This window comes from Microcoleus sp. D2_18a_D3 (genome assembly GCF_036702455.1).
Classification (GTDB): Bacteria; Cyanobacteriota; Cyanobacteriia; order Cyanobacteriales; family Microcoleaceae; genus Microcoleus.
The window spans coordinates 1-52,415 of sequence record NZ_JAUBTK010000056.1; the positions used below are offsets into that span (position 1 = coordinate 1).

Below are 52,415 nucleotides of genomic sequence, written 5' to 3' on the forward strand. Positions count from 1 at the left end.
TTCACCATCGACGCTCTAACCCTTGCTGCTACACCCATCTGAGTTTTGTTAAGAAAGATGTGAGTAAGGCATAGCTTAAGAAGGGGGGGACAAGAGTTAAGTTAGAAGTCAACCCCTACTCCCCTTTTTAAGGGGGATTTAGGGGGATCGAGACTTAAAGCGATCGATAAACGCGATAGTTAATTTCAGGGAAAATATTATCAATCTCCTCAACCTTCTCCAACCAACCCGAATCAACTTTCCCTTCTTTCACTTCATCGTAAAGTTTGTGAAAGCGCATTAAGTGCGATCGAGTCCGGCGCACTGCATAGGGCACCATCGTCCCTGTACGCATGATAAATGCCCAGTCAGAAGATTGAGCTAGCAGCACTTCCCGCGCCGCCTGGTTCAAAGCCCGCCACTGCAATTCATCCGCAGGTTCCATGCTTCCCAACTCAATCATCCGTTCCGCAGCTTTGTGCAAGTGCGGGTAAATCCAAGCATTGGTATCGTTGAGCCAATACTCGTGGAAACCCCGGAAACCCCAGCTAGACTGAGACGGGCGGCACACTTGCTGAGTCGGATTTCCCCGCAAATAATCGGCTAAGTGCGTCATCTCGTAGGTATTTTGGTCGTACCAACTCTTGCGGAACAGGTAATCTAAGAACCAAGGCCCTTCGTACCACCAGTGACCGAAAAGTTCGGCGTCGTAAGGCGAAACAATAATCGGCGGACGCTGCATAATGCCGTTGAGGTGTTCGACTTGGCGTTCCCGGTTGAAAGCAAAGTTGCTGGCGTGTTCGGCTGCTTTTTCCCGTGCCCAGTACGGATCGTACAACTGTTTATCGCCTAAACCCAATCCGCGACCGGTGATTTTGTGATATTTAATCCCGGTATTTTTCCGCTGGCCGTTGGGCATGATGTAGGGCTTAATGTAATCGTAGTCAGCTTCCCAGCCCAAATCTTTGTAGAATTCGCGGTATTCGGCGGCGCCTGGATAGCCGACTTCGGAAGACCAAACCTGCTGCGAGGATTCGTGATCCCGGCCGAAGGCTGCGACTCCACATTCGGTGAAAATTGGGGCGTAGCTGCCGTAGCGGGGACGCGGGCGGGCGTAGAGGATGCCGTGACCGTCTGTGAGAAAGTAGCGCAGGCCTGCGTCGGCTAACATCCTCTCTAAGCCTTCATAGTAGGCGCATTCGGGCAGCCAAATGCCTTTTGGTCGGCGGCCGAAGTTTGCTTCGTAGTTGTCGCAAGCTACTTGAATTTGTGCCCAAACTGCTTCGGGGTACATTTTCATCAGCGGTAGGTAGCCGTGGGTGGCACCGCAGGTGATGATTTCGAGGTTGTTGGTATCTTGGTGTTCTTTGAAGGCTTTGACTAAATCTCGATCGTACTTTTCCCAAAAGTTGCGAACTTGAGAGAAGTGGGTGGCGTAATGTTCTGCTAAATAGCGGAGGTGGCCGTTTCCGCTGTTGTGTTCGATTTCGAGATCGGCTAATTCTTCGAGTTTAGCCAAGTGGTCGTCGAAACGGTCTTGCAGCAAGGGATCGCGCAGCATTGCCACCAAAGGCGGCGTCATGCTCATGGTAATTTTAAAGTCGATGCCGTCGCGCTTGAGCCCTTCAAAGACTTGCAGCAGGGGAATGTAGGTTTCCGCGATCGCCTCAAACAGCCATTCTTCTTCTAAAACGTAGTCGCTTTCGGGGTGGCGGACAAAAGGCAAGTGGGCGTGGAGAACGAGGGCGAGGTAGCCAATAGTCATAATGATTTGGATGCCGTAGTTATTAACTGACGCCAGTTAGGCACAGCTTTAAAATATTTTAAGATTTTATGCTGAAACGGGACTCAGAAAATGCCGTGTTTTTTTAATGGCCTTTCTCTAACAAACTAAATGTCAGCAAATTCTGATTTTCTGCTTGCTGTCGGATGAGGGCTGCTGCTGTTTGAGAGTCTACTGCCTTTGAGAAAAAGAATCCCTGGGCGTACTCACATTTTAACCCTTTTAGTATAGATAGTTGCGAGGCTTCTTCGACTCCTTCGGCTACTACATCCATGCCTAAATTGTGCGACAAAGTAACGATCGACCGCACAATTTCTGTCGGGTCAATGCCTCCTTTACTGAAATCGAACTCACCTCCCATCCTGCTAACAAAAGAGCGGTCTATTTTTAAGGTATTGGTGGGGAAGCGGTGCAGGTAGGAAAGCGATGAATAGCCGGTGCCGAAGTCGTCAATGCACAAGTGTATGTTTCGGGTTCTGAGCTGCACCAGCATTGCTGTTACTGATTCGGAATTTTCTATGAGTACGCTTTCGGTAATTTCTAGTTTTAAACTGCTGCCATCGAGTTTAGTTTCTGCGAGAACTTGGTCGATGTATTCGATTAAATCTGGCTGAGAAAACTGTTTGACAGAAATGTTGACGCTAACGCTCAAGGGGGGGTTGCTGGGAAATAGCTGCTGCCACTGGCCGATTTGGTGGCAAGCTGTGCGAAGTACCCAGCGGCCGAGGGGTACGATCAAGCCGGTTTCTTCGGCGATGGTGATGAATTCGCCGGGGGAAACTAAGCCGCGTTCTGGATGCTGCCAGCGCACTAGGGCCTCAAAACTGGTAATTGTGTTAGTGGCGATCGACACGATCGGCTGGTAGTGAATAATAAACTGGGGCGCTGCGGATAAGGGAGGTAAGGCTGATGCGGGGGATGGGGGAAAGTCTTCTTCTCTGGCCGGCTCTCTAATTGATTCGATCGCCCGCCGCAGGTCGTTTTCTAGCTGCAACAGCCGCAAAGCGTGGGCGTGCATGGAACTGTTGAAAACTTCGTGTCGGGCTCTGCCGAGTTCTTTGGCGCGGTACATTGCTGTGTCGGCGTCGCGCAGCAGGGTTGTCGGTTCCAGGTATTCCCCAGAACTCAAAGCTATCCCGATGCTGGCGGTGATAAATACTTCGTGTCCGTCTAGAAGGAGAGGGGAGGTGATTTTCTTTTGCAGGCGGTTGACAATGGTGGTAGCTTCATTGATGCCCTCGATGTCTTCTAGCAACAGCACGAACTCGTCTCCTCCGAGGCGGGCTACTGTATCTCCGACCTTCAGACAAGCTTCCAGACGCCGCGCGATCGATACTAGCAACTGATCGCCGATGGCGTGGCCGAGGGAATCGTTAACTACTTTAAATCTATCTAAATCGAGAAACAGCACGGCGAACAAGTAGTCTTTGCGCCGTTTTGCCATCCTCAGAGCGTGTTCCAGCCGATCGGTAAATAGCGATCGGTTAGGCAATCCGGTGAGGGCGTCGTGAAAAGCATCGTGCAGCAGTTGTTCTTCGGCGAGTTTGCGCTGAGTGATATCGTGACAGTTAATCACGATTCCCTCGACTGCGGGATCATACAGCAAGTTGGTGGCTACAGCTTCTACATAACACCAGGAACCGTTGCGGTGGCGGACTCGGTACTCAACTGGGCACTGGCTTCTTTTGGGGTTTTCAATGGCTTTGTGGAGGGTTTCGGCGATCGTGGCACAGTCGTCGGGGTGAACTATTTCTAAGGCACTGCGGCCGATCGCCTGGTGGGGCGCGTATCCTAAAATTCGCTTGACGGAAGGGCTGATGTAGCGGAAGATTCCTTCGGCGTCGAGAATGATCGTGATGTCTGTGGCGTTTTCAATCAGCGAGCGAAATCGCTGTTCGCTTTGGCGCAGGGCTGATTCTGCTTGTTTGCGATCGCTGATGTCCAGGGCTACTCCGTCTATAATTACGTCGCCGTTTTCATTTTTGGAAAATTTAGCGCTGTCTTGCACCCACTTGACCTCCCCTGATCTCAGAACGATCCGGTACTGGCGATCGCACGGCAAAAGAGTCGCTTTCGATGCTGCTACCCTGCTGTCACACGAGCTTTTGTCCTCTGGATGGATGATTTCGGTCAAGAGTTCCGGGTGCGAAATCACTTCTTCGGCCCCGAACCCAGTAACTTCGCGCACGCCCGGACTGATGTAGGGCAGGGACATTGTGCCATCTGGATGCAGCACGGTGCGGTAGACTGAGCCGGGAATGTTGGCTGCCATTGTGGCTAGCTGCTGCTGGATGCCGCAGACTGCTGCTTCGGCGCGCTTGCGTTCTGCAAGTTCGGTTTGGGCTTGTTGGTAGAGTTCGGCTTGGTGGATCGCGATCGCGCACTGATCGGCTATGGCTTTGAGTAGCGACAGTTCTTCTGCGCTCCAAGAGCGCGCCCGATCGCACTGATAGAGGGCAATTCCTCCCAAAAATGACTCCTGGTAGAGCAGTGGGGCGATCGCGACGGCGCGAAACCCTACCAACTCTGCTGATTCTTGCAGCGACGGGCACAGTGTCGATAACTCGTCGATGATCAGGGTTTCCCCGGCCGCGAGCCCGGATCGGTAGTGCTCGGCCACTTTGCAATTTAGCCCGACGAACCGTTCTCTGTCGGCTGATGAGCTGATGTAGCGAATTCTGATGCCGCCTTCAGTATCTGGCTGCAAGATGGCGCAGGCGCTGATTTCTAGAGCTTCGTGCAGTTGATCTGCGGTGGTTTGCAGCACTTCGTCGAGTACAAGGGTGAAGCGCATGGCTTGGAGGATGCGGTTGACGATCGCTTCTCGCTGAGCTTGCCGCTGAATTTGGGCGATCGCTTCTTGTTGCTGGCGCCGCATTTTGTATTCTTGGAGCGATCGTTCTAAGACTGTTGGCAACCTAAACAGTCGCCCTTTTAATACGTAATCGGTCATTCCGGCTTTGAGGCACTCAACAGCCGCTTCTTCTCCCAAACTTCCCGTTACTAAAATCAAGGGTATGTCTTGCCCTAATTCCTGCATTAATTTCAATACTTCTAAACCGTTGAAGCCGGGGAGGCGGTAATCTGAGAGTACAGCATCGTACTGGCAATTTTCGAGCAGTTTTCTGCACTCGGTTGCTGTTTCGGCAGTGTCGCACTTAAAATTTACCCCCCCCGCTTCTAAGGCGAGCACTATTAATTCCATATCTTCTGCCATGTCTTCGATAATCAACAATTTTAATGTTGATTCCGCTACCATTTTTAGTAGATAGTTTGTCTGATTTATATCTAACATAAGGTATAGGGGATGTTTTTAATTTGTTCTTCGTGTTTTTGCTAGTAAATTTTTAGACTGAGTGTGGTTGTTAATTTGATCTCAATATTTTTTTTGAGTTATTTTTAGCAAAATCAATTATATACTCTACTCGCAAGACCTTTATTTAGCACCGACAGTCGAGGGCTGACCGAACCGATTGGGGCTCATCCCAATTTTTAAAAGAGCGTTTTTTAGGAGTACGAGCATCTTTCACAGTCAAGCCTAGATATTTTGCTTCCATGCCTAACAGTGAATACTCCTGCCACACCAAAATTCTGATGCTCTCACCGATTGTGACTTATTTAAGTGTATAAGAGTTTTAAATTTTGAATTTCAAACTCTTATACACTTAACTTACTAATCTATACTACCGTTTGAGATTGTTTGCCCTAGTTTAAAGTAAAACGCGGCTCCTTGACTAGGTAGGCTTTCGGCCCAAACCGTGCCGCCGTGGCGGTGAATAATCCGCTGGACGATCGCCAAACCGATGCCCGTACCTTCAAATTCTCTCTGGGAGTGGAGCCTCTGAAAGGCTCCAAACAGGCGATCGGCATATTCCATCGGAAAACCCACCCCGTTATCCTTGACAAAAATCGTCCCATCCGGTAAACCCTCAATAACTATTGTAGCTGGAGTGCGTCCGCGGCTGAACTTGACGGCGTTGCTAATTAAGTTGCTGAACACCTGTTGCAGCAAGGTTGGATCTCCCATTACTGTCGGCAAATCTCCGACGACAAATTCAACGCTGTGGGGAGTTTGGGCCGGATCTGCGACGGTTGGGGGTTTAGTTAATTTAATCGCATTTTGTACCAAACGGCTCAGATCGATCGGAATTTGCCTCAACTCGGTGCGAGTCACCCGCGACAGGGCGAGCAAACCGTCAATCAACAGGCTCATTTTTTGGCTGCTGTCTTCAATTACTTCCATATAGTGAACTATTTTGCGATCGCTCAAAGCCTCAGTTAATTCTAGCCGCTGTTTCAACGCTTCTACAAAACCTGAAATGTGTCGCAAAGGTGCGCGCAAGTCGTGGGAAACTGAGTAAGAAAAAGATTCTAATTCTTGATTTGCAGCTTCTAATTGGTCTGTGCGTTCTGACAAAGCTTGTTTTGTCTCTACCAACTCAGTGATATCGCGAGAAGTGCCAATTAAAGCATAAACCTCGCCCTCGATATTTCTCAGGGGAATTTTAAAAGTATCGTAGTAAGTAGTGTCGCCAGATATCACAAATTTATCCTGCAAGTGCAGAGTTTCCCCTGTTTCAAATACCTGCGAATTTTCCCTAGAGAATTTTGCGGCTATTTCTGGGGCGAAACATTCAAAAATAGTTTTGCCCTGCATCTCTTTTCTGCTATTTAATCCAGCAGTTTTTGTAACAGATTGGTTGACAAAAGACAGGCACATATTGTCGCGACCTACCACAAAAATGTGATCGGGCAAAGCATCAAAAAAAGTTTCTAATTCTGCGGTACGGTGCGCGACTTGAGCTTCTAAAGTTTCGTTGAGTTCTTTGAGTTCAGCTTCTACTCGTTTGCGTTCGGTGATATCTTGACCAATGCTGATACACCTGCCGTCGGAAATACTAACATTTGCCCAAGAAGTGTCGATAATTCGCCCGTCTCTAACTTGTGTTTTGAAGTCCCTCCAGTTCTGAGTTGCTGCTTCAATTTCATCTCCAACATATTGACGGTATTCGGGCAGCGGATAAAATTCTGCCAAGATATCCCGGTTTTTTATTTCTGCCAAACTCCAGCCTAGCACTTCTTCCCAGTGACGGTTTACCCAGTTTATTTGACCGTTTTTATCTAAGAAAGCGAGCATGACCGGCACGTTGTCGAATATAGTTTGCAGCAGTTCTTTTTGCTGTTTTAATGATTCTTCGGCTTGTTTGCGATCGCTGATATCGAGTACGGAACCGATAAATTGTAAAATTTGTCCGTCTGGGGTTCTTTTGAAAATTTTAGAGCGATCGTGCACCCAGCGCCATTCCCCATTTTTGTGTTTGATTCTGTAGTCTCTGTCATCCGTTTCATAGGGATTGCTGCTGTGTTTTAGTCGCTCCATACCAGTAATTAGCTTTAACATATCATCGGGATGAACTAAGTTGGCTAAAGCGTCTTTACCCAAATCTTGCAATTCTTGGGGAGTGTATCCCAGCATGGCTGTGACCGATTCATTTGCATAAATATTTTTGTTTTCTACTGCATCGTAAATGTATAGAAAGTTAGGTATTGTTGTAACAATACTCTCTAAAAGTTGTTGATGTTTTTGCAGTTTCGATTCTGCCTGTTTGCGCTCGCTTAAGTCCAGCACAAAACTGACGCCTAACTGTTGCGTTCCTTCTAAAAAAGTGCTGCCCACCAGCACCGGAACGCGGCTACCATCGGAGCGTATAAATTCTTTTTCAAAGGGAACAACCGTATTTCTAGCCTTCAGTTCGGCAACTTTTTCTGTATCTAAACGCACGTATTGTGGCGGTGTCATTTCTTGCCAGTTAATTCTTCCTGAAAGCAGATCGTCCCGCGTATAGTTTACCGTGTTTAAAAAAGCGGCATTGGCATCTGTAATGCTGCCGTTAAGATCCCAAAAAATTAGGCCGATCATGTTAGAATCCACTATGGCTTTAAATTTGGATTCGCTTTGTCGCAACTGATCTTCGACTTGTTTTAGTTCTGTGATGTCGCGGGAGATGGATAAAACTGTTTCTACTGAATTGTCTTCAGCAAACTCGGGAATGACTCGACAGTGGTAATGTTTTATGCCATCGCGAGTGGGAAACTCAAATTCTATGGTTTCTTGTTGGCCGCTACCCAAAACTTTCATAAAAGCCTCATCCCACAGGTTGCACAAGTGTGGCGGCATTCCTGATTCTTGGTTGGTTTTGCCAATCAATTTTGCGGCGGGTTTTCCAGTTGTTGCTTCTACTGCTGGGTTGATGTAAAGGATGCGTAGTTTGCGATCGAACCGAGCGATAATATCGGTCGCATTTTCGGCGAGGGCGCTGAAAGCTTGTTCGCGCCGATGCAGTTCTTCTTGAGCGCGGTGAAAATCGGTTATGTCTCTGGCAAAAGAGAGAATTGAAACTACTCTTCCCGATTCATCGATGAGTGCAGAATTGTACCATTCGCAGTAAATTACCGAGCCATCTTTGGTATAGTTGCGGTTGCGGCAAACGTTGCGGGTTTCTCTGCTGTGTAACAGTTGATTTGTGACGGCGCACACTTGCTCGAAGTCTTCTTGATGAACTATTGACCATTCGTGCCAGTATTTGCCGATTACTTCGGCTGCACTCCAGCCAAATATTTGTTCGGCCATTGGCGACCACCGCACTACCCGAAATTCCCTGTCCCACTCTACAACTGCCATTGGTGAGTTTTCTAGGTGAAATTCCCGCCGCGAGTTGGCTTGTTTTCTTTGACTTTGAAGTTGCTGGCGGAGTTGCTTTGCCTCGGCCAAGCGATCGCTAATTTCCTGTGTGTTTGCTGAGCCGGCTTTGGCAATGTGAGCAATGGTTTCTGCTGTTTGTTTTTCGAGTTCGTTCCAAGCGAGTTCGAGGGCTGATTCCGCCTGCTCTACCTCAGTGATGCTGTTCTGAAACAGTGTGGCACTTTTAACTGGAATTTCACGCATAGTTTTGACACTTAGGCCAGTGTTACTTTGAGAATTCAAAATTAAAGCTTAAAAATTAAAAATATAGAATTTCCTGTTAAATTATACATTTTTAATTTTTAGTCTGTGCGTGGAGCCCGATCGTTGGATGCGGGCGGCGTTATTAAAGACTGCCAGTAAAAGGATCTGGGGTGCAGATCGATCGGCAATTGTGGTGGATCGATCTAAAATTCTCCTGGGTAAGGGAAGGGTGCGGGCAGGAGCTGACCCTAAGTATATTTTTGCACAGACTTGTTGTTTGGGGGCGATCGAAAGGAGATCGGCGTGGATCGGGGCGTCGATCGCATCGCAACTCTGTAGCAGGGCATTGTGTGTGCCGCACGCTGTCTCTACTAAACGAAAGGCGCTTTTCCCGATTCCGGCAGGGGTTTAAACCTGCCCGAATGCGGGTTTGAGGGGCTGGTTGACACCAATGAAACCGCCGCTACCTACAAATAATCTCCAATCACTTTGGTCAATAAAAAGCTAAAATAAAATCTAAAGTTATTCAGTCTTTTAAATCGCTTATGACTGCTGCTGCACCCTCTTCGATAAAAAATCAAACTCAGTACGAAGCCATTATCGGTCTCGAAACTCATTGTCAATTGAGTACGAATACTAAAATTTTCTCCAGTTCTTCTACAGAATTTGGCAATGCCCCAAATACTAACATTGACCCAATTTGTATGGGAATGCCGGGAGTGTTGCCAGTATTAAATCAAAAAGTGCTGGAGTATGCGGTGAAAGCAGGGCTGGCTCTCAACTGCTCCATCGCACCTTACAGTAAGTTTGACCGCAAGCAATATTTCTATCCCGATTTGCCGAAAAATTATCAAATTTCTCAGTTCGATTTGCCGATCGCTACTAACGGTTGGTTAGAAATTGAACTGGTGGACGAGAAGGGAAATTCTACTAGAAAAAAAATCGGGATCACTCGCTTGCACATGGAGGAAGATGCCGGAAAATTGGTTCACGGCGGCAGCGATCGGTTGAGCGGTTCTACTTATTCAATGGTAGATTACAACCGCGCCGGTGTGCCTCTAATCGAAATTGTTTCGGAACCGGATTTGCGATCGGGCGCGGAAGCTGCCGAATACGGTCAAGAATTGCGCCGGATCGTGCGCTACATCGGTGTTGGCGACGGGAATATGCAGGAAGGTTCGCTCCGGTGCGACGTGAATATTTCGGTGCGCCCGGTTGGCCAAAAAGAGTTCGGCACGAAGGTGGAAATTAAAAATATGAACTCTTTTAATGCGATCGAACGGGCGATCGATTATGAGATCGAGCGGCAAATTCAAGCTGTGGAAAATGGTGAAACCATCATCCAAGAAACCAGGCTTTGGGATGAAAACAAGCAGTGTACTTTCAGTATGCGGGTTAAGGAAGGTGCAAGCGATTACCGGTATTTCCCGGAACCGGATTTGCCTCCGATCAAAGTTTCAGCCGAGCAATTGCAGGATTGGCAAGCTCAACTGCCGGAATTGCCGGCAATGAAGCGCAATCGCTACGAAACTGAGCTCGGTCTTTCTCCCTACGACGCGCGGGTGCTGACTGACGACAAAGCGGTGGCGGAGTATTTTGAAAAATCGATCGCCGCCGGTGCTGTGGCTAAACAAGCTGCCAATTGGGTGATGGGCGATATTACTGCTTATCTGAAAAATGAAAAGCTGGCGATCGCAGAAATTCCTTTCCAACCGCAGGATTTAGCCGAACTGCTGGGGCTAATTGAGGCCGGCACGATCAGTGGCAAAATTGCTAAGGATATTTTGCCGGAGTTGCTGGCAAACGGTGGTTCGCCTCAGAAGTTCGTTGAGAGCAAGGGTTTGATTCAAATTTCGGATACTGGGGCGATCGATCAGGCGATCGATGCCGTGTTAGCCGCCAATCCCAAGGAACTCGAACAGTACCGAGCCGGTAAAACTAAGCTGCTGGGCTTTTTTGTCGGCAAGGTGATGAAGGAAACGGGCGGCCGGGCCGATCCCAAATTGACCAATGAGCTGCTGGTGGCGAAGCTTAACGGCCCAGGTTAAGCAGTCGTTAAGGGGATCGTGTAGCGGATACAGCGGCGGGCGATCGGTTTTCCCCGATCCCGCCGCCCTCTGGCCCTTCTCGCTGGCTCGTAACTTTATAATTAATATACATTTCTTTACAACATCTTCACCTTTGGGGGTAACACCCCTCATCCCGACCGTGTTATATTGTGTTATGTAGATGCACCCTGATGGCAGAGAGAGTTACTTAGGTAGCTCTCTCTTTTTTTTGTCTTTTTTTTTGCACGGACGTGAAAATACGGAGGGGGGAGAGGGCACGGCTGTTTCATTCTCAGATCAAAAGGAGGTTTTCTGTAGGGGCAGTGCTAAGAGTGCCTGCCCCAAACCCAAAAGGGGCAACCACGGGGGGTTTGCCCCTACAAGAAAATGAAACCGCCTTGGCGGAGAGGGGGAGTAGCCATACCGATTCCCGATTACCGATTACCGATTAGCAATTACCGCTTTGAGTCGATTAATATCAACTTTAGTTATTACCTAATTTTGACATTATGAGCGAACAAGCTAGCGAGCTAATCAAGCAGGGGATTTCGCAATATCAGGCGCGTCAATTTGAGGCGGCGCTGGGTTCTTGGCAGGAAGCGCTGGGGCTGTATCGCTCAATGGACGATAAGCGCCGATCGGGTGCGGCGCTGGGTAATATGGGCGTAGCTTACGAAGCGCTCTTGAATTATGCTCAGGCGATCGACTGCTACCAGCAACATTTGGTGTTAGCGCGGGAAATTGGCGATCGCCGGGGTGAGGCAAATGCTTTGGGAAATCTGGGCAATGCTTGTTGTGCTCTGGAGGATTTTTCTGGTGCTATTGATTACCAGCAACAGCGTTTGGCGATCGCGCGGGATACTGGCGACGCGCGCTCTGAGTTGGAAACTTTGGGCAATTTGGCGCTCGCTTACGATGCTAAGGGAGATTTGCCTGGTGCGATCGAATGTTATCACGAGCAGTTGTCGATCGCGCGCACCAGCAAGGACGATCGCATTGAGCGCAATGCTCTCAAGAATTTGAAGGTTGCTTACAAGTATTTAGCAGATTACGAGAAGGCCGACGAGTACCGACAGCAGCAATTGGCGATCGTCCGGGAACTGTTTTTAATTGATAAAAATAAGAGTTTTGTACAACTTGCAGAAACAGTTGGTTTGAATCCGATTGAGGATTTTGCTGGGGCTAATTTAAGCGGTTTTGACTTGCACTACGCTGATTTTAACGGTGCTGATTTGCGCGAAACCAACCTCCGAGGCGCAGATTTGACTTTAGCCGATCTCAGCGGTGCTTTGCTGAGCGCTGCTATTTTAATTGATGCTAATTTGTGCAATGCTAATTTGCGGGATGCTGAACTCAGCAGCGCCAATTTGAGCGGTGCTGATTTGCGGACAAAGCTGCCGCGGGCGAATTTGAGCGGTGCAAATTTAACCGGCGCCAATTTGAGCAGTGCTTATTTACCGAATGCGATTTTAGTAAATGCAAATTTGACAAATACTGATTTGAAGAATGCTGATTTAAGCGGTGTTAATTTGAGTGGCGCGAATTTAAACGGTGCTGATTTGAGCCGCGCTGATTTGAAAAATACGGTGGTTAAAAATGCGAATTTTTATGGTTGTGTGGGAATTTCGGAAGCCCTGAAGGTTGAATTGATGGCAAGGGGCGGGATTTTTGAGTAGAATGGGAAATGTTGGTAATTGTAGAGGGTAACAAAAGCTATGACTGCCGTAACTGCAAAACGATTCTCGATCGCCGAATATCACCGTTTGGAAGAACTGGGATTTTTTGATCCCGATGACCGAGTTGAATTGATTCGCGGAGAAATTATTATTATGGCTGCTAAAGGTAGGTTTCACTCGGATTGCAATACTCTTTTAGTTGAGGAGTTAATCATTTTACTGGCAAGACGCGCTCGCCTGCGTGTACAGGAACCGATTATTTTGTGTGATGAGAGCGAACCCGAACCCGATCTAGTTATTGCTCGCCGTTCTGACAATTATTTATCTCCTCACCCTCTAGCCGCTGATATTTTGTTGGTAATTGAGGTTTCTGATTCTACTTTGAAATACGACAGGAGAACCAAGTTATCTCTCTATGCTGAATCGGGAATTTCTGATTATTGGATATTTAATTTGGTAGATATTCAACTGGAAATGCACAGCGAACCTTATCAAAAACAAAGAGGTGGTTTCGATTATCGAGTCAAACGAGTGGTTTTGCCGAATGAGGTTGTGGTAATTCCAGGTTTCCCAGATTTGTCTCTCGATTTATCTGCGGTATTTCCGGCGCAGATGGGTGAGTGAAGGTGAGGAGTGCGTAAGCCGGGGCCGGGGCGTAGCCATCGCCCGGATTGATGATATAATGCAAAAGTGCGATTGAACTCTTCACCAAAGTAGCACTATGACCGCTAAAACTCTCGCCCCACCCGAACAAATTGTCCAGCTATCGGGTATCAGTTGGCAAACCTACGAAAATTTGCTTGCCGAAATCGGCGATCGGCAAATTCGACTGACATATAATCGCGGCAATCTGGAAATTAGAGTACCCTCCCCAGAACACGAACGCTTCAAACAAGTATTGGGTCGATTTGTTGAAACCTTAGCGGAAGAATTAGAGGTGAGAATTGAACCTCTTGGATCTACCACATTTAAACGTCCTGAACTTAGCGGTGTAGAACCTGATGAATGTTTTTACATCCAGAATATTAGTGCAGTTAAAGGCAAAAAAAGAATTGACCTGACTCAAGATCCGCCGCCGGATTTAGTGGTGGAAATTGATATTACCAGCCGTTCGGAAAATACCTTGCAGGTTTATACGGATCTGGGAGTGCCGGAAGTTTGGATTTATAATGGAGTGCGATTCAGAATCAACAGATTAGAAAATGGAAAATACGTTGAGGGCGAGATCAGTTTAGCATTTCCCAGCGTGGCTGTTTTAGAGATTGTCAGATTTTTGGAACAAGCAGAAACAATGGACTATTTGGAATTAGTGAAAGCATTTCGGAATTGGGTAAAAAGCCAAATTCAGCAAAACCCATGAGGGCGGATATAATTCAACAAAATTTACAATTTAAACCCGCGAAAAAAAGCTGTGTTGCGATCGATTAGAGATGATAAACTAATTTAAATATCAATTACAGGCTGGTAGTGCCAGCAATTCTACCCGATATGCGATCGCTAGAGTCTCACAACAAATACCCAGATTGCTTGTGGATGCAATTAGAAGCAATTCCAGTTCCATCGGTTGCACCCCAAACCCAGCAGCTCGACATTCACTTGAGCCTGAATTTTAACGAGCATTGGGAACCCCTGCTAGGTGGTCGCGTCAAGTTTGGTCTGCAAGGCGGGACGCTAAAACTCTATATAGAAAACTGCGAAATACCCGTAGCATCACGTCAGTTAGTCGGTTCTTTCAAGCTTTTGCCAATAGAAGAAACCCTGGCCATTCAAAGCAGTGCAGAAAATTTAGCAACCGAAAGCCAGCGGGGAGTTCCGGGGGGGGAGAAGGTGGAAAAAACTAAGGAGACAGAGAGCATATTTTGTCACGTTTCCACAATCAGCGATGATAGAACGCCAGCTTGGATTTTTGCAGTAGAACAGGGCAAATCAGTATTAAAAGGTTTGCTAAAAAGTGCTAAGCTGGGAGAATTAGCTGCCAAAGAATTTCGGATGGCAGCGGCTTTTGAAGTTGCTAAAGAAGATATTAATCTCACAGATGCGGAGGGTTTGTGGCCGCACGAAATCACGCCAAATCAACATTCGATTTTAGAAAGAATCCTGACTATATACCTGCAAGCAAATAAACTTCAACCTGCCCTCAGTTGGGCGCTATTGTCCTACAATTTGCCTCCGGTTGAACCGCGCGAAGTGGAAATTGTGCCGGAAGCTGAATCGGAATTGCAGGAAATGGTCGATCGCATTATCTCTGCTGAAACCGACAACTTTGTAGAGTTGGCCCAAATCGCCAATCTCAATCCAGCACTAGATTTCGCGGGTAGCAGCTTGCGCGGAACGACTTTAAGTGCAGTGGATTTTAGCAGCGCAAATCTCGATCGGACAAATTTCCGGGGTGCAACCTTAAACGATGCCGATTTCAGCGACGCCAACCTGCAAAATGCCAAATTCGGCGGTGCAGATTTGAGTGGCGCTTTCTTAGGAAATGCCGATCTAAGCGGTGCAGATTTGCACAAAGCAAGTCTAGCTTTAGCTAACCTCAGCGGTGCCAATTTGAGCGGCGCAAATCTGCTGGAAGTGAACTTAACAAATACTAATTTCAGCGGTGCGAATGTCGAGTCAGCCAGATTCGGGAATAATTCAGGAATCGATGAGGAGATGCAGGTGAATCTACAGCAGCGAGGCGCAATTTTTGAGGAGGTTTAGTCCGTAAGTGCAAGATCCCTTTTATTCGTCCGCCTCCATTGTGGCACGGGCGTCACGCCTGTGCGATGGAATTTCACCTTAAAACTATCGCCTCTCAAGAAAGTAGCTTCTTAATCCTTAAGTCTGTAACTAAATTTATAGAGGGCGATGAACCGTAGCTGTTAAGAGGGGAAACAGGCATTTCTTGCCAACACTGACGGCAAAACCAGTATACTTGACTGTGGCGAAGGTGACGCAGCATTTGATTCGTGCAGCAAGGACAGCTTGTCATCAAAACCTCTTTTTTATCGACGAAAGTGTATTTTTCTCTTGTTGCCAAGTGCTGTAAGCTGGGTTGAAGCAGCAACTCTATGAATTTAGAGATAAATTATTAAGAATCCTGCGTCTGCCCTACCGGGGAGTATCAATCGATTTTAGATTTTAGATTTTAGATTTTAGATTGAAGCATTGACCCCACGGATAAATTCGGGGGCTCCTTTATCGGATACAGGTTTTTTATTTCTCCGTCCTGAGTCTGCTTTCGGAATGAATCCGGGGGCTTGTATCCTGGATGCTTTCGGTCAATCATCCCATCCCAAAATCTCTGCCACTTTTCCCGGCAGGCTGGTGGCTTCAAATGGTTTGGGAATTACCCCAGCAACACCCATTTTGGCAAAGTTGGTCATATCACTTGACAAAACTCTTGCTGTCAGCAGAATCACTGGAATCGATCGAGTTATGGGATCGGATTGGAGACGATCGTACACAGCAAACCCATCCATTCCCGGCATTGATACATCCAGCAAAATAGCGTTAGGTCGTTCTGTTTGTAGGATTTGTAAACATTCTTGTCCTGATTCGGCCACCAGGGTATTCCATCCCGCGAGGTCTTCCAGGCACATCTGTATCAGTTCACGGAGGTGTTCTTGGTCATCAACGATGAGAATTTGTTTCCCTATCATCTTGCTTTCGGGCAGGAGACTGCCCTCATAATTAGCTAGTTGCAAAGTGTTCATTTTATTTGGGTTGATTAGGAATCAATTTTTTGGTTGCCAATCGGGTCTCAAATACACATCTTTAAGCAAGCGCTCAAAGATGTGTATTTGAGACTTGAATCCGAACTTTGGATGGCGGAATTCTCAACTCTTTAGCAAGCTGAATGGTTAAACCATCCGAGTGTATTTCAGTCCCATAGATTTCAGGATGTACGCGGTGGGGCAACGGGAGGAGACTTTGAAATCTACTAGGAAGGAAATAACCTTCTACTCCCACAGCTTCGGTATGTTGACCTTGGATTAAAACAGTTTCTGGAGTGATTTGGAGATTCAATTTGACAAGATGAATGTCAGGAATGTGAACTTTAAGGATCAGTGTCAGCTTCTTTTCTTGAATTTTAATACCTGCGATCGGTGTTTCCTCTGTATGAGCAATCCAAAGTGTGGATGGCTGACAACCAGTGGGCCAACCGGAAAATGAACCTGCGAGATCCTGATTTACATCATTCAAAGCCTGAAAAGCATTCATTGAGTCTCCTCCTAATGCCAAGAACTGTTAGCTGCATAGCAGGAGACTAAATAGCAACGGTAAGGAATTGGTAAAGATTCCGTTATTGTTACAAAAATTGACAAAAATGGTGAAAGTCAATCGATTTTCGATTTTCGATTTTCGATTTTCGATTGAAGCATTCACCCCACGGATAAATTCGGGGGGCAAGTTTCATCGGATACAGGTTTTTTATTTCTGGGTCCTGAGTCTGCTTTCGGGATGAATCCGGGGGCGTGTATCCTGGATGCTTTCGGTCAATCATCCCATCCCAAAATCTCTGCTACTTCTTCCGTCAAGGTGATGGGTTGGATCGGTTTGGCAATTACCCCAGCTACCGCCATTTCGGCAAATTTAGCCCGATCGCTGGGCAAAACTTTCGCTGTCAGCAGAATCACTGGAATCGATCGGGTAATCGGATCGGACTGGAGGGTCTCGTACACAGCAAACCCATCCATTCCCGGCATAGATACATCCAGCAAAATAGCGTTGGGTTGTTCTGTTTGCAGTATTTGTAAACATTCCTCTCCCGATCCTGCCGCCACTGTTTCCCATCCGCCTAAATCTTCTAAGCAGGCCTGCACAAGTTCCCGAAGGTGTTCTTCATCGTCAACAACTAGAATTTGTCTGTCAGTCATGGGATTTTGGATTGGAGATTTTGGATTTTGGATGGATGCTACAGATTAATCTCAGGGTTCTTCAATGGTGGCTAAGGGTAGGGTAAAGCAAAATGTGCTGCCTTCACCTAAGATACTTTCCGCCCAGATTTTGCCACCATGCTGCTCAACTATACTGCGACAGATGGGTAAACCTAAACCGGTGCCTCCTTTTTCACGGGAGTCGGAGGCATCGACTTGCTGAAATCGCCCAAAAATGAGTTCTAGTTTATCGGCTGGAATGCCTCGTCCGCGATCGCTAACTTGGAACAGCACAAAGTCTGTCTGGTTTTCGGCACTCAGATGAATTGTGGAATAGGCAGGTGAGAATTTAATCGCATTACTGAGCAAATTTGTTAAGGTTTGGACGATCGCATCTCCTGTTGCCCAGACTTCTGCATCCGTGGGGGTAACGATTAATGATATCTGCTGTTGAATAGCGATCGCCTGAGTGCTATCTACTGCTTGCTGCATCAAATCGGCAGCTTTGCAAACAGTTTTCTCCAGAATTGCCCGCCCGGAGTCTAGGCGCTCCAAATCTAAAATATCATTAACCAGGTTCACTAAACGATTGGTATCGAGGAGGGCAATTTCAATCATGCGTCTAGATTTTTCCGGCTTTTTATCATAAACCCCACTTTTTATTAGTCCCAATGACATTTGAATTCCTGTCAAAGGAGTGCGAAGTTCATGGCTGACAATGCCAATGAACTCATTTTTAATGTGTTCGAGCTTTTGTCGTTCGGTAATATCTTCCCCAATGCTGATAGTTCCAATGATGTTTCCCTCTGAATCTTGCAGAACGGTATTGTTCCAAGCAATGAACCGTTCTTCACCCGCTTTTGTCAAGATGGGATTTTGATAATAGACATGATATTTCTGGGCTAAAACTTCCGAGAAAACAACTTTAATCGATTGTTGAATAGAACAGGGTAATAATTCTTTAAACCAACTTTTTCCGATAACTTCGGGGTGAGTATATCCTGTGAGTTGTAAGAAGAAAGGATTAACGTAATTGACATTTCCCCTTATATCAAGTCCGACAACAATCAACTGCACGTTATCCAAAAGCGATCGCCAGCGTCGTTCGGCTTCTCGGAGCACGGCTTCGGCTTGCTTACGTTCTTGCAGTTCTAGGTGAAGTTGTTGGTAGAGTTTGGATTGCTGAATGGCGATCGACAATTGGCTGGCAATCTGTTCAAGTAATTCTATTTCCCACGATTGCCATTGACGAGGTGCCGTATTTTGGTATATAGCTAATAAACCCCAGAGATTTTCTCTCAAAAATATCGGGAAAACTGCATAACTTTTGGCTTGAAATTGTTCCACTAGCTCGATGTGACAGGGTTGAAGTTCAGCGCTGTAAATATTATTAACCACAAAATTTTCATGATTGCGGAATCGACCGCCGTGAGTTTCTTGCAGATAGGTATCTGCACAATTTTGTTGAATATCGCTTCCTATCAGTTTTCTCCAATCCTCACCCACTGACTCCACGACAAAATCACCACTCCAATCAGGATTAAAGCGGTAAATTGTAGTGCGATCAGTTTGTAATGTCTGCCTGATTTCAGTAACAGCAGTATTTAGAACGGCATTCAGATCCAAAGATTGGCGAATCCCTTGAGTAATCCTCCAGAGCAAATTTTCCTTTCTAGATTTCTGTAGTAAGGCTGCTTCCGCCTCTTGTCGAACTTCTTCCAGGTGCTTCGCTACTGTGATATCTTGATGAACGGCCACCAGAACATCGCCATACTCGGAATGATTGAATACAGAGCAAGTTGCACTACACCAAAATGGAGTCCCATCTTTCTTGACATTATGAACTTCATAGCTGAATTCACTGTTTTGTAAAACGGCAGACCGAATAGCTTGATTTACATCTTCAGGACTGACCGATGCGCTGCCATAGTTGAGAATCGAAACGTGTTGACCGTTAAGTTCGCCAGAGTCATAGCCAAACATCCGCTCAAATTTAGGATTGGCATAGACAATGGCTGCATTATCTGCTCTTACTAAACAAATGCCTTCCGCCATGTTGCGGGTAATGACAGCCTGAAGCTCAAGCATTTGTTCGGCTTGTTTAAGTTTAGTCAGATCGCGCAGACTGACGATTACCCCTACAATATTTTCGCCTGCATCACGTAAAGGGATATAAGTAACGCTCAAAAACTGCCTGACGAAATTTGGAGAATCAAACCAGTTTTCATACTGAATTTTTTCGCCAGCCAAACATCTGTCTAATCGAGGTTTTATCATGTTATCAAACACGTCGGCATCCAGGATATTTCTAACAGAATTTCCGATAACTTCGCTTTCAGATTTGTTGCACCAATTCAAATAAGCTTGATTGACTATTTGATAAATATAGTTGCGATCCATCAACACAATCCCATCTGTTGTATTGAAGACGATGCGTTCATATTGGCGGAATGCTTCTTCAGCACGTTTGTGATGGGTGATATCAAATATGCTAGAACGACTCATCATGAAGTTACCGGCTTCATCATAAATTGCTGTAGCATTTAAGTTTACCCAAATGGGTTTTCCGTTTTTATTCAACATCTGAAACTCTAAATCATGGATGTATCCTTGTTTTTTAAATAAAGGAAAGTTCTGCTCAAAAATATCTTTACTTTCAACGGTAATTAAATCAACAAATTTCTTCTGGTGGACAATTTCATCGCGGGTATAGCCTAACCACTTCAGTTCCGTATCATTAATCATAATTATTGTTCCTGCTGCATCTAGGGAATGATAGCCACAGGGAGCATTATTATATAGGTCTTCAACTTGAGTGATATAGTGTTGCAAGCTCTCGTTGACTTCAGTGAGTTCTCGTGTCCGTTCTATGCCTGGTTGTTCGAGTTCAGTATGGAGTTGCTGTAGGGAAATTCCTGCTGGTTGGCGCTCCCTCTGTTCCGTTTGTACTTGAGGAAATAAATCAGCTTGCTGAATGGCAATTCCAGCTTGAGTTGCTACCTGTCGCATGAGTTCAATTTCTGAGGGTTGCCATTCGCGAGGGGCTGCACAGTGATGGGCAATCAATAATCCCCAAAGTTCTTCTCCCTTAAGGATAGGAATAACCAGGTTAGCTCTAACTTGAAAAGTGGTCAGGAATTCCCGGTGACAAGTATCAATTTGGGCAGTATAAATATCAGATTTAGAGGTAAATAAGCCTTGTTTGAAGGGTTCGATATAGTTTTCACCCACGCAAGGATCGTGTATCTGAGTGGATAAGATTGCTGTCCATTCTGAACCAACTGACTCTACCAACACCTTTCCGCTCCAGTCGGGAGCAAATTGGAAGATAATTACGCGATCGCATTGCAGAATGTTTCTGAGTTCCGTTACCGTAGTGTTGAGAATATCTTCTAGTTTGAGGAATTCGGAGAGAGAAAGTGCTATTTTAGCAAGAATTTCTTGTTGCTGTTGTTGCAATTTCCCATTATTCTCATCAGTATGTTCTATCATTAATCTACTTAATTAATTAATTAATTACATTTTTTAGATTGAGGCAGAAACCGGGTTTTTAGCCATCGTGCGTAATACCAATTTAATGTGAAGTTGCACATATCTCGATCCCCCTAAATCCCCCTTCTTAAGGGGGACGAAAGATCGGAATCTTGTCCCCCCCTTATTAAGGCAGGGCGGTTTCATTCTTGGTAGGGGCAATCCCCCTGTGGTTGCCCCCATGTCCCAAACGCCTGTGAAATCGTCTGTGGGTGGGGGCGGGCACGGGGGCACCGCCCCTACAACAGCCTGATTTTCGTGAGAATGAAACCGCCCTGCCCTTATTAAGGGGGGCGCCAGGGGGATCGGATTCTACCGGGCCTCATAAAAAATTGGTATAAGTTGTATTTAAGTATTCCCACCCTGAAGTAAAGGACGACTGCGCCTGATTCGGCTGAATACCCGCGTGACTAATTCAGGCCCTAGTACCGGCTTGGTAATAAAATCATCGGCTCCCGCTGCAAAGGCTTGTTGGAGAGATTCTGGATCGGTATGGGCTGTCACCACCAAAATCGGTAAATTTTCCCATTGGATATCTTGTCGCACCACCTGACACAATTCTAACCCGCTAACGATGGGCATTTCTAGATCCAGCACTACTAAATCGGGCTCAGTGCGAATTAACACCTCCCAAAATTGCTGTGGTTCTTTGAGAATTGTCACCTCAATTCCCCAAGGAGTCAGTAACGCTGATAATTTAACCAGCATCACAGGGTCATCATCTACGATTAAGACTTTCGCTTCTGAAGTTTTGGGAGTGGGTAAAACACGGGCGATGGCTCGAAAAATTTGCTCGGTGGTTGCAGGTTTGTGGAGAAATTGCTTAGCACCTAAGCGCGATACTGCCAAGCGATCGGCAAGGCTATCTCGTCCGGTAAAGACAATTATAGGCAGGTTAGGCGATCGCTCGGTCAGTTCTCGCAGTAGCGTCAATCCATCTTCCTCTGTCTCTGCAAAGCTTAAATCTAGTAACATCACATCGGGCATTGACAAAGCAAGACGCGATCGGGCAGCAGTAATATTCGGCGCAATTTTCATCCGCAATCCCCAAGCTTCGGATTCTACTTTCAATCGCTCCGTTAATGCAGCATCATCATCAACTACCAAAACCCGATAGTTGAAAGTTGAAATAGTAGAAACTGGTACAGCCGTTGATGTAATCGGTGTTTTGGCTAATTCCTGCTGTAATCCTGTCACCAATTCCGAGAAGCGGGTAATTTCCTCAGCAGTCAAAGAGCGATATTTTATTAGCAAATGCTCTGCCGAGCGTGCCAATTTCGAGCCTTCGGGATAACCAAAAGATCCCAGCGATCCAGCCAATTTATGAGCTTCATGTTTGGCCGCGTGCTGTAATTCCGTTTCTAAAATTCCTGCTAATAGAGCAGTTTTTGCCTGATCCAATACAGCAATTTTTTGGTTGAAGCATCCCCGAAACCGCTCTAACACTTTGTCAATTTCGGACTTATCTACCCCGCGAGATTGATGTTTTTTGGGACTCTTTGTCACCAACTTGTTGAAGTTAAATGGCGCAGATTGGGGGTACGGTTTCAGTCGATAGCCCATGCCATAAACTGTTTCGATAATTTCTTCAGTTAAGCCGCCGGCCTTCAATTTCTTTCTGACATCCTTAATATGAGTGATAATGGCGCGATCGGTTGGTGCGTCATCAAATCCCCACAGACGATCCAAAATAGCACTGCGACTAAAGATGCGATCGGGATTTCGCAGTAATAATTCCAGCAGATTATATTCGGTCGGTGTCAGTGAAATTATTTGTTCGCAAAATGTCACTCTACCAGACTCTAAATCTAAACAAAGCTCTCCCCAAGTCAATGTATTAGCCGCTGACTTCTGAGTAGAACCTCCTGGGGAAAGTGCTTTACTGCGTCGCAATAAAGTTCGTATTCTTGCCAGTAATACTTCCGTAGCAAAAGGCTTGCTGATGTAATCATCGGCTCCCGCATCGAAAAGAGCCACCACATCCGCATCTGAATCCTTTGCCGTCATTAACAAAATCGGTTTGTGGTAGCCTTGCGATCGCAATTGCCGACATAGACTAATTCCATCGAGTTTGGGAAGCTGCACGTCTAACACAATTAGATCATACTCAATTGCTGCTGCCAAGTCTAGGCCCACTTGTTTATCATTTGCCCGATCGAACCCGTAATGATTTGCTTCCAACACATTTGCCAGTGTTGCACTCAGCCCTCCATCGTCCTCTACGAGCAGAATGTTTATCTGAGACTTCTTCATTTTGGCTGTGTGGTTTAATTTCCATGCGATCGACCCGCTTTAATGTCAGGCCGAAGCGTGGCTTTTAACTAAATCACTGCTACTCATTACTACTGCTTTTATCTTATCATTTTTGCAGTCCCATAACCTAAAAATTGCTGTCACTTCCGCAGTTTATACCAATTTAATGTGAAGTTGCACATATCTCGATCCCCCTCGCATACCCCCTACTCCCCCTGATTGTTGGGGAGTAGGGGTTGACTTTGAGAAGAATCTTGTCCCCCCCTTATTAAGGGGGGCTAGGGGGGATCGAGATATGTGCAGCCTCATACAAAATTGGTATTAGATAAAACCGATCGCCCTTTCCTTCATCTGCGTCCATCCGCGTTTATCCGCCTGCATCTGCGGTTGCTAAAAAGCGATCGGCCCCAAAAAGAGCGATCGCCCTCCCAAACAAATTATCCTTCATCCTCCGACTTTACAGGAGGACGCCCAGAAATCACAATAAATCCAACTGATTCGAGAGTCAGGTGCGGGCGGCGAATACCAGCTAAAACCGCTTGACTCAACAAACTTTCGGTATTGATTTCATCAGCCAAAACCGATTCTAAAAGTTGTTCGGATTTAGAAAGTCGATTCAAGCGCAACTGCAATTGATTCACCCGGTTTTCGAGTTGAATAGCAGCAGTGACAGCAGATCGATCGCACATTTCCACAAAAGCCGATCGCCCGCGCAGCAATTCCTCCGATACCACCCGTCCCTTTTGACAAAAATCATCCCATTCTAGCGGATCGACAAAACTGTCAATCAGCGACGTGCGATTTTTCGACAAATTGTAATCCCGATTCGGCCCGCCTTTCCCCTTATAAGGCCGCTGCAAAATCGCCAGAATTTCCGCATCTTCCACCAGTGACATTTCTTCGCTGCGAGCATCTACAAACACAGTTTCAAAAATGGGCAGAAACAGAGCATCAGCGCGGCGCTGCAAAGCTTTCAAGTTGTAATTCTCGATATTTTGTGCTTGCAAAACTTGCTCTGCCGGTTGCACATCAGTCTGGATTGAATAATTAAACTGAAAGCCAAACCACTCCTTCCCAGGCGCAGCATCCCAACTTTCATCATGCCGCCACATGGCAAAAGCTTGACCGCGATCGTCCCAGCGAATATAAGAGCTAATTGCATCGATCAATCCCTCACCAATGCGGTAAAGAGCGACATCCGCATTCTGATAAGCAATCCGGCGATTGTAACTACCATATTGCTGGCAATAAGGAACCAATCTGGTCATCAAATCGTTCGAGGGAATTAACGTTTTTTGAGTAGGTTTATAGCGCATCAACCCCGATACACTCGGATGTTCGATTTGTTTGAAGTGAAGAGCTTGACACAACCAACCTTCAGTAGCCCGCTGCATTTCTTTATGCTTAGCATCGCAGTTATCGAGAGATTCAAAATACTGAGATGCGCTGTCATCAAGAGTATCAATTTCATCGAGAACGTACTGTTCGTCAATTTTGATTTTCTCTTGTTCGATTTCAGTTTTAATCGCTGCAATTTCGCTGGATAAGCCCTTGCCTCCCTCAGCAAACAACTTTTCTTCCAGTTTGAGAAGTTTTTCATCAGCATAAAACTGAAGGCTGGCAATAGATTTGTTGAAGATATCAAACCCATCTTTTAAAACTTGAAACCAAGCTTCGTGGGGACTATCCGGCAAATCCGGGCCTGCAAACAAACAAAATTGCACTCCCATTTTGCTGCCAATGCGATCGACTCTGCCGAGTCTTTGTTCTAACTGATGGGGAAACCACGGCAAATCGAAGTGAACTAACCAATCTGTCACTTGCAGATTTACCCCTACTTCCGCCGATCGATCGCACACTAAGATAAAACAATGCGCTTCTGTCTTAAACCGCTTGAGACTAGCCTCAACATCATCAGCCGATTTGCTCGTCTCATGGCTGGCGATCGCATTTTTACCAAAGATTTTCGCTAAATTTTCCGCAATCTCTTTACAAGTTGCAGTAAAACTGGTAAAAATCACAATTTTCGGGAAACGCTCGCCCGGAATCGGCCGTTTAATTTGCTGTTGAATTCTCGACAGCAAATCGCGAGGTTTGCTGTGATACTCGCGCGGAACCTTCAAAGCAACTGCCAGAAATCGGAGAATCGCGATTCGTAACAAACTCAGTCGATCGAGTCCTTCCTGGGGCTTTTCCAGGGTATTGAGCAAGGTTTCCAGCATTTCCCTTTCTTCGGGAAACAGCGCAGTTTTGGTCAAAATCGCCGTGTCATTTTGTCCAAATTCGCGATCGAGTTCTGGAGTCGATTTTTTCTGCAAGCGAGCTTTCACAACCCGTTCTAAAACATTCAGCCAAGTACCGGAAGCGCGGAAAAACAGCAGAAAAATTCTCTGATATTCGCTCGACTTGGGAGCAACTGTGCGCCATTTATCGAGTACGGTTTGAATTTCCGACCACTGTTCATCATTCAGATCGTACTCAGTTTTGGGGACAGCATCTCGATCGAAAATCACATCCTCAACTGCATCGCGGCGGTTGCGAAGGATGCGACGGTGCAGACGGTAGGTATCGCTAACGTGAGTGCGAATAGTTCGGACAAGCCGAGCCTGTTCTGCGGTTTCTTTAGTTTTCAAACAACTTTCTAACTCTGTTGCTAATCCGATTAAATAATCATCTTTGGCAAAAATAGTGCGAAGTTGAGCGAGTTTTGTTTGCAAAACAGCAGGCTTGGCATTTTCTCGGAAATCCAGCAAAGCGCGGCCGATTTCTTGACGGTTTTGCACCTGTTCTTTGAAATTTTCCAGGTCATCAAGACGGTAAGTTGTGGGATCTAGCAAGTGCAGCATCGTTAGAAAATCTTGCTCGTGGCCGAGAACTGGCGTTGCAGATAATAACAATACATTTTTGCTTTTCTGAGCTAGTTTCTGACAGAGTTCAAAGGACTGCTGCTGAGTGCGATCGCTCGAATGTGCCATTGCAGCCACATCATGCGCTTCATCAACAATCAGAAAATCTAGGTTGGCGTTGCGGCTAATTTGATTGATGTCGCTAACAGCAACAAGCTGCACTCGGTCAGCGAAATGAGACAAATAGAATTTATTTTCCAACTCCTGCCGCCACTGTTCTAGCAGGTATTTCGGAACCAGCACCACAGCGCGTCCGTTGGGTTCGTCGAGCAGAAATTGGCGGAGAATTGTGCCGGCTTCTACTGTTTTTCCCAATCCTGGTTCGTCGGCTAATAAATAGCGCACGATTGGGTCTTCTAGGACGCGCCGGACGACTTCAACTTGGTGCGGATAGAGGTCTATGTTAGCAGAAATTAAACCGGTCATGCCCCGGCTGACGGCCCGCTGTTCGATCGCAGATTGAACGAATGCCAATCGGCGATCGTGAAAATACGGCGTTTCTTGGCCTTTGACTGCTAAAATGTCGATCGGATCGGCGATCGGGATATTGCAGCGAACGTAAAGTTCGCTTTCAACAGCTTGCAAACTTTGGCTGTCGGGGAGGTCAATTTCGTACTCTAATTTATCTTCATCCCAATCATAAACTCGCCCAATTATCCATCTTTCCTGAGTGGTACTCCAGAGGTAGCAGCGGGTTTGGCGCTGAAGTCTGGCTTCTTGCAGCAAGCCCAAGGGTACAGTTTTGCGGATGCGGTTTTTAACTGAGCAAAAATATTCAACTACCGCCTCGATACGCGATACCTCAACAACTTTTCCGACTCCCAAATCGCTTCGGGGCGATCGAACTAACGAACCAACATCAATCATAATTTCAGCCTGACAATACTTACTAGAATACATTGACACTCCCCGGCCTTGAAGGCGCGGGGATTCTTGGATCAATCAGTCGATTTGCTCGTTGATGCTGCCATCAAAGAGTAGAGATCGGTCTGTCCCCAAGCGTTGATTTCGGTGTGCCCCACCGTATTTAAATTCAAATTAATTCCTGCTTGCTTCAACCCTTTAACCAAAATATTGCGAGCTGCGTTGTAGTCACGATCTAACGTCGCACCGCAATCGCAAATATGGGTTCTGGTTGATAGCGTTTTCAAGACAGTATTGCCACAACTTGAACAATCTTGCGAGGTGTATTGAGGTGGAACAGCAATTACTGTTTTGCCGTACACATTTCCAAAATACTCTAACCATTGAGCAAATTGTGACCACCCTGCATCGCTAATCGACTTAGCAAGTTTATGGTTTTTGACCATATTCCGTACTTGAAGGTCTTCGTAGGCTACAAAATCGCTAGATTTTACCGCGCACAACGCCGTCTTTATGGCGAAGTCTTTACGCTGCCGACTAACCTTCAGGTGCTTTCTTCCTAACTTGTCGATCGCTTTTTTTCGATTGCCAGAGCCTTTCTTCTTTCGAGAAACTCGCTTTTGCAATCTCTTCAAAGCTTTTTCACTTTTTCGGAGGTGGCGAGGGTTCGCGACTGTTTCACCATCGCTATCGGTAGAAAAATGGTTCAATCCCACGTCTATTCCCATAGCTTTACCAGTCGGAATAAGTTCTTCTTTTCGCTCCACATTGATGCAAAGTTGTGCGTAGTATCCGTCGGCACGCCGCACAACTCTGATTCGCTTAATCTCATCGGGTGCATAGAAATGCAAATCCCGACTACCGACTAATTTGAACTTTCCAGCAGCAAAGCCGTCCTTAAATGTCAAACATCTTTTGTCGGCAGAAAGTAGCCATCCTGATGTTTTGTATTCGACAGAGCGAGTATGCTTCTTAAACTTTGGGTAGCCTTTTTTGCCTGGTGTTTTTGCTTTGCAATTAGCGAAAAAACGTTGGATAGCAAAAATGGCACGTTCGGCAGAAGCCTGACGTGCCATTGAGTTAAGCTTGCCTGCCCATTCAAACTCTTTTGCCATAATGGCGCATTGTTTGTACAGATCAATTAGCTTAACTCCTTGATTGTCTATCCAATATCTAAGAGTTTTGTTTCGGACAAATTGAGCTGTTCTGATCATCTCGTCGATGACCCGATATTGCTCGGCTTTGCCTTTCAACTTAAACTCTAGAACTATCATGACAAAATCTTATCACTTTTGCGAAAGCTTTTAGTTACAAAATACGTATATTTAACAATTATTTGCAATAATTGGAAATTAAAGCCGTCCTAGAAGGACGGGGCTTTAAACCCAATTTTTTGGTAACATTTTGGGAATTCCATAAATATGCGAGCAGCGAATAAGAATAAGTAATTACGAGGAAGGAAAAACAACGCCTGGATTACCGGATTCCCATTTCGGGTATTTCTGCATAACACTGCTATAAATTTGAGACTCTGTGAACTCTGCTAACCAAGCTTGTAGGCCAGGCCAAGGCTGTTCGTTAAACCAAGCTGGATCGGTATGAGCGAATTGACGAACAAAAGGTGCGATCGCCATATCAGCCAATGCTACATTGTTACCAAATAAATATTTAGTGGCGTTTAACTGTGAGTTGAGTTTTTCCAGGAATAAAGAACCTTCATAGCGATGTACTTGGGCATCAACACCGGGATAGCGATCGGGGTACTTATAACGGTCAAGATGATATTTAAACCTATCATCAAATAGAGCGATTAGTTCCAGCATTTCTGTAAGAGAACCTTGCTGTGGCACCAACCATTTTTCAGGATCATGTTGTTTCAATGCCCACAACATGATATCGATACTTTGATCGAGTACGCGCCCATCAACATCAATCAATATTGGTACTGTACCTTTGGCAGATACATCCAACATCTCTGGTGGTTTGTCTCGCAAAACAACTTCCCGCAACTCACACACCCGATTGCTAACCATTAAGGCCAAGCGCGCGCGCATAGCATAGGGACAGCGGCGAAAGGAATACAAAATCGGGTATTTTGCTGACATATAATATCAATTCCGGTTGCACCGTCTGTGATTGTTGACTGTTGACTGGTGACTGTTGACTGTTGACTCGATTTTATTATGCCGATGGCACCGGAAACGATATAATTAGTCGATCGCACGATCGGGTTTTTCGGGTCAGAAACCCCGTTTCTTCGTAGATTTCTCGTCGCTAAACAAGATTTTTCGTAGAAACGGGGTTTCTTTAAACTTAGTGAATAATAATATTAGTCGATCGCACCATCTACTTTTTCCTTCGCATCGTAGCGTGCGCCTATATGTACTTGGTTGCGACGCTTAGCAAGCTCAATCTGACGTTGACGTTCAGATAAGGCTTGTTTTTTGGTTTCAGTTTTGGAGTCATGACAATGAGGACAACTCACACCAAGCACAAATAATTCCGAAGCCTTATCTTCCTGACTAATCGGGTGACGACAACCGCGACAAAGTTCATAATTTCCCGGCTTTAAGTCCTGACCAACAGAAACCCGTTCATCAAAGACAAAACATTCACCTTCCCAACGACTTTCTGCTTCCGGCACCGTTTCCAAATATTTTAAAATTCCGCCTTCGAGATGATAGACTTCCTCAAAACCTTGACTACGCAAAAAAGCAGTAGATTTCTCGCAGCGAATACCACCCGTGCAAAACATTGCCACCTTGGGTTTATTGCGTAAAGCAGTTTCCCGCAGCGCCCATTCAGGTAAATCGGAAAAGCTTTTTGTTTTGGGATTAATAGCGCCTTCAAAAGTACCCATAGATACCTCGTAGTCGTTACGCACATCAACCACGACAACATCGGGATCGTCAAGCAGCTTATTCCACTCCTCCGGCTTAACATATTTGCCAGCCATGAGGCGGGGATTAATGTCCGGTACTCCCATCGTGACGATTTCGCGCTTCAAGCGTATTTTCAGGCGGTAAAAAGGTGCTTTTTCCGAGAAAGATTCCTTGTGTACGAGATCGGCAAAACGCGGGTCACTACGCAAGAATGCCAGCACTGCGTGTACGCCCTCGGACGAGCCGGCAATAGTGCCATTGATGCCTTCTTGGGCCAGCAAGATAGTGCCTTTGACGTTGTTGTTGTTGCAACAATCGAGTAGCGGTGCTTTCAGCTCAGCAAAATCAGGTAGTTCAACGAACTTATATAAAGCAGCAGTTAAGAAAGAAGCCATATATCGAATGGATAAGAGTAATTAATTTTCATAATTAAATTATATGAAAATTCAGTCAAAGCGGACGGTGGGACTCGAACCCACGACGTTCAGCGGAAGAGGTAAGCATCACTCATGGAATCCGATAATGCCAAAGGTTTACATCCTCCGAGCTGATTTTTGTATCCCGTGTGGTCTCCAAATTGTCTCCCAATTGTCTCCAAATTGTCTCCCAATTGTCTCCAAAGTGCTAACGTGGTCCTGTCGCTTTTGAAATTTTACCATGACCCATACGTCTAGTAGAGGTGCGGAATGTGGGTTGAAAGCACCACGCAAAAAGTCGAGGGCTGATTTGGCGGATATGGAAACTGTGCTGGACGTATTGGCAGAGCTAGGCGCTTAACCAAAGCCATGTTTAGAGACACTCCGAATACTCTCCAAATTGTCTCCAAATTGTCTCCAAACAGCCCTCAAAAACCCTGTGTTTGTCTCCAAAAACATCCTGTGCAACCACAGAGGTCAAGCCCTAGAAACGCCAAAACCCTTGATTCCTCAAAAGTTTTAAATAGTTTTTTCGCAAGCGGACGGTGGGACTCGAACCCACGACGTTCAGCATGGGAAGCTGACATTCTACCACTGAATTACGCCCGCGCTTAGGGTTTTTTACTTGCTTTCACCTTCTTTGACTGTGGAGGCACAGCGCTAAAAAACCACTAGAAAAACATTGTACAACTATTTTCGGATTTTGAGTATAGCATTTTGACAATCAATTTTGGCCGATCGCCGATCGCACAACCGAGCCATGATACTGCCGCAGACGAGCCAATTGTCATCGCGGGCAAAAGCTGCCACTAAATCAGCAATCGCCTCGGTTGCGAACCTTGACAAAGAGTTCGGGGCTTCTGCGCGCACGTTCCGATCGCGCGATCGCACTACATCATTTTTAACAGCGCAGCCATTGAGTCCGCAGTTGGAGTCTGCCGCCATCCCATCGCCACGAACGATCGCACCCTCGACTCGGTATCGTTCACTTTACTCAGCAACATCCGTAGCGCCACCGCAGAATCGCACTTTCTCTGAACCGTTACCCCCAGCAGCCTGTCTTGAGAATCCGAACTTTGCAGCGCTGCTGGGATTTCGCTAATTTCCCTAAGCTAATTAAAATATATTTTTGTTACTTTTCTTTACGACTTTAGCTAGGATTGCCGGACTTTGGGAAGATTAAAAAATTCACTTATTAGATTCTCTCGGCCAATTAACAGCCTCAAACTTCAACACCAGAAAAAGTTCACGAAGTAATTGCTGAGCTCAAGCAATATTGGCAACAACCGATCGACGATACCTTGAAAATGACTAAAAAGGTAAAAATGGCACAACAAGCAGTGATGAAACACTTATAAAATTATCCCCAGATAGTTGACATCGGCGGGGAGGTAGCCAATTTGCGCTCGCAACAACCTTCCTCAAAATGAGATTAATTGCGGTTCTGTAGAGTATGCTGTTTTTTTTAGTTTATCTACTTAATTGTACTGTTTTCGTTCCCCGGAGATTCTCCATAGTCCCACTGCTTGATAAGGGCGGACAAAATTCCGGTTGGAAGTTTATTGACGATTTGGGGGATGGAGGAGAAATCCACTCGCTCGCACACCTTAATAGAATTCCTACGCTGGCAGAATCGGGAAAATTCACGGATTCTTAACTTTTAACAGTATATTTAACAGTATAATTATTGATAATTTCCCGTCTCAATCTTGTCCCCCGCTAGGAAAGGGGGAACTCCAAAATAATGATTTTAAAATCGCTTGAGAACACACGCAGACTTCGCCTAAATATTATATCGGTAGGTAGATGACTTATTATTCATTTTAGTATATATATATATATATATATTAAATACAATATAACGATAATACGCAGGCAGGAAGCTATCTGGTATAAAAAATGAGTCAGAAAAAGAATTCCAAGAAATCTAAACCTCAAGCTGATATGGATGCTGAAGGAAAGCAACAAAACAATCAAAACGAGTTATTTCCAGTTGTCGGAATAGGAGCGTCTGCGGGTGGATTGGAAGCCTTTACCCAATTACTCAACCATTTGCCGATGGATACTGGCATGGCGTTTGTAATAATTCAGCATATGTTGCCGACTCAGGAAAGTGTGTTGAGTGAGATTCTGGGTCGATCGACCCAGATGCCCGTGCATGAGATAACAGATGGGATGCAAATAGCACCGAATCAGGTCTACGTCATCCCCCCGAATTGCAGGATGACAATCGATCGAGGGGTGCTGAAGCTAACGCCTCGCGGCAGCACACACGGGGTGTTTATGTCCGTCGATATTTTTCTGGTTTCCCTCGCCACAGAACGCGGGAACCAAGCCATCGGCGTCGTTTTGTCCGGGGGCGACGGCGATGGTGCCCAAGGATTAAAAGCGATTAAGGCTGCGGGCGGTATTACTTTTGCCCAATGTCAAGAATCGGCACAAGTCAGCAGTATGCCGAACACTGCGGTGGCTACGGGTCAGGTAGACTTTACCTTGCCACCGGAAGAAATTGCCAGGAAAATAGCAGAGATCGGCCGTCATCCCTACATGGCCGATCGGCCTGCGACAGAATCGACCACCAGTGAAGATGCGATCGACAGTAAAGATGCGATCGCCACCATTTACAGTTTGCTGCGCGCCGCTACAGGAGTTGATTTTACTCACTACAAACAAACCACCTTGAACCGGCGGATGCAGCGACGGATGTTGCTGTACAAGCTGGAACGGATCGAGGATTATGCCGAATATCTCCAAGACACCCCGACAGAAGTAACGGCGCTTTATCACGATATCTTCATTCATGTCACCAGCTTTTTCCGTGATCCCGAAAGCTTTGAGGCTTTAAGCAGCAATGTTTTTCCCGAAATCGTCAAACATAAATCGTCGAAAACACCGATCCGAATTTGGGTGGCCGGCTGTTCAACGGGTGAAGAAGCTTACTCGATCGCCATCTGCTTGTTAGAGTTTTTAGCAGATCGAGCTACTGATCTGCCGATTCAGATTTATGCGACAGACATCAGCGAAAATGCGATCGCCCATGCGCGCCGTGGCTTTTATACGCGATCCCAAGTCGCGGATATTTCACCCCAACGCCTGCATCGGTTCTTTGTGCAAGTCGAGGGCGGATACCAAATCGCTCAGCCGGTGCGAGAACTCTGCGTCTTTGCTAAACACAACCTGATCGGCGAGCCGCCGTTTTCCCGGATGGATTTGATCACCTGTCGGAACGTGCTGATCTATCTCGGCCCGCCTTTGCAGAAAAAGCTGCTGCCAATTTTCCACTATGGGCTTCGGCCTGCGGGCTTTTTGCTGTTAGGCACTTCGGAAACGGTTGGTGACTTTTCAGAATTGTTTACGGTATTAGACAAAAAGAACAAAATTTATACTAAAAAACTGCTGTCGCATTGGCTAAGCATGGATTTAACTGCTAGCAACTATCCGGAGACAGCCATCAACTTTCCACCGCTGCTGACGGAAAGCTTAAACGAAATCGAAATCGAGAAACAGGCCGATAGCATTGTTTTGAATCACTATGCCCCTGTCGGCGTCGTAATTAACACAGCCAGGGACATTCTGCAATTTCGCGGACAGACGAATGCCTACTTAGAACCGTGTCCCGGTAGGGCTAGCTTGAATTTGCTGAGAATGGCAAAAGAAGGATTGCGCCTCGAACTCCGCACTGCAATTGAACAAGCCTCGCAGCAGCAGTTGCCGATCGTGCGCGCAGGCGTGCAAATTAGAGAAAGCGAGATCATCCGCCAGGTCAAAATTAATGTGATTCCATTCCCAACAGGCGCTGTACCAAAAAACTATTTTTTAGTTTTGTTTCAAGACGAGCCGCCGATCCCTGCAATGCCTGCTGCTGTAAACGATCGTAGAGTCAACTCCGATGTTTTAGAGGGTGAAAGTTTGGAGATTGCGAGGCTGCAAGAAGAACTCCAAATTACAAAAGACCACCTGCAAACGATCATCCTAGAACATCAAGCCGCTAACCAAGATTTGAGAGCGGCCAACGAGGAGATTTTGTCGAACAACGAAGAGTTGCAAAGTACAAATGAGGAACTCGAAACCGCAAAAGAAGAGATTCAGGCAACCAATGAAGAACTGAACACAATTAATGATGAATTGCAGCGGCGCAATGTTGAATCAACTCAAATGAGTAACGATTTACAGAATCTGCTCAGCACCATCAATATTCCGATTCTAATGGTGGGAGGCGACCTGCGAATCCGTCGGTTTACTCCCGCAATCGAAGGCATCTTCAACTTGATTTCTAGCGATGTCGGGCGCTGTGTGAGCGACATCACTCACAAGTTGAAGATGCCGGAGTTAGAGCCAATGATTGTAGAGGTGATCCGTACCCTCAATTTGAAAGTTCAGGAGGTTCAAGATCGAGAGGGTCGTTGGTACGATCTGCATATTCGACCGTATCGGACGATCGACCACAAGATTGATGGGGCTGTGGTGATGTTGGTGGATATCCACGATCTCAAAGTCAGCGCCCAGCAGTTGATGGAAGCGAAAAACTACGCCGAAACGATCGTAGAAACCGTGCGGGAACCGTTGCTAGTGCTGGATCTAAACCTGCGGGCGATCACCGCCAACCGTTCTTTCTACGAGACGTTTCAGGTGCAGCCGATCGACACTGAGCACCACTCGATCTTCGATCTCGGTAACAGACAGTGGAATATTCCCAAGTTGCGATCGCTCCTAAAAGAAATTCTGGCAGGAAAGACCGAGTTTCACGATTTTGAGGTCGAGCATGACTTTGAGCATATCGGGCATAAAATAATGCAGCTCAATGGCCGCAAAATGCCTCCCATCGGCGATACACAGATGATTCTGTTGGCGTTCGATGATATCACCAAGCAAAAACAGTTCGAGATAGAACGCAGCCTTCGGATTCAAGAACAATTGGCTCGTGTCGCTGCTGAGGAGGCCAACCGCGTCAAAGATGAGTTTTTGTCCGTGCTCTCTCACGAACTGCGGACGCCGCTCAATGCGATGATTGGCTGGACACAGTTGCTGCGCCTGAAAAAATTTGACCAGGCTAAAACCGAGGAGGCGCTAAAAACGATCGAGCGCGCCGCCAAAGCACAAAACCAGCTCATCGATGACATCTTAGACGTTTCGCGGATTACCACAGGCCAGTTTCGGCTCAATGCTATTGCACTTGAGCTGACTCCACTGGTTAAAAATGCGATGGAGGTGGTTCGTTTGGCAGCAGAAGCCAAAAATCTTCAAATGGAATCCAGGCTAACTTCTTTAACACTAAACGTATTGGGCGATCCAAACCGCTTACAACAGGTTGTGTGGAATCTACTTTCAAACGCGATTAAATTCACCCCAGCCGGAGGCAGAATTGACATCGCATTAGACTACATTGATGGCATGGCTCAAATTCAAGTTAGCGATACTGGTAAGGGCATTCACCCTAATTTTCTCCCCTATGTGTTCGATCGGTTCCGTCAGGCGGATAGTAGCTACTCTCGCAGAGAGGGTGGATTGGGGCTAGGACTCTCGATCGTCCGTCATTTAGTAGAACTCCACGGCGGTACTGTTAGTGCAGAAAGTTCAGGTGAGGGACAAGGGGCAACGTTTACCGTGAGGTTGCCGCTACGAACAGAGCTCCCAGAAAGTTCGACGCTCAAATGTGCCAAAGACACAAGTGAATCCGAATAATTATTAATGATGCTATTACTATCTTTTTCGGCGTTGCTGAATTTAGCTATGATATCAAATCCGTTAGCATCGGAATAGTAAATTCGAGTTCACTGTTGACTGTTGACTGTTGACTGTTGACTGTGAGTCAAAAAACTGAAAATTGCGCGAATTATTTGTTGCGAGCTTGATTCGACTTTACGCCCGACGAATGAAGCAAGGATTTGATATCATTCCGGCGCAACCGGAATTGATATTATTTCTAATCTGGCGTTGCTGGATACAGGTATGAATTCAAGATTTCGCGATTGCTATAAGCCAAGTAGGGCCTGATCTGATCTCGTTTCCGGTTGCATCACAATAATAAAATCGAGTCAACAGTCAACAGTCAACACTCAACACTCAACACTCAACCGTCAACAATGATTCCGCTGCAACCGGAATCGATATAACTATTTACCCAGCTTAACCTGATCGCCATCCTTAAGAAAACCAGCGCCAGTAACAACCACCCGATCGCCCGCCTTCAAACCCTTTTTAACCACCACCTTAGCAGCAGTCAAATCGCCCACAGCGCCCCCGGAAATTTCCCCAACTTCCACCGGTTGAGCCTGCACCTTATCCTGGCCGACAAGTTTATAAACAATAGAAGTGCCGTCAGATTGCGGCACAATAGCTTTAGCAGGGACTTTCAAACCTTGAGCCGTTGCCGTCGAAATGGATGCACGCAAAAACATTCCCGATCGCAAAAACTCGCTTGTGGGCAAATCAATCTTCACCGTAGCTTGCCGATTTTGCGGGTCAACTACCGGCGAAATCTCTCGTACAGTTCCTGACAACTTAATCCGCTTGTCAGAATCCGAAGTAATTTGCACTGCTGTTCCCGGCCGCACTTGCGAAAGCTGAGTTTCCGGTACTTTCAATTGCAGTTCCAGCTTGTTTCCCCGAATAATTGAAAATAGTTTTTGACTTCCCGAAGAAACATCGCCAACTCGACCAATTCTTTCAGCCACAGTGCCACTATCCGGCGCTCGAACAATAGTTTGTTCTAGTTGAGTTTGTAACTGTTTGACTTGTGCATCATTGCTGCGGACACTTGCTGCGTTATTTCCCACATTTGCTCTGGCACTGCTGACACTCGCTCCGGCCGTATTCACTTTAGCACGAGCGCTGGCGAGGGCCGCTCTAGCCGTACTGATATTAGCTTCTGCAGTAGCTACTTTAGCAATAGAAGATTGCACTTCTTCTGCTGCTTTATTCTGTTCTTGCAAAGCTGTATTCAAGTCAGCTTTAGCTTTGTTCAAGTCTTCAAGAGCAGTCTGCCGCTCTGTCTTGCGTCTTTCTAAATCTTGCTGACTAATTACTCCCTGAGAAGCCAAATCTTGGGTGCGATTTACTTCTCTTTGAGCTTGATCTAATTTAGCCTGAGCGGAGGCAATGCCGGCTTTAGCTTGAGTGACACCGGCTTTAGCTTGTTCCACACCGGCCCTTGCCTGCCCGACGCCTGTTCTGGCTTGCGCTGCGTCAGCGATGGCTTTTTCAACGCCAGCTTGGGCTTGAGCCACGCCGGCTTGGGCTTCTTGTTGAGCTGACTCGGCTTGCTGTACCTGAGCTTCGGCTTGTTCTACCGTAGAATTGGCCGATTGTACTTCCGCAAGCGCTTCGGCAATTTGCGATCGTAATACCGAATCGTCCAAAACCGCCATCGTCTGACCTTTTTCTACCGCATCTCCCTCGGCCACCAACACCTGCTTAATTTGCAAACCGTTGGCTTGTGGCAGCACTGGCAGTAAGTCGTAGGCCACCACGCTACCCGTCGCTTCCAGAGTTTCACCCACCTCGGCAGATTCCACAGGCGCCACTGTCACAGTCTGAGCCGTCGTTTGCACAGTTGCCGAGGGAATTGGAGCTGCGGGACGCGAACTCTGTTTGCCCCCAGTCAAGTTTACTGCTAGCAACGTTGCAGCCACGCCCATCCCTGCGCCCGCCAACAAGGCAGGCCACCTGATTTCTTTACGGGGCCCAACTTCAGTTGCTTCTGGTTCCCACACTTCTGATTGTTCCCCCTCCATTTCTGGAGCTTCTAGGGCAACTTCTCGTTCATCTTCCTCACCGGAGAATGACCAGCGAGAGTTTTCTGAGACCCCACTTTCAGGTACATCCACTGCTGAGTTCTTGTCGCGTCCGCTCTGCACGGGGGGAAGGGGTTGCTTTTCTTCCGCTTCTGAAAAAACTTGATTGGTCACGGTAGTTCCTCTCGCGGCTATTAGCCTTTGGTTTTTTTATTGTAAAGAAAGATTGCGGTTTTTATATTTGATTCATTTTAGCGGATGGCCTCAGCAGTCCCGCGTCCCCCTTTTGGGTGAGTGTGGTGCCCTTTCACCTTACAATGGCGAATTGATCCGAGTTTGTACGATCGACATTTAATTTGATCTGCCTCTGGGGCATACTGAATATGAGCGTGATTTCTGATCGTGGGGTCGATCGGGCTGGCATTGTGTCTCCCCAACTGGCTTAGCCGTCACCTATCTATCAATGCTCAGAAAAGTCAGTCTAATCTTGAACTGATTATTCCTAATCTATACTCTCATGTGTTTACTGTATAATACGGCACATCTGCTGAAAAATTTGTGCCACTTTATTTAAAAAAAATCAAAATGAGTAGTCTCTTTTCTCCTCTCCAACAGTTTCTAATTACTTGGCTGCTAGTGCTAGTGACGGGATGGTTTACCCTGACTGCTGTCAGTTATGTTGGGGAACTGGTGAGCATTTTAGTAACAGCGGGACTCATTGCATTTTTATTAAATTATGCAGTAAAAAGACTGCAAGTATTTTTGCCACGGGGAGTAGCTGCGGGGCTGGTTTATTTAACTGCGGGTGTGATAGTAGTAGTAATCGGTTTAACTATTGTGCCGCCGGTGTTCAACCAAGCGAGCCAGTTGGGGGTGAGGTTGCCGGAATTGCTGGAGTCGGGGCGGCTGCAGCTAGGTGAATTTCAAGCCTGGAGTGCCGATCGCAATTTACCGTTTGACGTGCAAATATTCGAGCAGCAACTGTCAGCGAGAGTCCAGGGACAAGTCCAGGCGATCGCCGGTACGGGTTTAGGCTTAGTTGTCGGTACTTTTAACTGGTTTTTGGACTTAATTTTTATTGTGGTGATTTCCTTTTATATGCTCCTTGACGGGCAAAGAGTCTGGCAGGGTTTGACCAGCATTTTTTCCCCAGAAATTCGCTATGTTTTAACAGAGACTTTGCAGCGAAACCTCCAGCGGTTTGTATCGGGACAGTTATTGCTGGGACTATTTATGGCCCTCTCGCTAACTCTGGCTTTTTGGTGGCTGCAAGTTCCGTTTTTTCTGTTGTTTGCCGTGTTTATAGGATTGACGGAAATAATTCCCTTTATTGGAGCAACTTTGGGAATTGGTACTGTTAGTATAATTGTAGCGTTTATTGATTGGTGGCTGGCGCTACAAGTGTTGGTAGTGGCGATCGGTCTCCAGCAAATCAAGGATAATTTAGTAGCTCCCCGAATCATGGGGAATCTCACCGGATTGAGCCCGGTAATTATTTTCACAGCTTTGCTGTTAGGAGGTAGAGTGGGAGGATTGTTGGGAGTTATCCTGGCAATTCCGCTCACTGGGGTTGTAAAAAGTATAGTAGAAATTGTACTCAATCCCAAATTGCCGCCCCAAACAGGCTCGTTTTTCTACAATCCTTTTAGCGGCGAGGAATTGGGGAAAATACCAGAAGAGGAAACTAGAATAATCTTGGTCGCAGATGAACAAAAGTAGTCTAACTTTTGTAGTAAGTAATACAGTTAGGAAAACTTTTATACGTCAGGACTTAACTTTTTGCTGCTGAGTCCATTAAGAAAAGACTAAAGTCTCTACAAAGAACTTTAAGAACTTTAGTCTTTATTACTAACCACTGAAAATCTCAAACCTAAAAAATTATGAAATGGTGGCAAAATCTTAGAAAAAATCCTCTAGCTCGGTTGGGAGCCGTGCTACTGTTAATTTTTTATACAGTCGCACTTTTGGCCGAATTTGTGGCACCTTATGACCCCTACGACTCTCAATTAAACGCTTCCTTGCTGCCGCCGACTCAGATTTATTTAAGCACCCCAGACGGGCGATTTATCGGGCCCCACGTTTATCCGACTACTCAGGGCCCGGTGGATGCAAATACCGGCGCTCGTGAGGTAATTGTAGACTGGCAAAAACCCTCGGTTCTAGGTTTGTTTGTCAAAGGTTCTCCCTATAAGTTTTTAGGAGTTTTGCCATTAGAGAGGCACTTGTTTGGTACTACAGGAGAAGGCCAAATTAACCTTTTAGGGACGGACGAACAAGCTCGCGATCAATTCAGTCGCTTAGTACACGGCAGCAGAATTAGCCTCTGCATCGGTTTAGTTGGCATAGCAATTTCTTTCCCATTGGGATTGTTAATCGGAGGCATATCCGGTTATTTCGGCAGTTGGATTGATAGTATTTTAATGCGTTTCGCCGAAGTATTGATGACGATTCCTGGTCTTTATTTATTAGTAGCGCTAGCAGCAGTGTTGCCGCCGGGATTGACAAGTGCTCAGCGATTTATATTGATTGTGCTGATTACTTCATTTATCAATTGGGCCGGTTTGGCGCGGGTAATTCGCGGTCAGGTACTGTCAATTAAACAACGAGAATTCGTGCAAGCGGCGCGGGCAATGGGGGCCAATCCAATTTATATTATTGTCCGCCACGTTTTGCCACAAACTGCAACTTATGTAATTATTTCTGCTACTTTGGCGGTTCCAGGTTTTATTGTGGCGGAGTCGGTTTTGAGTTTAATTGGCTTGGGAATTCAACAGCCAGATCCTTCTTGGGGAAATTTGCTATCTCTTTCTACTAATGCTTCAATTTTAGTGTTGCAGCCTTGGTTGGTTTGGCCTCCGGCGATACTTATTATTTTGACTGTTTTGGCGTTTAATTTATTGGGGGATGGGTTGCGGGATGCTCTCGATCCGAGAAGCATTCAAAGGTAATTGGGAGTTAGTAATTTCTAGTTTTTAGGCAGAGCGGGTGTAAAAGTTACGCCCCCTAATTGGGCGGATTAACCGGTAAGCAAATGGTAAAAGTAGAACCAACACCCTCCTGACTTTTTACTGCAATATTGCCACCCATCATTAGGCAAAAACGCTGGCTGATTGCTAGTCCCAAACCGGTGCCGCCGTACTTGCGGGTGGTGGAAGCGTCTGCTTGGGTAAAGGGTTGGAAAATATGCTGCAACTGGTCTGGAGTCATCCCAATTCCTGTATCTGTACAATTAACAACTAAAAATTCTTTACTAGCAATTGAAGATTCTGAATTTGCCGCAGGCTCAGAAGTGTTTTCTTGTTTTGTTTCGCTGCTGTCGCCCGCGATTTGTTCTCGGCTGGCTGTGAGGGTAATTGTACCGTTTTGAGTGAATTTGGCAGCATTGCTCAGCAAATTTAATAAAATCTGCTGCACTTTCGTAATGTCACCGTGCATGGTGCCGATATTGCTAATTTTGTGCAACTTGAGAATGTTGCCGTTTTTCTCTATTAGCGGCGCGGCGGTGGATGCTACTTCTTCAATCAAGGCGGCGATGTCGAAGGTTTCTAAGTAAAGATCCATGCGGCCGGCTTCGATTTTAGAAATGTCGAGAATGTCGTTAATTAGCGATAGCAAGTGTCTGCCGGAAGTGCGGATTTTGTCTAAATCTGGGGTGAGTTCATCGTAACCCAATTCTGCGGTTTCTTCTTGGAGCATTTCGCTGTAGCCGATGATGGCATTCAGAGGTGTTCGCAGTTCGTGGCTCATATTTGCCAAAAATGCACTTTTTGCGGTGGAAGCGGCTTCGGCTGCTTCTAGGGCGAGTTGCAAGGCGGATTCAAAGATTTTTCGATCGCTAATATCCTCGACGCTGCCTTCATAGTAGAGTACCTCGCCGTTGGCGTCGCACACTGCACGCGCGCTTTCGGAAATCCAAATTACCTTGCCGTCAACGCGGTAAACTTGTGACTCAAATCCCGAAACTTCTCCGAATTCTTCCATCACCCGCATAAACTTGTCGCCCTGCTGAGGATTGACGTAAGCTTGCTGTCTGATGTTTGTGAGATTGGATGTCAATTCTTCGGGAGTGGCGTAGCCATAGATGCGCGCTAAAGCTGGATTTACGCTCAAGAAGTGGCCTTCGGGGGTTCTTTGAAAAATGCCTTCGACGGCATTTTCAAAGATGCTGCGATATTTTTGTTCTGCTTGACGCAAAGCGCTTTGTGTACGATCGCGCTCGCTGGCTTCGATCGCCAATGATACCAAATCTGCCAGGGAAGCAGCAAAATTTTGTTCTTCTAATGTCCAGTTGCGAGTAGTTCCCACTTGTTCGATACAGATGACTCCCACTGTTTGTCCTCCCAGCCGCACCGGCGCGTCTAAGGTAGAAGTAGTGCCAGCTTGTGAAAAGTAAGATTCGGCAAATTCTCTAGTTCTAATATCTGAGAGAGCGTCATCGGCTGCGATCGTCCGGTGTTCTTCCAAAGCTTTAAAATAAACTGGATAGTCGGCTGCTATCAGTTCGGCACCTTGGGAATGCTGGTGGTTGCTGCGCCTAAATTGGTCGAGACATTGCAGTTTCGATCGGCTCTCATCATACAGCCACGCGCCAGCTTTTTCTGTCTGTAGGGTATGAGCTGCTGCTTCGGTGATTTCCCTCAACGCTACTTGCAAATCCCCTCGATACAGCGCTTTATTTCTTGCCAATTCTACCAAAACCGTATTTTGTTTGAGCAATTGTTTTTGCCTTTGGTGTCGCGCCGATTCGGCTCGCTTCTGTTCGGTAATGTCGCGGGCTACGAAAATGACGGATTCTTCTGAAAGCGGTGAAATGCTGGCTGCAAAACAAACTTCGCGGTCGTCAATGGTTAAATCGTACTCAATGCTAACAGTTTGCTGAGTATCTAAAGCTGCTCGGATGTGGTTGAGAAAATTATCTGATGTAGGTTGCGGAAACACCTCTGTGACTGTTTTGCCAACTAATTCTTCGACTGGTTTGTAGAGCAGGGAAAGATTTGTGGGCGCGATTTTTAAATAGCGACCGCTGGCGTCCACAACTATAATTAATTCGTTCATGGCTGCAAACAAAGCCCGCAATTCTGCTTCGGCGGCTTCGAGTTCGGCAGTCCGCTCTGCTACTCGCTGTTCTAAACTAGAGTTGGTTTGTTCTAGGGCAACAAAAGACGCTCGCAATTGTCGGGCCATTTGATTGAAAGACTGAGCTAGAAGGCCGAGTTCTTTGACGCCTTGAACTTCGACTTCGCCGTCTAATTCCTTTGAGGTGAAGTCGGAGGATTCGGACATTTTTGTTAAAGCTTTGGAAGCTTGCAACAATCGGGTAATCGGTTTGACAACCCAGCGAGTGGTGAAAATTCCGAGTGCGCTCGCCACTACGAAGGCAAAAAAGCACAATAAGATAGTTGTGCGAGTGTTGGCGTTAATTTGCTCCATAAAGTCGGCTTCCGGGATTGCAACTACAATCAGCCAATCGAGGCCGCGGCCGTCTTGCAGGGGAGCAACGGTAATGAATTGACGTTTGCCGTCTATCTCGAAGGTAAACTGTCCTTGGCTGTTAATTTGTTCAAAACTACCAAATCGTTTTTGCAAGTATGTCGAGGCCGATCGAATTAGCAAATTTTTGCTCTGTGTCGCCAACAGCCGTTTTTGTCCGTCTTGGCCGGTGACAAAGGGCAGTTCATCTGTGGAACTGGCGACTATTTCCCCGCTGCGTTCGATCGCAAAAACTTGTCCCGACGGGCTAATTTTGATGCTTTGGAGAAAATCGCTGATTTGAGAAAGAGTCAGGTCAATTGCCAGTACCCCCTGCAGGCTGCCCGTTTGGCTGTAGATGGGCATCACCGGCGTAATCCCCAGAACTGGCGAGGCTGCGAAGACGTAGATGGGAGACCAAGTGGCTTTTCCTGCCTGTTTGGCAGCTTGGTACCACGGTCTAGTACGGGGGTCATAGAGGACGGTTTGGATTAGCTCAGTGCGATTTCCTTGGCTGTCGAGGCGATAAATTTCGCGGTTGGGAGCCGTTGATTCGTCTCTGATGTATACTAAGTGTTCTGCTTCTCTCTTGAGCAAGAGGAATTTTCCCTGTTCGTCGCCGTAGTAGATGGTTGTATTTCGATCGCTCAGCTTGGTCTGGTTCCACAAATAGCGCTCTAAGTTGGGGAAGTCTTCCGGGTCTAAGTTTCCAGAGGCGATCGCAGCAGTATTCATTTGCAGGAATAGATGAGACACATCCCCAAAACTGCGGAAATTTTCTTTAGTCCTCGCTGCGACTTCCAAGCTTAACCTCGTAGCAAGGTCATTGACGGCTTTCTGGCCGTTGCGAAACGACAGCCATCCAGTCACGCCGACTGCTACGGAGATTTGCACCACCAGCGGTATCAACAAAACTAGACTTAGTGACATCTTGGGCGAGCTTTTCATCACACAACTGCTCAGACTTTTCAATAACATCAATATTGTGACACCTACCAGGTTTGCGTATCGTTTGTCGTTTATAAAGATGCCCTAGATATAATTTACAAAGTTGTACAGCAATACTGAAGTGGGGTGGTCGGCCGCTCAAAACTTGGCTGAGATTTCCACCGCTACTGTAAAAACTTGCAATATTAATGATGCCACTACTTGCGTGAATGTGGCGATCGCTCTGGACACTGGCGGTCAAATAGTCACACCCGTAAAAAAAATGCAACTTTAGGCCGGTGATCCCAACCCTGCTTGTCATCAGTCATTCCCAATTCTTCTATTCTTTCAATCTAAAATTTAAAATGTCAAATCTCAAACGGTATCACTTCCTTCGGGTGCGGATTGCCTCCCTTACGCCTGCTTAATAAAAATTTGATTGGATTTTTTTCTACCGTGCGATGACAAATGTAAATTCTGTGACAATCCGCTGTTAAAAAATTTGCTATTAATAAGATAAGCCGCCAAAATTCCGTAGCTAGCGGGGCGTAAGCCATCGAGTACAAAGAGGATAATTGAAGCATCTGCATTCCATCAAAAGCAGCAAAGTAAAGCGTTTTTGGCTTTTTTGGACGCTCGATATTTTGGCAAAATAATACTTCTGGAGGATGACATGAACTATACATTTGAAATCCTGGGCGTATCTCCAACTTTAACATTTTTTAACCAGCAGCAGGAATTGCTGAAACAACAGCAGCCGTCGGGTGTAGAATACTTGGGAAACTGGAAGTGTACTCTTGATGCGTTTGTGGCATCCGTGGAGACAGTTTCTCCTTACCGGGGCTGGGATGTCGATCGAGTTGTAGACACCGTGATTAGTTTCTGGATGAACAATTCCGATAGCATCCAGTATTGGAGACACAGGCTGCAGGATGCCGGCAGCGAAAACTTGTTAGTAGCCAGAGTAGGCGATATCAAGTCTTTGCAAGCTGCATTTGAATCGCTGCTGGGCGAATAGAAAAATCGCCAATTGCGAAAAAGTCGATCGACTTTTTCGCAAAAATCAACTAAACTGTCTGTTCGCAATTCCCAATTCCCCTGATTGGCGGCACGGAAGTCGCAGATATAAAATATCTGTTTCTTCCCGCTTCTAGCTTCCATCTGCCTGATGCCTTCAACATCTGGCTAATCACTAATGACTTCGCAATTGGCAATTCCCAAATATTATGTCTCGTTCCAAAGCCCTGCAATCTTATATTATTGTCCGCTTGCTCCTGGCACCGCTAATGTTGTGGACAATCACCACAGCAGTATTTTTATTGTTGCGGGCCACTCCGGGCGACCCCATAGATGCCATTCTCGGCTCACGAGCTCCCGCAGCCGCCAAAGAAGCAATGCGGACTCAACTCGGCCTCGACGCCCCCCTGTGGCAGCAATATCTCAACTACATGAAAGACTTATTGAGTCTGAACTTGGGAACCTCAATCACCACTCGCGGACAAACCGTGTGGCAAATTATCGGAGATTATTTCCCCGCTACAGTGGAATTAGCAGTTTGTAGCATGGCCATAGCTTTAATTGTCGGCATCAGTATCGGTTCCCTAGCAGCATCCCGCCCCAACACTATTTTCGATGCTGTCGGCCGTTTGTTTGGCATTATAACTTACTCGCTGCCCGCTTTTTGGGCCGGCATGGTTTTGCAGTTGATTTTCGCAGTGCAGTTGGGATGGTTTCCCTTGGGAACTCGCTTTCCCGTCACATTCCCCGCCCCCGAAGGCTACACGGGACTCTACACGATTGACAGTCTCCTGAGCGCTAACCCTGGTCAGTTTCTCACAAGTTTGCATTATTTGGCACTTCCGAGTTTGACGTTGGGCATTCTTTTGAGCGGCATTTTCGAGCGCATTGTCAGGGTGAATCTCAAGCAAACTTTGCAAGCAGATTATGTCGAAGCAGCTAGAGCCAGAGGCATTCCAGAATTGCAGATTTTATGGGCTCACGCTCTGAAAAATGCGCTAATTCCGGTGATTACTGTCTTAGGATTGACTTTTGCTGCACTCTTGGGCGGTGCTATTTTAACAGAGGTTACTTTTTCTTGGCCGGGGTTGGCAAATCGCCTTTACGAAGCGATTAGCTTGCGCGATTATCCAACTGTTCAAGGTATTGTGGTATTTTTTGCGGCAATTGTCGTAATTGCCAGCATTGTAATTGATATTTTGAATGCTTACGTTGACCCGCGAATTCGGTATTAAAGGAAGTTAATTGTTATTATATGATGTCCGGTCGATCGACCGGACATCATACAGCGTATCCGCCTCTTCCTTACTGTGCCAAACTCTTGGTTTAAGTAGTTGAAAATCCACCTATATCTGAATTTAATAAAAAACGGCTAAAATCAACTAAAACAAGACCATAAATTTTTGCTATATAAGAATTTGTGCCATTATTTTTAGATAAATTAGTACAGTAAGTAAAGAAGAGCCAGTATGATGTACAGTGCGCGCCTTACCACTACAGATGGTGTCAAAATATATTCCTTGCGTCCAAGACTGTATCCGTTGTAACGCAGAATTCAAAACATCTGTGGCTTGACAACGTAAAACTCGTGTAATATACTGTAATTGATTGTAGCCTATCAATTATTACTGCCATGAAGCTAACTGCTGGTTGCTAACCCATCCCGATCGATTTCCAACGCTCTGTGCTTTAAACACTACGAAAGCCAGAGATTTGAATTGGGTAGCGACCTCTCGATCGTACTGCGATCGAGCGTCCAGCACTACGAGGACGGCTCAGCAAACCCACATGAAGCAGAAATATGCAAAAGAAAGCAATTCTCAACGCAGCTAATTTGACCTGCGAAGTCGCACCCACACGGACTTTGTTCGCAGATATCACTGTTGCGATTCATGAAGGCTCGCGCATTGGCTTAGTCGGTCGCAACGGCAGCGGTAAATCGACCTTGCTCAAGCTACTTGCCGGACAACTAATCCCGCAGATTGGCACAGTCGCGAGGACAGGTAGTGTTTACTATCTGCCTCAAGTCAGTACCCTGAATCTGTCTGCATCGAATGAATTGGTACTGGACTGGATCGCTTCTCATTCGGATGACTGGTGGACGGTGACGACGTTGCTAGAGGAGAAGTTTGCCTCGGAAGTCTCGCTATCTCAGCCTCTGGGCACAGTGAGCGGTGGAGAACGGACGAAACTTTGCTTGGCGATCGCTCTATCGAAGCAGCCTGATATTCTGTTGTTAGATGAGCCAACAAATCATTTAGACCTGTTAACCCTAGAACAGTTGCAGACAGCACTGCAAGAATTTTCTGGTGCTTTCGTTATTGTCTCGCACAAGCCGTTTTTTCTCGATCGCACCGTCGATACGATTTGGGAATTAACCCCAGCGGAGTTAAAGGTTTACGGTGGGAACTACTCCTTCTATCGATCGCAAAAAGAAATCGAACATCAAGCCGCATTACGAGCCCACGAAGTAGCGCGAAAAGAACTAAAGCGAGCGAAAACATCAGCATCTCAGGAACAACAACGAGCCGCCCACTCTCGCCAACAAGGTCGCAAACGTGCCGACAGCATTCCGAAAATTCTCGCTGGTGCGTGGAAGCGACAAGCTGAAGTAATGGCAGGAATGGCTAAGAAGAAACATGAACTCGCCGTAGAAAAAGCAACTAATCAAGTTACTGAGACCAAAATCAGAACAACGAAAACAACCCGGGTTAAATTAGAAGAATGCAATCAAAAACACAAAAATCTAATCGATATCCAAGGTGCTGATTTGAGATTAGGAGAGCGCCGATTAATCAAAAACATTCAGCTTCATGTATCGTCAAACTCGCGGATCGCTATTGCTGGAAAGAACGGCTCAGGAAAATCCTGTTTAGCTCAAGCCCTTCTAGGAATGGAGCGAACTCCAGCAATTTTAGAAGCCGGTGAAATTGCCATAAAATCTTCCATAAAATGGGTATATCTGGATCAAAGCTATGAAATGGTCGATCGCTCTCGGACAGTCCTAGAAAATATGCAAATGGCAAACCCAAACTTAGACTATCAATTGCTGCGACAGCAATTAGGAAATTTTCTATTTTTCAATGATGAGGTGAACAAGCCTGCATCTGCCTTAAGCGGCGGTGAGTTAGCGAGATTAGGGCTGGCTGCGATCGGCATTTCTCAAATTGATTGGCTCATTTTAGATGAACCAACAAATAATTTGGATTTGGAAACAGTGAATCAGATTGTTGATGGAGTCAATGAGTTTCAGAGCGCCCTCTGGGTCATCTCCCACGACCTCGACTTTCTCAGCCGCATTGGAATCACACAAGCCTACCAACTCCACAACGGCCAACTTCAGCCGCTGCTCCATCAACCGCATGAGTTGGAACGTTATCATCAGGAATTACTTGAGATGCAAATGTCTTAATTCTGAAGCTCAGTGGCGCAGCCTACATCAGCAGGAGTAGCAAAAGCTCCTATTTTGGGAAGAAGACAATTTCTAGTTTCTGGGCAATACTAGATCAAACACAGCTCAACATTTGAGGAAACGCTGATGAGATTATTGCGAACAATCGCCGCTCTATCGGCGGCCTTGACCCCACTGATGGCTGAAGCTGCCTTTAGCCGTCCCATGCCGGGAACAGCCGATTTTCCCAGAGCCTCAAACCCCGATGTAAATGTGCCGGTTTGCTTCATCGAAACCCGAGGTGGCACAACTTTTGATTTAGTCAGCTTGTGCGGCAGCAATGCTGCTCCCCAAAACCCTGCTCCGGTTGCGGGCAACCCCGCCAATGCTCCTGCAAATAACCCCAATGGGGCTGCTCCGCCTGCTCCCCCGAACCCCAACGCTATCACCAGAGATGCTGCCGGCACCCCGATAACTACTCCAACAGGCACGGCAAACCCCAACAATCCGAATAATGCCAATCCGGGAACGGCGCCCAATACCAATCCGAATAATGCCAATCCGGGAACGGCGCCCAATACCAATCCGAATAATGCCAATCCGGGAACGGCGCCGAATACTAATCCGAATAATGCCAATCCGGGAACGGCGCCCAATACCAATCCGAATAATGCCAATCCGGGAACGGCGCCGAATACTAATCCGAATAATCTCAATCCGGGAAGTGCGCCCTATATCACTCCCAATAATCCCAATCTGGGAACTTCGCCGAATACCAATCAGAATAATCTCAATCCGGGAACTTCACCGAGTACCAGTCCCAATAATAGTGCGTCTCCCACGGGTGGAACTGCTGGCGGCGGCAACGGCGATTTAGTTCCCAATCCCAATATCAATCTTCCGAGAGTACCGCCGAGTTCCTTTGGCCCGGGAGGTGTTGCACCGACTAGAGATGCGATTGATGGCCCCCGCCAGTAATAGGCGAAGTGTCAGAACTTTTACAGAAACCGGGTTTCTCTGAAACCGTCTCTTTTTTAGAGATTGTTCACCCGCGAGAAAGCCGGAATATTTATTTGCCTGCGTAATATTGATGTCACGTGCGATCGGCATATTTTGTAGCAGAGTAGCGAAATAAAAGTTAAGCTAAGAACTTGTAGACGCTATTAGCCGAGGACTCTTTCAAAACTGGACAACCAGGTAGAAGCAGTCATAGATAGCTAGCTTTAATCCGTAACAGGATTAGTTATCAGCACAGGTTAAAATTATTCCCAGGCGGGTGCTCGCCAGCTCCAAGTTCTCAATCTAAGCCATTAAACAGGCATATTTTTGTTAAGCCAGTGTGGTTTGGAAAGTAGCGGCTGATAACATTAGCCAGACAAAATTAACCCGATTATTCGGAGGCTCTTCATGAGCAAAATATTTGTTTTAATAAATTGGAACAAAATTGCTCTAGACCCGATCGCACTTGAGGAGGACATCTAGTGTCAAACTTAGTTCAACGCTTAGAAATAACCGCTCATCCGCAATTAGAAAAATCCCTCGGCTATCGAGGAGATAGTCGTTGGGTAGCTTGGCGCTGGGAACCCGACATCGACCAACTTATATCCAGCGACGGCAAAACAGTCGGCACTGGCAATAATATGGCTTGGCTGGTGTTTTTGCAGCACGATTTAGTCGATCCTGCGGTACAAGAGTACAACCTCGGGGAGGGCGATCGCTACTGGCTGCTTTTAGACACCGAAACTAGAAATCTCTACGTCGGTGAAGGGAAAACTGTTCAAAGTCTGCTCGAACAGCCGGAAAGTTTAGGTTTATTGGCCTGTCTCGATGGCGGGAATGCCGATCGACAAACTGGTGAAAATTGGCAGCAAACCCTATCTCAACTAACAGCCAAACCAGTTGTCCGCCACCTCACAAATGCCCTTCCTTTCGGTATCGCCGCCGCTTTGATAGGTGCTTTAGGCATCGGAACCGGATTGTGGGTTGTGCCGGCGGTGCAGCAGAAAATAGCCGAAAAAGCTGCTTTTATTTCCCCAATTAGTTCTGGCGCCAACTGCGGGTTGGGCGGTTCCGACGATTTTTCAGGTTATATCGGTTCGTCAAGCGGAAACAAAGAACTTCATTTAATAGGCGTTTACGAAGCCAATGCGGATCACAAGAACCGAGATTTATCAAAAAGTGCGATCGAAGTCAAAGTAGAACGCCGAAACAAGCCAATAATTCTCGCGCTTTCAGCTTATGAACCCGTGCAATGGAACATTACCGCAGAACCGGGCGCAGTTATCGAAAAAATCATCGTTAACGGATACCACAACCAAACTGTTTCAGGAGTTTCTGGAATTCCAATTGAAGAGCACAGCTACGAAGAAACCGGAGACAATCTCGGCGACTTTATCTACAAGTGGGGTGCTACCCCTGAAAGTAGCAATACTTCTTCCCTCGTGACTAAATTGGAACAGAAAAACCGCACCAGTTTAACTTCTTTTCAAGGATGCTACAGAGGTAAAAACTTTAGTATTAATTGAGAGCAGCTAGAAACCGCGACAAGTTATACAATTTCCGATTTTCAATAGGGAATAACTGATTAGATATGGATTTGGAATTTGTTACAGTTCCATGCTTTTTTTTACTGGTGTTAAAACCTATCCCCCTAAAATCACCAAACCCGCGCCGGCGGGTTTTTTATTGAGAGTTAAACTTATTTGCACCTCTATGGTATGATATCCGGTGGTGCGATCGCCAATTCCCAATTCTAACAATACTAATATATTGGCTATGAAATACTGGCACGAAACGCTCGCAGTAGCACAGCGGATTTTAATTGAATTGGGGAGGCGGCGACGCAGCTTAGTATTGTGGAGTATTTTTCCAGTTTCTATCTTGCTAATTAACGGTTTAATTTTAAAAGAACGCGCTAATCTCACCACAGCAAAAGCCTTTGAAGTTGCTGCACCTGCAAGCTTAGTAGGAGCGGCTTTATTTTTTAGCTGTCTCGGTGGTAGCGTAGCAACAGTAGTAGCAGAGCGAGAACAGCATACCCTCAAACGCTTGTTTATTTCCCCGCTGAGCGGCACTTCCTACTTTTTAGGAATTTTCCTGGCTCACAGTTGCATCGGCATCGGTCAGGTAATTTTAGTATACACGATCGCCTCTTGTTTAGGAGCGCAATTTCAAGGCTCTATCCTGTTAGGATGTGCGATTATTCTGCTCAGTATTGTATCTTATGTAGGTGTAGGCTTTATTCTCGGCACCCAGTTTGCGAGGCGCACTGAAGATGTCAACTCGCTAGTAGCGGCTTTCGGCGTTCCTTTGTTGATTTTAGGAGGCGCATTTTTGCCAACTTCGCTGTTTCCCAAAAGTCTGCTGGAACTCGCCCAGTACAATCCAATTTATCACATGAACGAAGCGCTGATGGGCGTGTGGGCTGACGGCAAAGATTTGGCTGATATTTCCGAACACTTCTGGTATTTATTCATATTTTCTATTGCCATGATTGCAGGTGGATGGCTTTCTTACGGCAGGATGCTGAGAGTAGAAAGAAGACTTTAAAACTATCTCATTATGTCGTAATATGGTTCAGTTAACACTGCTAATTCCCCGGAGATCCCCCTAAATCCCCCTTAATAATGGGAGTAGGGGTTGACTTTGAGCAACTTCTTGTCCCCCCCTTCTTAAGGCTATGGCTTACTCACATCTTTCTTAACAAAGGCGCTCCGGCTTCAGCCGGAGCGACCT

General features: G+C 46.3%; 30 protein-coding genes and 1 tRNA gene. 15 read left to right on the forward strand and 16 right to left on the reverse strand.

From position 1 onward, the window contains the following. Positions 1–154: 154 nt before the first annotated feature. The 3 genes from QUB06_RS22840 to QUB06_RS22850 form a co-directional block, all read right to left on the reverse strand. Positions 155–1,744, reverse strand: coding sequence for a glycoside hydrolase family 57 protein (locus QUB06_RS22840; protein WP_333071186.1), 1,590 nt, complete (start codon positions 1,742–1,744; stop codon positions 155–157). Between the two features lie 103 nt (positions 1,745–1,847). Continuing rightward, a complete protein-coding gene (locus QUB06_RS22845; RefSeq protein ID WP_333437215.1) occupies positions 1,848–5,021 on the reverse strand; it encodes an EAL domain-containing protein in 3,174 nt (1,057 codons plus the stop codon). A 414-nt stretch (positions 5,022–5,435) separates the two neighbouring features. Beyond that, entirely contained in the window at positions 5,436–8,708 is a 3,273-nt protein-coding gene (locus QUB06_RS22850; protein WP_333437216.1) for a PAS domain S-box protein, read from the reverse strand. A 545-nt stretch (positions 8,709–9,253) separates the two neighbouring features. Between QUB06_RS22850 and gatB the strand changes: the two genes are divergently transcribed. The 5 genes from gatB (at position 9,254) to QUB06_RS22875 (ending at position 15,132) form a co-directional block, all read left to right on the forward strand. Next, positions 9,254–10,756: an Asp-tRNA(Asn)/Glu-tRNA(Gln) amidotransferase subunit GatB gene (gene gatB, locus QUB06_RS22855; protein WP_333437217.1), complete on the forward strand. Its 1,503-nt coding sequence runs from the start codon at positions 9,254–9,256 to the stop codon at positions 10,754–10,756. A gap of 509 nt (positions 10,757–11,265) precedes the next feature. After that, positions 11,266–12,432 carry a pentapeptide repeat-containing protein gene (locus QUB06_RS22860; RefSeq protein WP_333437218.1) on the forward strand — a complete coding sequence of 389 codons (1,167 nt, stop codon included), beginning with the start codon at positions 11,266–11,268 and terminating at the stop codon, positions 12,430–12,432. 39 nt (positions 12,433–12,471) lie between these two features. Continuing rightward, positions 12,472–13,056 carry a Uma2 family endonuclease gene (locus QUB06_RS22865; protein WP_333437219.1) on the forward strand — a complete coding sequence of 195 codons (585 nt, stop codon included), beginning with the start codon at positions 12,472–12,474 and terminating at the stop codon, positions 13,054–13,056. A 97-nt stretch (positions 13,057–13,153) separates the two neighbouring features. Next, complete coding sequence (locus QUB06_RS22870; RefSeq protein ID WP_333437220.1) at positions 13,154–13,792, forward strand: Uma2 family endonuclease; 639 nt, start codon at positions 13,154–13,156, stop codon at positions 13,790–13,792. Positions 13,793–13,899: 107 nt separating this feature from the next. After that, positions 13,900–15,132, forward strand: a complete 1,233-nt coding sequence (locus QUB06_RS22875) for a pentapeptide repeat-containing protein (RefSeq protein WP_333437221.1) — start codon at positions 13,900–13,902, stop codon at positions 15,130–15,132. A 560-nt stretch (positions 15,133–15,692) separates the two neighbouring features. Here the strand turns inward: QUB06_RS22875 and QUB06_RS22880 are convergent. The 11 genes from QUB06_RS22880 to QUB06_RS22930 form a co-directional block, all read right to left on the reverse strand. Continuing rightward, positions 15,693–16,073 carry a response regulator gene (locus QUB06_RS22880; RefSeq protein ID WP_333437243.1) on the reverse strand — a complete coding sequence of 127 codons (381 nt, stop codon included), beginning with the start codon at positions 16,071–16,073 and terminating at the stop codon, positions 15,693–15,695. 127 nt (positions 16,074–16,200) lie between these two features. Continuing rightward, on the reverse strand, positions 16,201–16,635 hold the full coding sequence (locus QUB06_RS22885; protein WP_333437222.1) for a hypothetical protein: 435 nt from the start codon (positions 16,633–16,635) through the stop codon (positions 16,201–16,203). A gap of 275 nt (positions 16,636–16,910) precedes the next feature. Further along, a complete protein-coding gene (locus QUB06_RS22890; protein ID WP_333437223.1) occupies positions 16,911–17,291 on the reverse strand; it encodes a response regulator in 381 nt (126 codons plus the stop codon). A gap of 51 nt (positions 17,292–17,342) precedes the next feature. Continuing rightward, the gene (locus QUB06_RS22895; protein ID WP_333437224.1) at positions 17,343–20,783 is read right to left on the reverse strand and encodes a PAS domain S-box protein; all 3,441 of its coding nucleotides are present in this window, start codon (positions 20,781–20,783) and stop codon (positions 17,343–17,345) included. Between the two features lie 387 nt (positions 20,784–21,170). Then, positions 21,171–23,075 carry a response regulator gene (locus tag QUB06_RS22900; protein ID WP_333437225.1) on the reverse strand — a complete coding sequence of 635 codons (1,905 nt, stop codon included), beginning with the start codon at positions 23,073–23,075 and terminating at the stop codon, positions 21,171–21,173. 437 nt (positions 23,076–23,512) lie between these two features. Next, entirely contained in the window at positions 23,513–26,881 is a 3,369-nt protein-coding gene (gene dpdE, locus QUB06_RS22905; RefSeq protein ID WP_333437226.1) for a protein DpdE, read from the reverse strand. A 38-nt stretch (positions 26,882–26,919) separates the two neighbouring features. After that, complete coding sequence (locus tag QUB06_RS22910; RefSeq protein ID WP_333437227.1) at positions 26,920–28,119, reverse strand: transposase; 1,200 nt, start codon at positions 28,117–28,119, stop codon at positions 26,920–26,922. Positions 28,120–28,293: 174 nt separating this feature from the next. Then, positions 28,294–28,950: a glutathione S-transferase gene (locus QUB06_RS22915; RefSeq protein WP_333437228.1), complete on the reverse strand. Its 657-nt coding sequence runs from the start codon at positions 28,948–28,950 to the stop codon at positions 28,294–28,296. A 224-nt stretch (positions 28,951–29,174) separates the two neighbouring features. Then, positions 29,175–30,122, reverse strand: coding sequence for an oxygen-dependent tRNA uridine(34) hydroxylase TrhO (trhO, locus tag QUB06_RS22920; protein WP_333437229.1), 948 nt, complete (start codon positions 30,120–30,122; stop codon positions 29,175–29,177). A 558-nt stretch (positions 30,123–30,680) separates the two neighbouring features. After that, positions 30,681–30,752 (reverse strand) — tRNA-Gly (locus QUB06_RS22925). Positions 30,753–30,833: 81 nt separating this feature from the next. Further along, positions 30,834–31,088, reverse strand: coding sequence for a hypothetical protein (locus tag QUB06_RS22930; RefSeq protein ID WP_333437230.1), 255 nt, complete (start codon positions 31,086–31,088; stop codon positions 30,834–30,836). Positions 31,089–32,042: 954 nt separating this feature from the next. On the opposite strand from QUB06_RS22930, the gene QUB06_RS22935 reads away from it, so the two are divergent. Continuing rightward, complete coding sequence (locus QUB06_RS22935) at positions 32,043–35,825, forward strand: chemotaxis protein CheB (RefSeq protein WP_333437231.1); 3,783 nt, start codon at positions 32,043–32,045, stop codon at positions 35,823–35,825. A 431-nt stretch (positions 35,826–36,256) separates the two neighbouring features. Here the strand turns inward: QUB06_RS22935 and QUB06_RS22940 are convergent, their stop codons facing one another. Next, positions 36,257–38,050: an efflux RND transporter periplasmic adaptor subunit gene (locus QUB06_RS22940; RefSeq protein ID WP_333437232.1), complete on the reverse strand. Its 1,794-nt coding sequence runs from the start codon at positions 38,048–38,050 to the stop codon at positions 36,257–36,259. A gap of 411 nt (positions 38,051–38,461) precedes the next feature. On the opposite strand from QUB06_RS22940, the gene QUB06_RS22945 reads away from it, so the two are divergent. After that, entirely contained in the window at positions 38,462–39,595 is a 1,134-nt protein-coding gene (locus tag QUB06_RS22945) for an AI-2E family transporter (protein ID WP_333437233.1), read from the forward strand. A gap of 161 nt (positions 39,596–39,756) precedes the next feature. Further along, the gene (locus QUB06_RS22950; protein ID WP_333437234.1) at positions 39,757–40,824 is read left to right on the forward strand and encodes an ABC transporter permease; all 1,068 of its coding nucleotides are present in this window, start codon (positions 39,757–39,759) and stop codon (positions 40,822–40,824) included. A gap of 55 nt (positions 40,825–40,879) precedes the next feature. Here the strand turns inward: QUB06_RS22950 and QUB06_RS22955 are convergent, their stop codons facing one another. After that, positions 40,880–44,293 carry a PAS domain S-box protein gene (locus tag QUB06_RS22955; RefSeq protein WP_333437235.1) on the reverse strand — a complete coding sequence of 1,138 codons (3,414 nt, stop codon included), beginning with the start codon at positions 44,291–44,293 and terminating at the stop codon, positions 40,880–40,882. A gap of 103 nt (positions 44,294–44,396) precedes the next feature. Here QUB06_RS22955 and QUB06_RS22960 point away from each other — a divergent pair, with 103 nt between their 5' ends. From QUB06_RS22960 to QUB06_RS22990, 7 genes are all read left to right on the forward strand, one after another. Continuing rightward, entirely contained in the window at positions 44,397–44,567 is a 171-nt protein-coding gene (locus QUB06_RS22960) for a hypothetical protein (protein ID WP_333437236.1), read from the forward strand. A 378-nt stretch (positions 44,568–44,945) separates the two neighbouring features. Next, positions 44,946–45,290 carry a hypothetical protein gene (locus QUB06_RS22965; protein ID WP_333437237.1) on the forward strand — a complete coding sequence of 115 codons (345 nt, stop codon included), beginning with the start codon at positions 44,946–44,948 and terminating at the stop codon, positions 45,288–45,290. A gap of 208 nt (positions 45,291–45,498) precedes the next feature. Continuing rightward, positions 45,499–46,524 carry an ABC transporter permease gene (locus QUB06_RS22970; protein ID WP_333437238.1) on the forward strand — a complete coding sequence of 342 codons (1,026 nt, stop codon included), beginning with the start codon at positions 45,499–45,501 and terminating at the stop codon, positions 46,522–46,524. 566 nt (positions 46,525–47,090) lie between these two features. Beyond that, positions 47,091–48,701 (forward strand): ribosomal protection-like ABC-F family protein, encoded by a 1,611-nt coding sequence (gene abc-f / locus QUB06_RS22975; RefSeq protein ID WP_333437239.1) that lies wholly within the window; start codon positions 47,091–47,093, stop codon positions 48,699–48,701. Positions 48,702–48,827: 126 nt separating this feature from the next. Next, positions 48,828–49,658, forward strand: coding sequence for a hypothetical protein (locus tag QUB06_RS22980; protein ID WP_333437240.1), 831 nt, complete (start codon positions 48,828–48,830; stop codon positions 49,656–49,658). A gap of 503 nt (positions 49,659–50,161) precedes the next feature. After that, on the forward strand, positions 50,162–51,205 hold the full coding sequence (locus QUB06_RS22985; RefSeq protein ID WP_333437241.1) for a hypothetical protein: 1,044 nt from the start codon (positions 50,162–50,164) through the stop codon (positions 51,203–51,205). A 250-nt stretch (positions 51,206–51,455) separates the two neighbouring features. After that, positions 51,456–52,229 carry an ABC transporter permease gene (locus tag QUB06_RS22990; protein ID WP_333437242.1) on the forward strand — a complete coding sequence of 258 codons (774 nt, stop codon included), beginning with the start codon at positions 51,456–51,458 and terminating at the stop codon, positions 52,227–52,229. Positions 52,230–52,415 lie beyond the last annotated feature (186 nt).

Coding starts and splice junctions, on each gene's coding strand:
- QUB06_RS22840 (WP_333071186.1), bottom strand. CDS start 1,744: ATGACTATTGGCTACCTCGCCCTCGTTCTCCACGCCCACTTGCCTTTT.
- QUB06_RS22845 (WP_333437215.1), bottom strand. CDS start 5,021: ATGGTAGCGGAATCAACATTAAAATTGTTGATTATCGAAGACATGGCA.
- QUB06_RS22850 (WP_333437216.1), bottom strand. CDS start 8,708: ATGCGTGAAATTCCAGTTAAAAGTGCCACACTGTTTCAGAACAGCATC.
- gatB (WP_333437217.1), top strand. CDS start 9,254: ATGACTGCTGCTGCACCCTCTTCGATAAAAAATCAAACTCAGTACGAA.
- QUB06_RS22860 (WP_333437218.1), top strand. CDS start 11,266: ATGAGCGAACAAGCTAGCGAGCTAATCAAGCAGGGGATTTCGCAATAT.
- QUB06_RS22865 (WP_333437219.1), top strand. CDS start 12,472: ATGACTGCCGTAACTGCAAAACGATTCTCGATCGCCGAATATCACCGT.
- QUB06_RS22870 (WP_333437220.1), top strand. CDS start 13,154: ATGACCGCTAAAACTCTCGCCCCACCCGAACAAATTGTCCAGCTATCG.
- QUB06_RS22880 (WP_333437243.1), bottom strand. CDS start 16,073: ATGATAGGGAAACAAATTCTCATCGTTGATGACCAAGAACACCTCCGT.
- QUB06_RS22885 (WP_333437222.1), bottom strand. CDS start 16,635: ATGAATGCTTTTCAGGCTTTGAATGATGTAAATCAGGATCTCGCAGGT.
- QUB06_RS22890 (WP_333437223.1), bottom strand. CDS start 17,291: ATGACTGACAGACAAATTCTAGTTGTTGACGATGAAGAACACCTTCGG.
- QUB06_RS22895 (WP_333437224.1), bottom strand. CDS start 20,783: ATGATAGAACATACTGATGAGAATAATGGGAAATTGCAACAACAGCAA.
- QUB06_RS22900 (WP_333437225.1), bottom strand. CDS start 23,075: ATGAAGAAGTCTCAGATAAACATTCTGCTCGTAGAGGACGATGGAGGG.
- dpdE (WP_333437226.1), bottom strand. CDS start 26,881: ATGTATTCTAGTAAGTATTGTCAGGCTGAAATTATGATTGATGTTGGT.
- QUB06_RS22910 (WP_333437227.1), bottom strand. CDS start 28,119: ATGATAGTTCTAGAGTTTAAGTTGAAAGGCAAAGCCGAGCAATATCGG.
- QUB06_RS22915 (WP_333437228.1), bottom strand. CDS start 28,950: ATGTCAGCAAAATACCCGATTTTGTATTCCTTTCGCCGCTGTCCCTAT.
- trhO (WP_333437229.1), bottom strand. CDS start 30,122: ATGGCTTCTTTCTTAACTGCTGCTTTATATAAGTTCGTTGAACTACCT.
- QUB06_RS22930 (WP_333437230.1), bottom strand. CDS start 31,088: ATGGCGGCAGACTCCAACTGCGGACTCAATGGCTGCGCTGTTAAAAAT.
- QUB06_RS22935 (WP_333437231.1), top strand. CDS start 32,043: ATGAGTCAGAAAAAGAATTCCAAGAAATCTAAACCTCAAGCTGATATG.
- QUB06_RS22945 (WP_333437233.1), top strand. CDS start 38,462: ATGAGTAGTCTCTTTTCTCCTCTCCAACAGTTTCTAATTACTTGGCTG.
- QUB06_RS22950 (WP_333437234.1), top strand. CDS start 39,757: ATGAAATGGTGGCAAAATCTTAGAAAAAATCCTCTAGCTCGGTTGGGA.
- QUB06_RS22955 (WP_333437235.1), bottom strand. CDS start 44,293: ATGAAAAGCTCGCCCAAGATGTCACTAAGTCTAGTTTTGTTGATACCG.
- QUB06_RS22965 (WP_333437237.1), top strand. CDS start 44,946: ATGAACTATACATTTGAAATCCTGGGCGTATCTCCAACTTTAACATTT.
- QUB06_RS22970 (WP_333437238.1), top strand. CDS start 45,499: ATGTCTCGTTCCAAAGCCCTGCAATCTTATATTATTGTCCGCTTGCTC.
- abc-f (WP_333437239.1), top strand. CDS start 47,091: ATGCAAAAGAAAGCAATTCTCAACGCAGCTAATTTGACCTGCGAAGTC.
- QUB06_RS22980 (WP_333437240.1), top strand. CDS start 48,828: ATGAGATTATTGCGAACAATCGCCGCTCTATCGGCGGCCTTGACCCCA.
- QUB06_RS22990 (WP_333437242.1), top strand. CDS start 51,456: ATGAAATACTGGCACGAAACGCTCGCAGTAGCACAGCGGATTTTAATT.